The sequence below is a fragment of the Undibacterium paludis genome (assembly GCF_022568815.1).
GTDB lineage: Bacteria > Pseudomonadota > Gammaproteobacteria > Burkholderiales > Burkholderiaceae_D > Undibacterium.
The window spans coordinates 173,014-229,317 of record NZ_JAKZHX010000009.1 but is presented as its reverse complement, the minus strand read 5'-3'; the positions used below and the strand labels follow the sequence as shown (position 1 = coordinate 229,317).

Annotated in this window: 57 protein-coding genes, 3 tRNA genes and 1 riboswitch (2 of these 61 cut by a window edge); of the genes, 41 read left to right on the top strand and 19 right to left on the bottom strand. The window is 50.1% G+C overall.

Annotated features, from left to right (window positions below):
• A protein-coding gene (locus tag LZ463_RS16895; protein ID WP_241456978.1) for a LysR family transcriptional regulator crosses the window boundary here: on the top strand, positions 1-281 show its final stretch. The gene continues 622 nt to the left of window position 1, outside the view; only the last 281 of its 903 coding nucleotides appear in the window; the start codon falls outside the window, past its left edge; the stop codon is at positions 279-281.
• Here LZ463_RS16895 and LZ463_RS16890 read toward each other — a convergent pair.
• Both LZ463_RS16890 and LZ463_RS16885 read right to left on the bottom strand, forming a co-directional pair.
• Positions 268-747: a GNAT family N-acetyltransferase gene (locus LZ463_RS16890; RefSeq protein WP_241456977.1), complete on the bottom strand. Its 480-nt coding sequence runs from the start codon at positions 745-747 to the stop codon at positions 268-270. The genes LZ463_RS16895 and LZ463_RS16890 overlap by 14 nt on opposite strands.
• Positions 748-759: 12 nt before the next feature.
• A complete protein-coding gene (locus tag LZ463_RS16885; protein WP_241456976.1) occupies positions 760-1,323 on the bottom strand; it encodes a cytochrome b in 564 nt (187 codons plus the stop codon).
• Between the two features lie 317 nt (positions 1,324-1,640).
• On the opposite strand from LZ463_RS16885, the gene LZ463_RS16880 reads away from it, so the two are divergent.
• The 6 genes from LZ463_RS16880 (at position 1,641) to LZ463_RS16855 (ending at position 5,541) form a co-directional block, all read left to right on the top strand.
• Positions 1,641-2,525: an energy transducer TonB gene (locus LZ463_RS16880; RefSeq protein ID WP_241456975.1), complete on the top strand. Its 885-nt coding sequence runs from the start codon at positions 1,641-1,643 to the stop codon at positions 2,523-2,525.
• A gap of 9 nt (positions 2,526-2,534) precedes the next feature.
• Entirely contained in the window at positions 2,535-3,818 is a 1,284-nt protein-coding gene (gene tolB, locus LZ463_RS16875; RefSeq protein WP_489686130.1) for a Tol-Pal system beta propeller repeat protein TolB, read from the top strand.
• Between the two features lie 47 nt (positions 3,819-3,865).
• Positions 3,866-4,393 carry a peptidoglycan-associated lipoprotein Pal gene (pal, locus tag LZ463_RS16870; RefSeq protein WP_241456973.1) on the top strand — a complete coding sequence of 176 codons (528 nt, stop codon included), beginning with the start codon at positions 3,866-3,868 and terminating at the stop codon, positions 4,391-4,393.
• 99 nt (positions 4,394-4,492) lie between these two features.
• Entirely contained in the window at positions 4,493-5,254 is a 762-nt protein-coding gene (gene ybgF, locus LZ463_RS16865; RefSeq protein ID WP_241456972.1) for a tol-pal system protein YbgF, read from the top strand.
• Positions 5,255-5,324: 70 nt separating this feature from the next.
• A tRNA-Lys gene (locus LZ463_RS16860) sits at positions 5,325-5,400 on the top strand.
• 65 nt (positions 5,401-5,465) lie between these two features.
• Positions 5,466-5,541, top strand: a tRNA-Lys gene (locus LZ463_RS16855).
• Between the two features lie 394 nt (positions 5,542-5,935).
• Here the strand turns inward: LZ463_RS16855 and LZ463_RS16850 are convergent.
• The 3 genes from LZ463_RS16850 to LZ463_RS16840 form a co-directional block, all read right to left on the bottom strand.
• Positions 5,936-7,066 (bottom strand): hypothetical protein, encoded by a 1,131-nt coding sequence (locus tag LZ463_RS16850; protein WP_241456971.1) that lies wholly within the window; start codon positions 7,064-7,066, stop codon positions 5,936-5,938.
• 22 nt (positions 7,067-7,088) lie between these two features.
• Positions 7,089-8,288: a hypothetical protein gene (locus tag LZ463_RS16845; protein WP_241456970.1), complete on the bottom strand. Its 1,200-nt coding sequence runs from the start codon at positions 8,286-8,288 to the stop codon at positions 7,089-7,091.
• A 137-nt stretch (positions 8,289-8,425) separates the two neighbouring features.
• Positions 8,426-9,007 carry a hypothetical protein gene (locus LZ463_RS16840; protein WP_241456969.1) on the bottom strand — a complete coding sequence of 194 codons (582 nt, stop codon included), beginning with the start codon at positions 9,005-9,007 and terminating at the stop codon, positions 8,426-8,428.
• Positions 9,008-9,329: 322 nt separating this feature from the next.
• Between LZ463_RS16840 and LZ463_RS16835 the strand changes: the two genes are divergently transcribed.
• The 4 genes from LZ463_RS16835 to LZ463_RS16820 all read left to right on the top strand — a co-directional run bounded on the left by LZ463_RS16835 (position 9,330) and on the right by LZ463_RS16820 (position 13,624).
• Positions 9,330-10,196 carry a class I SAM-dependent methyltransferase gene (locus LZ463_RS16835; RefSeq protein WP_241456968.1) on the top strand — a complete coding sequence of 289 codons (867 nt, stop codon included), beginning with the start codon at positions 9,330-9,332 and terminating at the stop codon, positions 10,194-10,196.
• A gap of 206 nt (positions 10,197-10,402) precedes the next feature.
• Entirely contained in the window at positions 10,403-11,860 is a 1,458-nt protein-coding gene (locus LZ463_RS16830) for a Ppx/GppA phosphatase family protein (protein ID WP_241456967.1), read from the top strand.
• Positions 11,861-12,156: 296 nt separating this feature from the next.
• Positions 12,157-12,732 (top strand): TetR/AcrR family transcriptional regulator, encoded by a 576-nt coding sequence (locus LZ463_RS16825; protein WP_241456966.1) that lies wholly within the window; start codon positions 12,157-12,159, stop codon positions 12,730-12,732.
• 139 nt (positions 12,733-12,871) lie between these two features.
• Positions 12,872-13,624 (top strand): CPBP family intramembrane glutamic endopeptidase, encoded by a 753-nt coding sequence (locus LZ463_RS16820; protein WP_241456965.1) that lies wholly within the window; start codon positions 12,872-12,874, stop codon positions 13,622-13,624.
• Between the two features lie 121 nt (positions 13,625-13,745).
• Here the strand turns inward: LZ463_RS16820 and LZ463_RS16815 are convergent, their stop codons facing one another.
• From LZ463_RS16815 to LZ463_RS16755, 13 genes are all read right to left on the bottom strand, one after another.
• The gene (locus LZ463_RS16815) at positions 13,746-14,252 is read right to left on the bottom strand and encodes a hypothetical protein (RefSeq protein ID WP_241456964.1); all 507 of its coding nucleotides are present in this window, start codon (positions 14,250-14,252) and stop codon (positions 13,746-13,748) included.
• Positions 14,253-14,418: 166 nt separating this feature from the next.
• Positions 14,419-16,542 carry a TonB-dependent siderophore receptor gene (locus tag LZ463_RS16810; protein ID WP_241456963.1) on the bottom strand — a complete coding sequence of 708 codons (2,124 nt, stop codon included), beginning with the start codon at positions 16,540-16,542 and terminating at the stop codon, positions 14,419-14,421.
• A 69-nt stretch (positions 16,543-16,611) separates the two neighbouring features.
• A riboswitch (TPP riboswitch) is annotated at positions 16,612-16,711 on the bottom strand.
• Between the two features lie 51 nt (positions 16,712-16,762).
• A complete protein-coding gene (gene rarD / locus LZ463_RS16805) occupies positions 16,763-17,659 on the bottom strand; it encodes an EamA family transporter RarD (protein ID WP_241456962.1) in 897 nt (298 codons plus the stop codon).
• Positions 17,660-17,741: 82 nt separating this feature from the next.
• Positions 17,742-18,662, bottom strand: a complete 921-nt coding sequence (locus LZ463_RS16800; protein ID WP_241456961.1) for a cobalamin-binding protein — start codon at positions 18,660-18,662, stop codon at positions 17,742-17,744.
• Positions 18,662-19,501: a pantoate--beta-alanine ligase gene (panC, locus tag LZ463_RS16795; protein ID WP_241456960.1), complete on the bottom strand. Its 840-nt coding sequence runs from the start codon at positions 19,499-19,501 to the stop codon at positions 18,662-18,664. Before panC ends, LZ463_RS16800 begins: the two co-directional genes overlap by 1 nt.
• A gap of 42 nt (positions 19,502-19,543) precedes the next feature.
• A complete protein-coding gene (locus LZ463_RS16790) occupies positions 19,544-20,362 on the bottom strand; it encodes a segregation and condensation protein A (RefSeq protein WP_241457061.1) in 819 nt (272 codons plus the stop codon).
• 94 nt (positions 20,363-20,456) lie between these two features.
• Positions 20,457-20,666, bottom strand: coding sequence for a DUF3460 family protein (locus LZ463_RS16785; protein ID WP_241456959.1), 210 nt, complete (start codon positions 20,664-20,666; stop codon positions 20,457-20,459).
• Positions 20,667-20,772: 106 nt separating this feature from the next.
• Positions 20,773-21,354 (bottom strand): LOG family protein, encoded by a 582-nt coding sequence (locus tag LZ463_RS16780; protein WP_241456958.1) that lies wholly within the window; start codon positions 21,352-21,354, stop codon positions 20,773-20,775.
• On the bottom strand, positions 21,351-22,022 hold the full coding sequence (locus LZ463_RS16775; RefSeq protein WP_241456957.1) for a TetR/AcrR family transcriptional regulator: 672 nt from the start codon (positions 22,020-22,022) through the stop codon (positions 21,351-21,353). The genes LZ463_RS16780 and LZ463_RS16775 overlap by 4 nt, the downstream gene beginning before the upstream one ends.
• A gap of 62 nt (positions 22,023-22,084) precedes the next feature.
• Positions 22,085-22,603, bottom strand: a complete 519-nt coding sequence (locus LZ463_RS16770; protein WP_241456956.1) for an RDD family protein — start codon at positions 22,601-22,603, stop codon at positions 22,085-22,087.
• A gap of 4 nt (positions 22,604-22,607) precedes the next feature.
• Entirely contained in the window at positions 22,608-23,333 is a 726-nt protein-coding gene (locus LZ463_RS16765; protein WP_241456955.1) for a DUF3106 domain-containing protein, read from the bottom strand.
• 2 nt (positions 23,334-23,335) lie between these two features.
• Positions 23,336-23,752 (bottom strand): DUF3619 family protein, encoded by a 417-nt coding sequence (locus LZ463_RS16760; RefSeq protein ID WP_241456954.1) that lies wholly within the window; start codon positions 23,750-23,752, stop codon positions 23,336-23,338.
• Positions 23,749-24,321: an RNA polymerase sigma factor gene (locus LZ463_RS16755; protein ID WP_241456953.1), complete on the bottom strand. Its 573-nt coding sequence runs from the start codon at positions 24,319-24,321 to the stop codon at positions 23,749-23,751. Before LZ463_RS16755 ends, LZ463_RS16760 begins: the two co-directional genes overlap by 4 nt.
• Positions 24,322-24,886: 565 nt before the next feature.
• Between LZ463_RS16755 and LZ463_RS16750 the strand changes: the two genes are divergently transcribed.
• From LZ463_RS16750 to LZ463_RS16615, 28 genes are all read left to right on the top strand, one after another.
• Positions 24,887-26,602 carry an acetolactate synthase 3 catalytic subunit gene (locus tag LZ463_RS16750; protein WP_241456952.1) on the top strand — a complete coding sequence of 572 codons (1,716 nt, stop codon included), beginning with the start codon at positions 24,887-24,889 and terminating at the stop codon, positions 26,600-26,602.
• Positions 26,602-27,093 carry an acetolactate synthase small subunit gene (gene ilvN, locus LZ463_RS16745; RefSeq protein WP_241456951.1) on the top strand — a complete coding sequence of 164 codons (492 nt, stop codon included), beginning with the start codon at positions 26,602-26,604 and terminating at the stop codon, positions 27,091-27,093. Before LZ463_RS16750 ends, ilvN begins: the two co-directional genes overlap by 1 nt.
• A 57-nt stretch (positions 27,094-27,150) precedes the next feature.
• Complete coding sequence (gene ilvC / locus LZ463_RS16740) at positions 27,151-28,167, top strand: ketol-acid reductoisomerase (protein ID WP_162041822.1); 1,017 nt, start codon at positions 27,151-27,153, stop codon at positions 28,165-28,167.
• 214 nt (positions 28,168-28,381) lie between these two features.
• On the top strand, positions 28,382-28,837 hold the full coding sequence (locus LZ463_RS16735) for a hypothetical protein (RefSeq protein WP_241456950.1): 456 nt from the start codon (positions 28,382-28,384) through the stop codon (positions 28,835-28,837).
• Between the two features lie 186 nt (positions 28,838-29,023).
• Positions 29,024-29,887: a CDP-diacylglycerol--serine O-phosphatidyltransferase gene (gene pssA, locus LZ463_RS16730; protein WP_241456949.1), complete on the top strand. Its 864-nt coding sequence runs from the start codon at positions 29,024-29,026 to the stop codon at positions 29,885-29,887.
• A gap of 400 nt (positions 29,888-30,287) precedes the next feature.
• Positions 30,288-31,826: a 2-isopropylmalate synthase gene (locus LZ463_RS16725; protein ID WP_241456948.1), complete on the top strand. Its 1,539-nt coding sequence runs from the start codon at positions 30,288-30,290 to the stop codon at positions 31,824-31,826.
• A gap of 140 nt (positions 31,827-31,966) precedes the next feature.
• On the top strand, positions 31,967-32,236 hold the full coding sequence (gene rpsO / locus LZ463_RS16720) for a 30S ribosomal protein S15 (protein WP_110253976.1): 270 nt from the start codon (positions 31,967-31,969) through the stop codon (positions 32,234-32,236).
• Between the two features lie 214 nt (positions 32,237-32,450).
• A complete protein-coding gene (gene pnp / locus LZ463_RS16715) occupies positions 32,451-34,589 on the top strand; it encodes a polyribonucleotide nucleotidyltransferase (protein ID WP_241456947.1) in 2,139 nt (712 codons plus the stop codon).
• Positions 34,590-34,746: 157 nt separating this feature from the next.
• Complete coding sequence (locus tag LZ463_RS16710) at positions 34,747-35,736, top strand: NAD(P)H-quinone oxidoreductase (protein WP_241456946.1); 990 nt, start codon at positions 34,747-34,749, stop codon at positions 35,734-35,736.
• 173 nt (positions 35,737-35,909) lie between these two features.
• Positions 35,910-36,653 carry a triose-phosphate isomerase gene (gene tpiA / locus LZ463_RS16705; RefSeq protein ID WP_241456945.1) on the top strand — a complete coding sequence of 248 codons (744 nt, stop codon included), beginning with the start codon at positions 35,910-35,912 and terminating at the stop codon, positions 36,651-36,653.
• A gap of 37 nt (positions 36,654-36,690) precedes the next feature.
• Positions 36,691-37,080, top strand: coding sequence for a preprotein translocase subunit SecG (gene secG, locus LZ463_RS16700; protein WP_241456944.1), 390 nt, complete (start codon positions 36,691-36,693; stop codon positions 37,078-37,080).
• An 85-nt stretch (positions 37,081-37,165) separates the two neighbouring features.
• Positions 37,166-37,250 (top strand) — tRNA-Leu (locus tag LZ463_RS16695).
• Between the two features lie 127 nt (positions 37,251-37,377).
• Positions 37,378-37,746 carry an NADH-quinone oxidoreductase subunit A gene (locus LZ463_RS16690; RefSeq protein ID WP_241456943.1) on the top strand — a complete coding sequence of 123 codons (369 nt, stop codon included), beginning with the start codon at positions 37,378-37,380 and terminating at the stop codon, positions 37,744-37,746.
• A 6-nt stretch (positions 37,747-37,752) separates the two neighbouring features.
• Positions 37,753-38,229: a NuoB/complex I 20 kDa subunit family protein gene (locus LZ463_RS16685; RefSeq protein WP_188565832.1), complete on the top strand. Its 477-nt coding sequence runs from the start codon at positions 37,753-37,755 to the stop codon at positions 38,227-38,229.
• Between the two features lie 29 nt (positions 38,230-38,258).
• Positions 38,259-38,855, top strand: a complete 597-nt coding sequence (locus tag LZ463_RS16680) for an NADH-quinone oxidoreductase subunit C (RefSeq protein ID WP_241456942.1) — start codon at positions 38,259-38,261, stop codon at positions 38,853-38,855.
• Positions 38,855-40,108 carry an NADH-quinone oxidoreductase subunit D gene (locus LZ463_RS16675; protein WP_241456941.1) on the top strand — a complete coding sequence of 418 codons (1,254 nt, stop codon included), beginning with the start codon at positions 38,855-38,857 and terminating at the stop codon, positions 40,106-40,108. Before LZ463_RS16680 ends, LZ463_RS16675 begins: the two co-directional genes overlap by 1 nt.
• 37 nt (positions 40,109-40,145) lie before the next feature.
• On the top strand, positions 40,146-40,631 hold the full coding sequence (gene nuoE, locus LZ463_RS16670; RefSeq protein ID WP_241456940.1) for an NADH-quinone oxidoreductase subunit NuoE: 486 nt from the start codon (positions 40,146-40,148) through the stop codon (positions 40,629-40,631).
• Positions 40,631-41,926, top strand: coding sequence for an NADH-quinone oxidoreductase subunit NuoF (nuoF, locus tag LZ463_RS16665; RefSeq protein ID WP_241456939.1), 1,296 nt, complete (start codon positions 40,631-40,633; stop codon positions 41,924-41,926). Before nuoE ends, nuoF begins: the two co-directional genes overlap by 1 nt.
• 32 nt (positions 41,927-41,958) lie before the next feature.
• Positions 41,959-44,265, top strand: coding sequence for an NADH-quinone oxidoreductase subunit NuoG (nuoG, locus tag LZ463_RS16660; RefSeq protein WP_241456938.1), 2,307 nt, complete (start codon positions 41,959-41,961; stop codon positions 44,263-44,265).
• The gene (gene nuoH / locus LZ463_RS16655; RefSeq protein ID WP_241456937.1) at positions 44,265-45,329 is read left to right on the top strand and encodes an NADH-quinone oxidoreductase subunit NuoH; all 1,065 of its coding nucleotides are present in this window, start codon (positions 44,265-44,267) and stop codon (positions 45,327-45,329) included. Before nuoG ends, nuoH begins: the two co-directional genes overlap by 1 nt.
• 12 nt (positions 45,330-45,341) lie before the next feature.
• Entirely contained in the window at positions 45,342-45,830 is a 489-nt protein-coding gene (gene nuoI / locus LZ463_RS16650; protein WP_241456936.1) for an NADH-quinone oxidoreductase subunit NuoI, read from the top strand.
• A gap of 16 nt (positions 45,831-45,846) precedes the next feature.
• Entirely contained in the window at positions 45,847-46,494 is a 648-nt protein-coding gene (locus LZ463_RS16645) for an NADH-quinone oxidoreductase subunit J (RefSeq protein ID WP_241456935.1), read from the top strand.
• Positions 46,495-46,809, top strand: coding sequence for an NADH-quinone oxidoreductase subunit NuoK (nuoK, locus tag LZ463_RS16640; protein WP_241456934.1), 315 nt, complete (start codon positions 46,495-46,497; stop codon positions 46,807-46,809).
• A 79-nt stretch (positions 46,810-46,888) separates the two neighbouring features.
• The gene (gene nuoL / locus LZ463_RS16635) at positions 46,889-48,940 is read left to right on the top strand and encodes an NADH-quinone oxidoreductase subunit L (RefSeq protein ID WP_241456933.1); all 2,052 of its coding nucleotides are present in this window, start codon (positions 46,889-46,891) and stop codon (positions 48,938-48,940) included.
• A 26-nt stretch (positions 48,941-48,966) separates the two neighbouring features.
• Positions 48,967-50,460, top strand: coding sequence for an NADH-quinone oxidoreductase subunit M (locus LZ463_RS16630; RefSeq protein WP_241457060.1), 1,494 nt, complete (start codon positions 48,967-48,969; stop codon positions 50,458-50,460).
• Between the two features lie 73 nt (positions 50,461-50,533).
• Positions 50,534-52,018 (top strand): NADH-quinone oxidoreductase subunit NuoN, encoded by a 1,485-nt coding sequence (nuoN, locus tag LZ463_RS16625; RefSeq protein ID WP_241456932.1) that lies wholly within the window; start codon positions 50,534-50,536, stop codon positions 52,016-52,018.
• A gap of 11 nt (positions 52,019-52,029) precedes the next feature.
• Positions 52,030-52,386: a DUF2818 family protein gene (locus tag LZ463_RS16620; protein ID WP_241456931.1), complete on the top strand. Its 357-nt coding sequence runs from the start codon at positions 52,030-52,032 to the stop codon at positions 52,384-52,386.
• A complete protein-coding gene (locus LZ463_RS16615; RefSeq protein ID WP_241456930.1) occupies positions 52,379-52,945 on the top strand; it encodes an NUDIX domain-containing protein in 567 nt (188 codons plus the stop codon). The genes LZ463_RS16620 and LZ463_RS16615 overlap by 8 nt, the downstream gene beginning before the upstream one ends.
• A gap of 246 nt (positions 52,946-53,191) precedes the next feature.
• Here LZ463_RS16615 and LZ463_RS16610 read toward each other — a convergent pair whose 3' ends face one another.
• Positions 53,192-54,814, bottom strand: a complete 1,623-nt coding sequence (locus tag LZ463_RS16610; protein WP_489686129.1) for an electron transfer flavoprotein-ubiquinone oxidoreductase — start codon at positions 54,812-54,814, stop codon at positions 53,192-53,194.
• Positions 54,815-55,158: 344 nt separating this feature from the next.
• Between LZ463_RS16610 and LZ463_RS16605 the strand changes: the two genes are divergently transcribed.
• Positions 55,159-55,935 (top strand): SDR family oxidoreductase, encoded by a 777-nt coding sequence (locus tag LZ463_RS16605; protein WP_241456928.1) that lies wholly within the window; start codon positions 55,159-55,161, stop codon positions 55,933-55,935.
• A protein-coding gene (locus tag LZ463_RS16600; protein ID WP_241456927.1) for an acyl-CoA thioesterase crosses the window boundary here: on the top strand, positions 55,932-56,304 show its 5' portion. Its footprint extends 74 nt past the window's final position; 373 of the gene's 447 nt are visible here — the first part of the coding sequence; it begins with the start codon at positions 55,932-55,934; its stop codon lies beyond the right edge, outside the window. The genes LZ463_RS16605 and LZ463_RS16600 overlap by 4 nt, the downstream gene beginning before the upstream one ends.

The following is a 56,304-nucleotide window of genomic DNA, read 5'->3' as shown; positions in this document are numbered from 1 at the left end:
TCACTGATGCCCAGGGCCATGCTCAGACCGTACACATGAAGTCCCGCCTGCAAGTCGACTCACCCAACGCCTTGCTATCCTTGTTGCAGAACGGTGCAGGCATGTCAGTCATGGAAGAATTCAGTGCGCAAGCCGCCATCAGTGCGGGCAGACTGATACAGGTACTACCTGAACATGTGCTGGCCAGTGGCGGCATGTATGCCGTGCTGCCACCGGGGAGACATGTTCCCGCCAGGGTAAGGGCATTTATCGAGTTCTATAAAGCCTTCATCCAGCAGTGAGGGACAGGTTTGTTAAGGCTTGCCCCTGCAGTCTGCGTACCTGCATGTGGCTTGCTTCGGTTGCGCCGATCGCATCATAAAACCGTTTGCTCATGTCTTTGTCTTTGACGGTCAGCCATTCTATTCTTGTGCACTGATGTGTGACGGCAATGTGTGACAGGTGCTTCATGACTGCTTCGCCCAGGCGTTGGCGCCTGTATTCAGGCTTGATATAAATCGCCTGCATATACATGTCGCGCTTGCCGGTGAAAGTGCCCCATTTCCACGAATAGATGACAAAGCCAGCCGGTTCATCATCAACGCATACAAATTTGGCATAGGCGGCAGGGGTGGTCGAGAACAGGGCATCGGTCAGGCTGTTTTCATCTGTCAGGATTTCCTTGACACCGTCACTCTCACCCAGGGCCAGCAACATGGCCAGCAGAGAGCTGATTTCTGCTGGCAAGACATCATTGATGCTAATCATATTTGGTATGGATCATTTGCCTGGTGCAGACTTGCCCAGCATGCGCAGCAAGGTCGCATCGCGATCAAGCACATGATGTTTCAGGGCGCCGACAATGTGCAGAATGATGGCGGCAATCAGGAGATAACCAATCGCCTCATGCAAGAATTCACCAGCCTCTGCCAGTCCGGCATGATAAGGAGTGACATTGTCCGGATCGCTGGCCGCATGATTGCCAGGCACGATGGTCAGGCCAAAAATCCCGAAGCCATGTCCGCTGGCGCCAGAATGAATCATGCCACTGACTGGCATGGCAATAGTCGCCACTATCAATACCCAATGCACGAGTTTGGCCAATACATGTTCCAGCCTGGAGTAATCGCCGGCCGCTTCGGGCCAGCCATTCCTGATACGCCAGAACACGCGCAGCATGATAATAAAAAATACCAGGACCCCAAATGATTTATGAATAGGGTAGAGCGCCCATGTTTCGGTCTTGCTCATGTATAGACCGATGGCCGTCAGGGCAATCATGGCGATTGCGACCAGCCAATGCAGGATGATGGTCAATTTGCTGAGTTTGTCTGCATTATCCATGTGAGTAATCTGAGTGACTGACGTGGTGGTTGACAATAGAATGCCTCTGCTAGTTCAAAAAACATCTCAATTGAACATGCTTGATTGAAATTATTTTATTGGTAATTTTTGCCACTGTATATGTATGAATACTGCTTTAATTGCCAGGGATTGATGAAAAAATTAACTTTTTATTATTTAATACATTGCGAAGACTAAGGAAAAATGCAGTTTGCGGTTTATAATTTCAGCTGTTGCAACAGTTTGATATGCAGTTTTGCCACTACTCCGGCATGTTAATGCCGGAACCAAGTCAGGCAAATTGAGTCTACTAGACTATGAATCAGGTTTCCAAGCAGGCGCATCCCGGTAATCACCCGCATCAGCCAGGTCAATTGCGATCAATCGCATTGGCCGCCCTTGTGCATGTTCTTTTGTTAAGTTTTCTGTGGATAGGCATACGCTGGCAAAACAAGGCCAGCCCGGCAGAAGAAGTTGAAATCTGGGATACAACCCATCGCGAGGCTGCCCCCAAACCTGTCGTGGAGCCAGAACCCCAGCTTGTGGAAGACAAGCCCAAAGTACCAACTCCGGTCAAGGAAGAGGTAGAGAAAGAAGATCCTGAGATCGCCCTGGCGCTGGAAAAGAAGCGCAAGCTGGCTGAAAAGAAAAAGCAGGAAGAACTGCAGCGTGAGCTGGCTGAAAAACTCGCCGAGAAAAAACACAAAGAAGAACAACTGAAACTGGCCGAGCAGAAGCTCGCTGCTGAAAAACAGGCAAAACAGGCCAAAGAAGAGGCCGACAAGAAGAAGCTGGCCGCCAAGGATAAGGAAAAGAGCGACAAGCTGTTCAAGGATGAACTGGCCCGCGTCGCCAAGCAGGCGGCAGTTGCCGGTAGCGGCGGTTCTGGTACCAGTGAAAAATCAACCGGCAATAATCGCGGTGATCCAAGCTACCTGGCAAAAATTGCCGCCAAGGTCAGGTCCAACACAAATTACGGCGCAATGGATAACACGGCCGGTAATCCTACAGTCGAATACGCCATTTCGCTATTGCCAGATGGTTCACTACGTGGTGGAATACGCAAAACCAAATCTTCGGGTAATTTGGGTTTTGACGACGCCGTGGCAAAGGGCATAGAAAAGTCCGCACCTTTCCCACGCGATAAGTCAGGTGAAGTCCCGTCCAGCCTTGTGCTGGTCTATCGTATGAAAGAAGAATAAATACTGATGATGTCCATATTCAAGAAAATAGCCCTCAGTGCCGTGGTTGCCGCCATCGGCACCCTGGCAGCCGTCGCACCTGCCGGAGCGCAAATTCGCGTCGAAGTAGCCGGTGTCGGGTCCAACCAGATACCGATCGCCATTGCAGCCTTTACCGATGAGGCCCTGACGCCGCAGCAGGTAACCAGCATCATCCGGGATGATTTGAACCGTAGCGGCTATTTCAAAATTATCGACACCAATGTCGTATTGAATGAAAACGCCGCAGTCAATTTTGGTGAATGGAAAGCCAAAGGCGCTGACGCCCTGGTTGTCGGTAGCGTGCAGAGCCTGGCAGATGGCCGTTTTGATGTGCGCTATAAACTGCTCGATACACTCAAGACCAGCACCTTGTCCGGTTTCTCAGTCTCTGCGCCGCCAGCCAATATCCGCCTGACAGCGCACCGCATCGCTGACGATATCTATGAAAAACTCACTGGTGTGCGCGGTGTGTTTTCGACCCGCATCTCTTATGTGACCAAGGCCGGTTCTGAATACCGGCTTGAAATCGCCGATGCCGATGGCGAAGGCGTCAAGGTCGCCCTGCGCTCGAGTGAGCCCATCATTTCGCCATCCTGGTCACCTGATGGCACCAAGGTCGCCTATGTATCGTTTGAATCACGCAAACCCGTCATCTGGGTGCAGAACCTGGTGACCGGTGAAAGAACCATCATCGCCAACTTCAAGGGCAGCAACTCTGCACCGGCCTGGTCGGCTGATGGCAGCAAGCTGGCCGTAGCCCTGTCACGTGATGGCCAGACACAGATATTTACTGTCAATCCTGATGGCAGCAACCTGCAAAAACTGACCAGCAGCAGCGGCATTGACACCGAGCCGCAATTTTCTGCTGATGGCCAGTCCATCTATTTTTTGAGTGACCGCAGTGGCGGCCCGCAAATTTACCGTATCGGCACCGGTGGTGGCGAGGCAAAACGCGTGACTTTCAGCGGTAATTACAATATCACACCAAGAATATCCCCCGACGGCAAGACTTTGGCTTATATTTCACGTCGCGAAGGCAAATTCCAGCTCTATGTGATGGATTTGGCCAGTGGTCAGGAACAAAGACTGTCTGATACGACAAAAGACGAGTCACCTAGTTTTTCACCCAATGGCCGGTATATCATGTATGCCACTGAATCGGGCCGCCGTGGTTCGCTCGCAGTTGTATCAGTAGACGGCAAGGTGAAGCAGAAATTGACGGTCCAGGCCGGAGATATTCGGGAGCCCACCTGGGGTCCTTTCATGAAATAAGCAGTACTTTATTATTTGCTCAATTATTTAATTTTTCAGGAGAGAAAATGCGTTTTACATCCCAATCCAAAACCCTGGCCATGTTGATTTCCAGCGTCGTTCTGATGTCTGCCTGTGCTTCCAAAGTACCACTGGAAGAAAAGAAAGTTGAAGACAAGCCAGTCTCCACCACCAACAACACCCAGCCAGATACAAGTGGCGTCAAGACAGTAACAGCAACTGTTGACCCGCTGACACAAGGTGCATTGGCAAAACGTAGCGTGTATTTTGACTTCGACAGCTATGTTGTCAAAGATGAGTTCAAACCAGTGGTTGAGGCTCACGCCAAATACCTGGCAGCAAACAAGAACCGTAACATCCTGATCCAGGGTAACACTGATGAACGCGGTGGTCGTGAATATAACCTGGCACTCGGTCAAAAACGTGCAGAAGCAGTGCGTAAATCCCTGACTTTGCTGGGTGTATCTGATTCCCAGATTGAAGCAGTTTCCCTGGGTAAGGAAAAACCAAAGGCAACTGGCAGTGACGAAGCATCTTGGGCAGAAAATCGTCGTTCCGACATTCTGTACAAGTAATTCTTCATACCTGAAAGCCTCGTAAGAGGCTTTCTTTGCATTTGACGCCGGATCGCCATGTTGGCTGATCCAGCGGGTTTTTATTTTTTTCAGGTTGCCATGAAATTGAATTCTCTACGCTCCACTTTTGTCGCCGCAGCATTTGCCTGCGCCTTTATGCCATCCATGGCATCTGCCGGTCTGTTTGACGATGACGAAGCGCGCAAGGCTATCCTGGACCTGCGCACCAAGATAGACGCTGTCAGCGCCCGTCTTGACAACAAGCTGGAGACCAAGGCTGACAAGAGCACCGCTCTGGAACTGGCAAATGAAAATGAACAACTGCGTGCGGAAATAGCCAGGCTGCGTGGCCAGATAGAAATACTGACCAACGACCTGGCAAATACGCAGAAACGTCAGCAGGATTTTTATATCGACCTCGACAACCGCATGCGCAAGATGGAACCCAAGCGTATGACAGTCGATGGCAAAGAAGCCACGGTGGATGTCAACGAACAGCGCGCCTATGATGCAGCGCTGACCCTGTTCAAGGCTGGGGACTACAAAAATGCTGCACCGGCGTTTTCGAGCTTTCTGGTGAACTACCCGCAGTCTGCGTTTGCCGGTTCGGCACAGTACTGGCTGGGCTTCTCGTATTTCGCACAACGCGATTTCCGCAATACGATTTTGAACATGCAGCAAGTGGTCAAGAATTATCCTGACCATCCCAAGGCGCCAGATGCCTTGCTCAATATCGCATCCTGCCATATCGAACTGAAAGAAAAACCAGCTGCTAAAAAAGCCCTGGAAAGCGTGATTGCACAGTACCCTGACACCGAAGCTGCACAGGCAGCCAAGAACCGCCTGGCCGCCCTGAAATAAGGCCCGGCCCGATATTCTGGTAGTGCCGTTGACAGAGCGTCCGGGACATACTATAATTTCGGTCTTTCGGGGGTCGTTAGCTCAGCTGGTAGAGCAGCGGACTTTTAATCCGTTGGTCGCAGGTTCGAATCCCGCACGGCCTACCACGAATTCCAAAGACTTAGGTCGTGTTACTAAGTCTTTAAATTTTTCAGAAGTACATAGCAGTTTTGGGTCGTTAGCTCAGCTGGTAGAGCAGCGGACTTTTAATCCGTTGGTCGCAGGTTCGAATCCCGCACGGCCTACCAAAATTCTCAAAAAAGCCCACGAATTTCGATTCGTGGGCTTTTTTAATTTCTGCTGCTGCAATTGAGGTTATTTATGTAACTAACCACGATAGTCATTGGCGGTTAAGCAAAAATAATAATGCGAGTCTTGTGTGCAATTAGATATACGTCAGTTATTGTTGTTGCGCTCGATATCGATACATAACTAATTATTTGGTCGCGTGACATAAACAATGCTGTTCCAAAGCACTCTCTGGGCTTGTTACGGCTATAAATCTACCCTACCGTGTATCATCGCATGTGCTAGATATATTGATGCGAATAGCAAAAAAATAGCATAGCGATTGTCTATGATCATTTTTGCTTAATTTGCTGTAGAGCGACCATACCTTTCAGGTGTTAAATAATTCCTAACCTATGCAATCGTAACTTCTTGTTGCGGAGGGATTGGGATCGCACTTATTCCATCCTCAAAAAATGACGGTCCAAATAGTTCGTAAGCTTCACGTACCAGTTTAAGCATTAACCTAATAATGCAGTTCCACTCTGAATCATTTTTTTTGACCATTTCATGAATTGGTCGATAATGTACTAAGTTGTTTCGAATGCTATAAATATTGCCTGCTACCGACTTAGCCAGTTTCTCATCAGTGCGTGGCCGCACTGTCTCTTGCCCATCTACATGTACTGTTTCTTCTGTAGGAATACGAAGCAAAATGCAAGCTTCCTTGATACTGGCTTTGTCGCACTTCTCTAAGATCGCTATCAGGGCATCTTCTTCTTTTGGTCGCCAAGACAAGTGCGTCTCAAGTAACTCTGCTAATTGTCTTAGCGGTTTATTCGATGCCCAGTCATTTTTTAAAGCAGCAACTTTCGTACAAGAATAGATTTGCTCTATACAGCGATAAGTATCGAGAAATAGACCTTCCCACGTCAGAGTCATCATACCTCGAACGATATTGGCATACGGAATATGTCGAGGGCCTGCTTCAAAAAAATCGATCAAAGACTCTATGGTGGTTCTCTCCAATTCAATCTGAAGATTGTCTAGGGTGCGTGCTATGAAGGAACCCGTAATCCTTTGAAGATCATGTTGATACTCATAATAAACACTTCCCTTGTAGGCTAGAACTGTTGGAAATAGAGGTGTGATTACGTCAAGTTTGTGTCCGGCATAGCCCGCATTGTCAATGAAATCTGATTCAATAGCATTTTTTATTTCCGAACCGGTCGCATTCGAAAGAACTTTGGCTTCCAGTACTGCGCATGTAAACAAAGCGGGAGTGAGAGGAGTAGCCTCAATTCCTTCTGGAGGTACATCGGGTTCGGGGAAATCAAATAAACAAAAGTAGGTTTCCTCGCGATGTTCAATTTGTACAATTCGACTTTTTCGTCCAAGCAGAAGTGCTGATAATTTTGCGTCACTCAACAACTCAGAATCTTCATCACTAATCTTGGTGATATATCTTGACTTGTCTGCGTTCTGAATAATTACATTTTCATTAGCTGCACGCTCAAATAGGAGTTGAAAAATCGATCCATTCATTTCTTTTTTGGTCCTCGGCACGTTAGGCTCTCCAGCAGACGCCTAAGTTCGGAACGTTAAAATCTTCTTCAATTAATACTTTGAACGCTTTTTCAAAGAAAACTCTGTCATTGCGACCAATTGCAGAACGTTTTACGGATTTTATTTTTTCACTCAAAATTTCCAAACTAAGAAATTCCTTTAACGCGTCCATTTCAAGACTTTGCAATTGTGCTGTTAGATTTCCTACGCCAGATGAAAGAGAATTTAAGGCTGCTTCACTATCTTCAACAGTGCGATCCATGCCAATTCGACCAAGTACGTATAACGAACATGCCACTACAAAACCGATTCTAGCCGGTTGTGAATCAAAAATATTTCTTCCGATAGTAAATTTCGTAGTCTCGGTTTCTTCTTTTGACTCGGCATCGCTATCGTCAAAGCGAGAAAATGATTTATCCAGATCAACCATCGCTTGTGCTATTGGGTAGAAAAATTTGTTGTATTTGTCCAGTACTAAACTTTCTGCGATATCTAATCGAGAAAATTCATCAGCTAAGGTCTCCTGTGTGTCAATTTCGAGCCTACGGAGACCGAAAGCCAAGTATGCCTCTACTAAATTATCCGCACTAAATTCTCCTCCTTTTGTTCTGCGACCACCACTTGGTAGTGAAATGAGTCGAACGAACTTAACTTTTCTGGACATCTCATCAATTAATGGCGCATAGACAACTTGTAATTGATGCTTAATGTTCCAAGGAACTTGTCCTGTATTGAGTACTAACATCCTGTAAATAAGGTTGTCAGTGGATTGGGAAAACCAAATCTCGACGCGAACAAGATGATTTTTTACTGCCTCAGCTTCAGCGATTGCATCCAGTAGAGCCGTGGTTCTTTGCATCCCATCAATAATGGAAATATGGCTTACTAGGTCTTTGGCTAAAAGGTCTAATATTTCAACGTCGGTACTATTTGATAGAATATTTAGTTTGCTCTCATCACCTATTACTACGCCGATGACAATCGGTGGAAGCAATGCTCCTTTCACTATGTCGCTAATCATTCGTTGTCTGATTCTGCGTGCAGTTGTTGTTTTGAGCGGCTCTCGTTGCCCTCTTAGCCCGCCTCGAGTATGGTAGGCCGGCTCAACGAATGATAGATAATTTTGTACTGTCATTGTTGACATTAGCGAAAAACAATGAACTCGCTCATCGCGAAGTAATCCATTTTTTGGTGTATTCATTTTTAGGACCGAATTAGCTGAATAGTTGCGTACATGTTAATCTAAAGATATATGTTAAGCATAGCATGCTGCATTGATTATTATGTGTCTTGTTTGCTTTACTAATCAGCCGTTTGTTAGGCAAGACCTGTCGGTGTTCAGGCACGCTGCCAGTGCATTATCCAGTTCTCTTGCCAGCTTTTGCCCTGGTCGCGTGATATGGTCTGGTACCAGCGGCAGGTGTTGCCGGTGATCTGGTCCCATACGCCGCGTACCAGGATGGTCTGGTCGCCGTCCTTGTCTTCTGATTCCCAGATGCCGGCGCCGTTGCTGAAGCTGCCCCAGGATGGTGGCGGGGTGAGTATGCCGTTCTTTCCATTGACCCAGTAATCAGCCCATAGTTTGCGCTCTACATCCAGCAGCCTCAGGCCCATGCCACTGAAATTGCGTAAAGGGATGCGCAGTTCTTCCACGCTGGCGACGCCGCCCAATATCTCAACGACGCTGGCTTCGCCTTCAAAGATATCCCATTCACCACCTTTCAGGCGGCGATGCCTGATTTTCCAGTTGCCAGACAAGAAGTGGAAATCACCGGGTTTGCCGGTTGCGGGCAGATTTGTTGTTGCTGAAGCCGCTGCTGTTGACGCTGTTGCTGCGATGCCCGCAGCCAGTTGCAGCAGGCTGCGGCGTTTCAGGTCGGATGGTTCTGTCAGTTCGGCTTCATTCACTATATCGCTCATGTTGTTTTCCTTGATCATTGATGAAAGATGATGCTTATGCATCGCTGCCTGGTACTGGAAACGATGGATAGAGCTTAAATGGCTAATAGGTTAATATTTATCCTAATTTATCTTGTTGAATTATTATTTGCATGCATTGTGAAGTTGATGCGGATGCTTCATATATGTTTTGACAGCGAAAATTTGTCCCAAGCCTGTTATGGTGCTTGCTATGGTGGCTTGCTTGCATCTTCCTGATGAACCTGCTTGTGTTTCTTTTGCCGTGAATGGGCTTATGCCTTATCATGCTGGACCTTATGTTTGAGCACGACGAACGATTGCCATGAAAAAGAAAACTGCCAGGACAGAAACAACCGACAGCTCGGAAAAGCACGAGATTCGTCCCGGCCAGTCGCTGGAATTGCTGAAAGAGCTGCATATACTGACGCGTGACGGCAAGCTGAATCAGGACAGCCGCCGCAAATTGAAGCAGGTCTATCATCTGTATCAATTCATCGAGCCCTTGTTGCAGAAATTGCAGCAGGATCATGCAGATATCAGCCTGGTTGATCATGGTGCCGGCAAGTCTTATCTGGGATTCATCCTGTATGACCTGTTCTTTAAATCGGGGCAGGCGCAGAGCAAGGCCAGGATCTATGGCATAGAAACCAGGGATGAGCTGGTGCAGCGTTCTGCCGACCTGGCGAAGCGCCTGGATTTTCCCGGCATGTCTTTTTTAAACCTGTCTGTTGCAGATTCCATCACTTCGGCGGCATTGCCGGAAAAAATCGATATCATCACGGCCCTGCATGCCTGTGATACGGCAACCGATGATGCGATACAGTTTGCCTTGAAGAAGAAGGCACAGTTCATGGTCTTGGTGCCTTGCTGCCAGGCTGAGGTCGCGGCAGAATTGCGCAAGACCAAGGGTGATGCAGTCAGAAATAACCCCTTGTCAGAAATGTGGCGTCACCCCATCCATACGCGTGAATTTGGCAGCCAGATCACCAATGTGCTGCGCTGCCTGCAACTGGAAGCGCATGGTTATCAGGTCAGGGTCACAGAACTGGTAGGATGGGAGCATTCGATGAAAAATGAATTGATCGTGGCAGAATACAAGGGCTTGCCGTCAAAACGCCCGGCAGAGCGCCTGGCAGAAGTATTGAAGACAACGGGACTGGAAGCGATGCAAAGACGATTCTTTGTGTAGCAGTAGGGTTTATGTTGTCGGTCGCGGGCTGTTGCTAGTGCGCCACTCCAGATAAGGGTGGTCACCGACTAGTCATAAAGAATGATTAATATCATTTACTCTTATTTTGTTTTTGTATCGTGGTTTGCGTCTTTATATGCCTGAATGTGCATTATTGTGCATCAATGCGCGTCAAACTCACACCTCATCAGTAAAGGATAGAAAACATGCTGGCCGCCGTTGACCTGGGTTCCAACAGTTTTCGTATGCACATCGCCAGGCATGAAGGTGATGCGATCAAGGTAATCAAAAGTGCCCGTGATCCTATCAGGCTGGCAGCTGGCCTGGACAAAAGCGGCAACCTGACACCAGAAGCCATGCAGAAGGCAATCAGTTGCCTTGCACGCTTTCGTGAAATCCTCAATGCCTACCCGGTTGAAAACCTGCGGGTGGTGGCGACCAATACTATTCGCATCGCTAAAAATGCCAGTACCTTGTTGCCGCTGGCTGAGGCAGCAATCGGTTGCCCCATTGAGGTTATTTCTGGCGAAGAGGAGGGCCGCCTGATCTATATGGGTGTGTCAAATGCAGTCTCCATACCGGGCGAGCGCCGCCTGGTACTGGACATAGGCGGTGGTTCGACCGAGGTAATACTGGGACACGGCCATGAAATCGTCAAGGTGGAGTCTTTTAGCATTGGTACGGTCAAGCACAGTGCCAGCTTTTTCCCGGATGGCCGCCTGACCGAGGCTGCATTTGATGCTGCCATCCTGTCAGCACGCTCGATGTTTGAAGATGCCGCACCACCTTACCAGCCGCAGCACTGGCGCAAGGCGTATGGCTCGTCAGGCACCATGCGGGCGATTTCTGATGCGATCAGCAAGGGTGGTCTTGGCGATGGCGCACTGACGCTGAAAAGCCTCAATGCCCTCAAGCAGTATTGCCTGCAATGCGGACAGATCGATCAACTGGAATTGAGTGGCATCAAACCGGAACGGGTGGCCATGGTGGTTGGCGGCCTGGCGATTTTGATCGGCCTGATGACAGAATTTAATATCAGTATCCTGCTCCCGGTCGAGGCTGGTCTGCGCATGGGGGTGATGTGGGATCTGTATCTGCGAGCCACCAAGCGTGACCGTCGTGAAGTGTCGGTGCAGAATTTTGCCCTGCTGTTCCACACCGATTTGTCACGCGCCAATCGCGTGGCAGATATGGTCAAGTCCCTGTATCAGCAATTAAAACCGGCTTCTGATATCTATGTGCGCCTGTTGCAATGGAGCGCCACCCTGCATGAAGTCGGCATGGCGATTTCGCATACGGGCTATCACAAGCATGGCGCCTACATGATAGAAAATGCAGATATGGCTGGCTTCACCACGCGTGAACAAAGAGTCATGAGCAAGCTCATCCTCAGCCAAAAAGGTAATTTGCGCAAACTTGGCGAAGGGCTGGTTGACCAGGATTTTGCCAAGGCCGTACTGGCCCTGCGCCTGGCTGTCATGCTCATGCATTCACGGGCAGAGATCAATTTTGAAGACATACGTCTGAAAATGAAGGGGCGGGTAGAGCTGGAAATGAAGCGCGACTGGGTCAGTGTTCACCCTACGGTCTCTTACTGGCTGCAAAAAGAAATTGAAGCATGGCGTGAGATAGGCATAGATTTTTTGGTCAGGGCGAGTGTTTAGCTGTCCAGTCTTTCATTGCTCAATTAAACAAGAATCGTGAAGACGCCCGATGCATAGCATCGGGCGTTTTTGCATTGGGGGGACCCAACAGGAGCATGCATAGATAAAAATTCTAAGGGGGCTCGTGTCTCTGCCATAGCAGGGGACTGCAACTAAGGTAATCAATACCCGTAATGCAGCTTGCGACCAGATCTTCGAATTTGCGCTGCCCAAGCCCATTCTTGAAATATGGGGCGATTAAATGATGTGCAATAATTTTCTTGTATGTAACGAGTGTTTCATGTAACATCTGTTTCATGACTAGACGAGATGAACTGCGCGACAATGCGCTTGACTACTTTTTGAGCTATGGCCTGGCTGAACTGTCGCTACGGCCACTGGCAGAGAAAATTGGCAGCAGTGCGAGATTATTGATCTATCACTTCGAGTCCAAGGAAAAACTGATCACGGTCGTGATGGAAGAGGTACGCTCGCGGGTTCAGCAATCAGTAGTCAAGATGATGCAAACCGCTCAAGGCGGGGCGAGCATGGAGACTTTCTGGTGCTGGATTACCGATAAGAACAATATTCGTTATGTGCGCTTGCTGTTTGAGGTGCAGGTACTGGCAATGCAAAACCCCGCAGTCTATGCGCAATATCTATCCGATACGAGTTCCAGTTGGCTGGCTGTGCTTGAACATGGCATACCTGAATCAGCTGATCGTCGCATTATTGCAACCCTGTGCAGTGCTGTGATTGATGGCCTGGTGCTGGAATATATGAGCACGGGCGATTTTGATCGCACTACCAGCGCCTTGAAATTCTTTGTTTCACTGTTAAGTCAGCATACTGAAAAATTCAAACTTGGGAATCAAGAACCCCGAGTTTTATGAGTATGAAATTCCAGGAATAGGGCTTGGAAGGATGGGCAGAAATCGATAGTACTTCTGCCCCCGGCCTTCCTGGCATCGATGAAAATTCTCCCCTGTTGTATTGCGCACGAACTTCACCAGATATAAGGATAGGCTCAGCATGAATAAACTTGATGGCACTTCAACCAGCGGCGCGGGAATAATAGAAAACTCCAGGAAATTATTGGCTTCGCCCAGGCATACATTCACTTTGTTTGGCATTGTCATGATCTTGCTGGTCGCGGGCATACTGAACTCTTCAAATAAATCCGGTGTCAGCCAGGCAGCTAATCCATCACAGATGATTAAGGTCAATTTGATCATGATTGCTGTGCTATGGTACTGGGCATTCTTCATTTATAAGGGCATGCAAGGCTATGGCCGTTCAATTCTGGAATTTTTTGAATTAAAGTCTTTCACGCTGGGTAAATTGATGGGTGACTGTATCTATGCGGTACTTGCATTCGTCGTGATTTACGCATGTTCACATGGTGTGCATACTCTCTTGCCTGATCAGGGCGCACCTTCCAGTAACCCAATTCTTTCTTCCAAACCGGCTGGTTTATTAGGCGTCGCTGTCTGGATATGTTTATCCATCAGTGCAGGCATTTGTGAAGAGATCGTGTTTCGGGGTTATCTCCAGCGCCAGCTCGCTTTAATGACGGGAAATGTCGGTATTGCCATTTTGCTGCAGGCCGTCCTGTTTGGTATAGGGCATGCGTATGAAGGCTTTGGCTCAGTAGTAGCCATCGTACTGCATGGATTATTCCTGGGTATACTTGCCAAATGGCGTGGCAATATACGTGCTGGTATTATTGAGCATGCGGGGTGGGATATTATCGCCGGATTTGGCCTCTTAAATGCGAATTGGTAAAATCGCCGTGACGGAAAGCAAGCGCAGTTCACAGTAAAATAACTGTAATGCTTCGTTTGCAATTCTGAATGTATTCAGCCCGTTTCTACCCCTGTTATTTTGCAGGCTTGGAAGAGGGCAATCAAATGCAATCGGCCACCATCATTGATCTGAACACCCGACCTAATAATTTGCCGGATTTGTCATAGGCCTCAAATAATACTGTACCACCAAACTTGTTAGGTTTGCCGCCGACCAGGTCGTAAAAGTGTATCCTGATGACTTCCTTTAAGGGGAACGATATGCTCGTCTTTTCAGCCAGGCGCGGGTCATGTTGCAGTTTGTAGATGTGGACGAGCGAGGTTTCCGCTTCATTGAGCTTGCCGTAGGCTGTTGAATAGGTATCGATTTCAAAGTCAAGATCCCTGGATACAGGGTAGTCTTTCATGGTGATATCCTGATTGGCAGGCTTGCCATCAATCATTGCTTTCATCGTTCCATCAGTCGACTTGTCTATCTGAATGGCAAATTGATGTTTGCCATTGCCAAAATCCGGGAAACTGGCGCGGCATTTTAAAACTTCTTCTGCACCTGCCAGGTTGACGAGTACGCTGCTTGCGACGGCAATAAGATATTTGAAGGTATTCATGATGTCGTGACTGATCCGTTCCGTTGAGTTAAATGACGGGCTCAGGATGACATAGTCCGCGGTCAATGCCACGTGTTGCTTGTAAAGTATTGAATGCCAATACCGCAGGCAATAAAAAAGCGATGCCGGATAAATCAGGCATCGCTTTTGAGCCGGAGAGGCTGTATCAGAAATCGAACTGCGCCGATACTTTGTATGTACGTGGTGCGCCCGGGAATAAATAGCCACCCAGCGATTGCGTCACGTCACGCCAGTAAAACTTGTCGAGTGCATTGTCGATATTGAAGCGCAAGGTGGTAGCAGTATTGCCCAACTGAGTGATATAGCGCGCACCCAGATTGACAACATGGTAGCCCGGTACTATCACGCTATTGTCAGGGCTGAATGCTTTGCTGCTCGCATATTGCCAGGTCGCATTCAGGTTCAGGCCCTTGACTTCAGCCACAGCGTAGTCGGTATAGACGGACGATTTCAGGCGCGGCACGTTCATGACACGCTTGCCATCAATACTGCTGATGCCGGAATCTTGCTGCTTGGCGTCGAGTGCGGTGACGCTCGCACCCAGGTGCAACTGATTCGTCACTTTGCCCTGGGCAGACAATTCCAGGCCAGTGTGCAAAGCCTCGCCGCTGCTGACATAGACATTGCTGGTATTGGTGAATTCCAGCGGTTTTTTGATACGGAAAATCGCAGCCGACAAACTCAGGTCGCGTTGTACGTCGGCTTTGATACCAAATTCAAACTGCGTGGACTTGGCCGGGTTCAGCATCTTGCTGGCATTGATTGTGCCAAACGGTGCAATGCCGCCGTGTTCCAGCCCCTGGGAAAAACTGCCGTAGACAGAAACTTGTTGAACCGGTTTGTACACCAGGGCTGTCGTTGCCAGCAATTTGCTTTGATCGTAGCCAGGGTTGTCAAACTGTGTGCGTGCAATATGCAAGTGGCGCAAGCCCAGGTGCAGTTTCAGGTTGTCTTGCAGGCTGATGATGTCCTGTACAAATGCTGACCACTCCTTATCAGTGCGACGCAGGAAAGCCGGGCCAGTCCTGTTGGCAGATGGCGGTACATTGACAGGCTTGAACAGATTGCTGCTGCCAGCATAGTCATACACGTAATCGCCAAAATAATCGCGTCTTTGTGAACTGGACAAGCCAGCAGCCAGTTCATGGTTGACGCTGCCGGTGGCAAACTTGCCGTTCAATATGGCTTGTGTGCCCCACAGTGACTTGGACTCATTCACGCTTTGATAGTCATACACATCATAGTCGCCATTGGCGCAATAGCCAGGGTAGAGATTGGCGGCACCGCAACCATAAGGGAAGGCAGTGTAGTCGTCACGCTTGAATTCATGTTTGTTGGCAGCCAGGGTGGCGCGCCAGTCGGTGTTGATCTGGTATTCAAAGCGCAGGCCCAGGTTGCTGTTGCGGGTGTCGACTGGTTTGGCCCAGGGCTGGGCATTGAGCATCAGGTCAGCCGCCACACCACGTGGCAAATCCGTGCCATTGAATAACTGGAAGCCGGGTACGGATAATTGTGACTTGTGCTGGTAGTCAGCATCAATTTGCAGCAAGGCTTGCGGTGTGATGTGCCAGTCAAAGGCAATAGATGCAAACTGACGGTCACCGTCAGCCCCTTTGACGTAGGAGCGCATGCGTTCGCCGGCAGCGTTGATGCGGAAGCCGAATCGTTTGTCGCTGCTATTGTCACTGATGTCGGCTGTTCCATACAGGGTGCCGCGCTCACTTACTTCAAAGGTGGCAGAGCGCAGTGGTGAACTGGTCGGGCGCTTGGTCACATAATTGATGATGCCGCCAGGTGTGGCAAAACCAGCCTGGAAACCGGCGATACCCTTGAGGATTTCTATGCGCTCTTTGTTTTCCAGCGGGATGGATGCGTCCCCTGGGATAGCAAAACCGTCCTTACGGTAGCTTGACGAGTTATCAAGGGCAAAACCACGTATGGAAAATTGCTCTGCATAGCCGACGGCGTTATAGGCATCGTTGACACTGGCATCAAATCGGGTTGCATCGGTGGTCTGCCTGATACGCAAGTCCTGTATCTGTCCAAGTGTGATGGCATTCACGGAATAAGGTGTGTCGAGCAAGGGAGCGTCAATGAAGCCTGTGACCTTGCTGCGCTCTGATTTGGCTTCGCCGGTTTTGTTGCCGGTAATCGTTACTTCTGGCAGGGACTTGTCATTGCTCTGCGCATGTGCAGACGATAGTAACAGGCAAGCCTGGGCAATGGAAAAAGCGATGAGGCGTGGACGTAATACGGTAAAGTCGGACATGGTTTGCTCTTGGTTTGCTTTTTAATGCGTTGTGGATGGCAGCGCGGGAGCAAACAAAGAAACAGGAGTGGCCGGGACTTTGCGCTTCCCTTCGCTGGCATTATCCAGATCAGGTAGAAGGGACTCTCTCACCCAGGAATAGACATTCCCAGGACCCCTAGCGTAGGCGACAGTTTAACACGAAACCATTTGCTCAGCCTTTGTGAGGCGGCGAGGGCGCTTAGCTGCCCTGTTCTGCCCCGATTTTCACGGTGCGGAAATTGCGCCACAAACCCTCCGCCGAATACACAAACAAGGCCGCCCAGATGGCGACAAAACCAGCCAGTTTATTGTGGTCGAAAGGCTCATGGTATAGCCATACGCCGAGCAGCAATTGCACCAGCGGCGAGATGTATTGCAATAACCCCAATGTGGTCATCGGAATACGTCTTGCACCGGCAGCAAACAATAGCAAGGGGATAGCTGTAATCGGCCCGCTGATGAGCAGTAGCATTTTTATGTCCAGGCTACTGGCGAAAAAGCTGTTTTGCCCTTGTGTGGTCAGCCAGCATAGCCAGCCAAAGGCAAACGGGAAGAGCAGGGCGGTTTCCAGCGACAAGCCTTCCAGCGCCCCAAGGGGGGAGGTTTTGCGTAGCAAGCCGTAGGTGCCAAAGGTGCCGGCCAGCACCAGGCCTATCCAGGGCAGATGACCAGTCTGTATCGTCAGCCAGGCAACACCTGCAGTGGCCAGTACAACTGACAGCCATTGGCCGGGACGCAATTTTTCACGCAACCAGACCGAGCCTATGAGGATATTGACCAGGGGGGTAATGAAATAGCCGAGGCTGGCGTCAACGATATGGCCGTGATTGACCGCCCAGATATAGACAAACCAGTTGGCAGACAAGAGTAGGGCGCTCAAGGCAAAACCTGCGATGAGCCTGGGTTGTCTTACTGCTTCCCTCACCCATGCCCATTGCTTGCGCCATGTCAAAACACCAAGCAGGAAGAGCAGTGACCACAACATGCGGTTGAGCAGAATTTCCAGTGCAGGTACGTCGTGCAGGGTTTTGAAATAGATGGGAAACAGGCCCCAGAGAAAATACGCGGAGCCTGCAAACAAGATACCTTGGCGCATGAGAAGCAATCAATCTGTAAGGCTTGCGGCAGCAAGCGAGACAAATATTATCGCTTTAAATTCAATTGTTTGCTGTGTCTGCCTATTTTGCCCTGGCCGTAGCGATGTGTTTGCATAGCGCTTCTGTGCCATCCAGTATGCGTGGGCCGGCGCGATTGAGCCATTCATCTTTGACCGCATAGAAGTTGTTCTTTTTGACGGCGGTCAGGATGGGGAATTGTTTCCAGTCGGCCAGCGCATCGGTGGACTCTCCACTGGTCAACATCATGTCTGGATTCGCTGCAAGCACTGCTTCATTGGTAATGGTAGAACTGAGTTCCTTCAGTTTGCCAAATACATTTTTGCCGCCGCACAGCCGTATTGCGTCTGAAACCATGTGATCATCATTGAGTGTCATCAAGGGTCTGCGCACCATCTCGTAAAACACACGAACCGGGTTTGCAGAAGGAGGCAATTGATAGGTCTTGCGCAAATTGTCCAGGCGTTGGCGAAACTTCTGTGCGGCTGCTTTGCCAGCGTTTTCTGTTCCGGCCAGAATCGCCAGTCTTTCTATGGACGTCGCCACCATTTCAAAATCATGTGGTTCGCTTTCAAACACAGTGACATGATTGCTGCGTAATTTGTTGGCCAGTATTTTTGCACTACCTGTGCCCCAGACTACCACCAGGTCGGGCTTCAAGGCCAGCAGACGCTCCAGGTCCAGGGCAAAGATGTTACCTATCGACGGCAGTTTTTTTGCTGCTTCCGGATAATCGCTGTAATCGGTGACCGCAACGATACTCTTGTCTGCACCAGCTTCGAATAGCAACTCGGTGATATGCGGGGCCAGGCTGATGATGCGCTGTGCCGGCTTGGCAAGACTGACTTCACGTTGGGCGTCATCTTTTACCGTGATGGCAGCCTGACCCGGAGCAGCAAAAAAAAATGCCGCAAAGCCAAGTGCCAAAGAGATTGTACGGATCGAATTTGCGGTCATGTCTGATGCGGCTTTCAACAGTCGCATCAGATTTCCAGGTTATCAATCAGGCGGGTGCCACCGAGTTTTGCCGCAGCCAGTACGACCAGAGGTGTCTTTTGTGCGATATCACCGGCTGATGGCGGTTGCAGGTCGGCGCGTCTGCGTATGGAGATATAGTCTGGCTTCCAGTTGCGTGAAGCCAGTTTTGCCATGGCTTCGCGTTCCAGTTCAAACATGTCAAGGTGACCATTGCGCACTTCATTTGCTACGGCATTCAAGGCTTGATACAGGGCCGGTGCCTCTGCGCGCTCTTCGGCGGACAGGTACATATTGCGTGAAGACAGGGCCAGGCCATCATCTGCACGATAAGTGTCGGCCGCAATGATTTCGGTCGGCAAGGCAAACTGTTTGCTCATATTGCGCACGATCATCAACTGCTGGTAATCCTTTTTGCCAAACACGGCGACCTTGGGCTGGACGCAGGAAAACAGCTTCAATACCACCGTGGTGACCCCGGTGAAAAATCCGGGGCGGAATTCACCTTCAAGGATATTGCCAAGATCGTCAGGCGGGCGAACGCGATATTCTTGCGGCTCCGGGTACAGGTCTTTTTCTGTCGGGGCAAACAGGACGTAGACACCTTCTTTTTCCAGTTTTTCTACGTCAGCCTGGAAGGTACGCGGGTATTTGTCGAAATCTTCATTCGGCCCGAATTGCAGGCGGTTGACGAAGATGGAGGCGACGACCGGGTCACCGTGTTTTTTTGCCAGGCGCATCAGCGATAAATGGCCTTCATGCAGATTGCCCATGGTCGGTACAAATGCTGTACGCAATTGTCCGCTTAACTGGTCGCGCAATTCTTCTATGGAGGAAATGATTTTCATGATGCAGCTCTAAGGTAGTAAGGGTTTGGGGCCGGACTGATATCAGGCCGGCGAATAAGCCAGGCGCACATAAATGGGTGCAAAGGCTTCTGCCTGGGTGATTTCTATCAGGGTTTCTTTTGCCAGTTCAAGCAGGGCGACAAAATTGACGACGAGTACAGGCGCACCGCGGCTGGGGTCGAACAGATCAGAAAATTCTACAAATTTGGCCGATTGCAGCTTGCGCAAAATACCTGTCATGTGCTCACGCACTGATAATTCTTCGCGGCTGATTTTATGGTGGGCGACCAGGGTGGCGCGCTTCAATACATCAGCCCAGGCAGCCTGCAAATCGGCAATATCAACATGCGGCCAGTGCAGGACGGTATTTTGTTCTACAAAAACCTGGGCATGTAAAAAATCACGGCCCAGTTGTGGTACGGCGTTCAAATCATAGGCGGCCAGCTTCATCTGCTCGTATTCAAGCAGGCGGCGCACCAGTTCTGCCCGCGGGTCTTCTGCTTCTTCGCTGTCGGCGCTCTTGTTGGACGGCAGTAGCATGCGCGATTTGATTTCTATCAGCATGGCAGCCATCAGCAGGTATTCGGCGGCCAGTTCCAGATTGTGTTTGCGTATCTGGTCGACATACTGCAGGTACTGCAGCGTGACTTGTGCCATGGGAATATCAAGGATATTGAAATTCTGCTTGCGTATCAGGTAAAGCAATAAATCCAGCGGACCTTCAAAGGCTTCCAGAAATATTTCCAGTGCATCAGGTGGGATGTACAGGTCGTTGGGGAGCTTGAACAGCGGCTCGCCATACAGTTTGGCGAACGCCAGCCCATCGACAACGTCTGGCGTGCTGTCGACTGCACCAACCAGTGGTAGTTCGGTCGGCGTTAACGAATTTGTTGCGTTTGTGGTGGTCACAAGCGTGTCAGTGCAAAGGCAGTATCAGCTTTTGATACGCCCTTGATCAGCCTTTGTTTTGATAAACGTAGGCTTGCTGTTTGATGCGCGATTCCAGATTGCGTTTTTGCGTATCAAGATCGATGGCCTGTTTGTCCCACAGCAGGGCACGGCCATCACGCTGGCTTTGTTCCAGATCAGGATTGTTTTTTTTCAGGTCTTTGATGAACTGCGTCGCTTCGGATTCGTACAGCGAGAATTGCTTGGAGAATTTCATAATTTGAAATAAACACGAAAAGTCGGATGAAGCCGCATTTTACTCTGCTTTTAGCCAGAAAATGGGATTTCAGCCACAGAGTAAAGGTTCGATTTGGCTAAATGCTTCATATATCTTTGACTTCCAGCCACTTCTTGACATGCCTGGGCTGGTAGCTGGCAAATTTTTCAAGCAGCAGTGCGGGATCGGTTTCTATGTACAGTAAATCCAGATGGGCCGGGCGCAGGAAGCCTTGCTCTACGGTGTGCAACAAGAAATCATGGAGTTTTTGATAGAAATGATTGGTATTGTATAAACCCACCGGTTTTTCATGAAAACCCAGCTGTGACCAGGTCAGCACTTCAAACAACTCTTCCAGGGTCCCTATGCCACCGGGCATGGCGATGAAGGCGTCAGACAGGTCTGCCATCATGGCCTTGCGTTCATGCATATTGGCAACAATATGCAATTGTGTCAGGCCGGTGTGGCCGACTTCCTTGTCCATCAGGGCCTTGGGAATGACGCCGGTCACGCGGCCGCCAAGGCGCAGAACCTCGTCCGAGATCACGCCCATCAGGCCGACATTGCCACCACCATAGACCAGGCCTAGACCTTGACTGACCAGTTGTGCAGCCAGTTGCCTGGCTGCCATGGCATAGTCTTCGGTAACCCCGGGGGAAGAGCCGCAATAAACGCAAATGTTCTTCATGCCGGGTTTATCTTGCGCAAATAATCTTGCGAGAGTTTTTCAAAAACACTCTTGGTTTCACCTCGCAAATAAGGGCTGATCAGCACAATTACCTGATAGCAGCCACGTGCCAGGGATTCAGACATGGTCTGCAGTTCTGTGTATTTGCGTGGATTGCGCACGTATTCATAGGACAGCCAATAAGTGGCCACCACGACCATATTGGTCGCCAGGGCGTCGATATCCATGTCACTGGCTTCAAACTCACCGTCGGCACGCAGACCTGTACATAATTCCGTCGCGACTTTGATCTTGTGGGTCAGGATTTCCTTGAAATTCAGTTCCAGTTTACGGTTTCTTGACAGCAAGTCGTTCAGGTCGCGGTAAAAGAAACGGTAACGCCAAACCAGTTCAAAGGTCAGGTGCAGGTAAGTCCAGATGTCCTGGATGTTGGCTTTACGACCTTCGGGGAAGGCCAGTTTTTTATTGATCTCTGCCTCAAATTGCACAAAGATGGAGTTGACAATATCGTCCTTGTTGCGAAAATGGTAATACAGATTCCCGGGAGAAATATTCATTTCTTCCGCAATCACGGTAGTGGTGATATTGGGTTCACCGAACTCATTGAAAAGGCGCAGGGACAATTCCAAGATGCGTTCCCTGGTCCGACGAGGAGCTTTGTGTTGCATGTCATTCTTCTCGATAGATTATTTCATAAGAATAACATTGAAAGCGCAACATCAAAAGAGTATCAGTCTTCCTCAGTGGCTTTCGGATCAATTTTTGCGGGAATATGAATCAATCTGGTCTTGGCCCAGCGATCATGCAGGAACTGTCCCTGTTTGTCCATTCGCGCCGTGTAGGCCCAGCCTGCCATTCCAATAGCCAGCACGGCCATGGATGGCCATTGCTTCAAACCCAGTTGATAAACCAGGGCCATGGCTGGCAAGAACCACATCCATGCCAGGCAATAGCGGACCATCGCCTTGACGACGGGCAGTTTGCCGCCATCGAGGTCGACCACTTTGATGCGCCAGGTCTGCATCGCCAGGGTCTGTCCGCTACGGCTCCAGCAAAATACGAAATAAGTACCAATAACAAGAAATAGCCAGGCCATGCGGGCATGACGTAATACCAGTGCATGCTTGCTCTGGGTTATCACGTCAAATATAAAGCCGGAAACGAAAACAATCCCGAATAACAGCATGGCTTCATAGACCATGCAAATCAGGCGACGACGTAATGGTGGAGCAGACAATTCAGAATTCACAGATTTACTTGCTTGAGCCTTGTTGGGCAGGGTTGCTGGCAGTCGTTGTATCGGCCGTATTGGGTGGCGGAGTTGTGGATACGGCTGCCGATGCTGCAGCAGGAGTAACTGCAGCTGGTGGTGTAACTATTGTAATTACGGGCAGTGGCGTGCTCGCCGGCTTGGGCCCTACTTTGATGGGTGCCAGGATTTTTGGATTTTTCAGTGCATCGGATGGCAGATTGGTGACACTTTTCTTTTTTTCATTCTCTGCCGCCAGGCGCTTTTTCTCTTCTTCGCTCAGTTGCTGGTATTGCTGCCACTGTGCTGATTTGTGCTCAGGCTTCAACTGGTTCGATTTTGCATAGTTTTCACGGGCGGCCATACGCTGTTCGGGCGTCAATTTCACCCAGTCGCGCATGCGTTCCTGTAGCCTGGCTTGTTCGTCAGGCTTCATGGTCGGATAGCGGTTGGCGATTTCCAGCCATTTTTTCTTGCCCAGCTCTGACATTTTGTCCCAATCCGGACTCAATGGGGCAAGGACCTGTTTCTGTGCAGGAGTAAGTTCATTCCAGGTCGGCTTGCTGACAGTGCTGACGCCAAGCAGGCTGCTTAAGGGTTTTGCCGATGCCTGGACGGCATAGGCAGGAACGGCAATACCGCTGGTGAAAACCAGCGGTATTGTGAGGGCGATAATAGATAGACGACTTGACTTCAGGCGACTGGACTTCGGTATTAACGCTAACGTCACTACTACTCCTCTGTTTTGTTCAAATAAGCACTGAACCCGGTATCAACATAAGCAGCTGGTGGCAATTCGTCAACTAAAACGGCGGTATCGATATCGGCCAGTTCGTTAATGTTTTGCTGTTGTTCGTACTCGTAGATGCCCAGCAGGCCAACCACCAATACCAGCAAGGGCAGGGCGATGCCCAGCTTGCCCATCCACGAGCCAGGCCCCTGGAAGGAAAAACCGGTATTGCCAGCAAGCATGTTGCTGACTACCCTGACTGCTGCCGGTGCTTCTTGTTTCTTGCGAGCCATTGCCATTTTGCGGGCCTGTGCCAACCTGTCCAGTGTAGGGGCAGGCAGGTTTTCTGCCGACTCATTCAGCGCTCGCCTGACCTTGTAAGCAAATTCAAGGTCTTTCGCTTCTTTTGAATAGTTCATAGGTGAATTCCTTTAGCCTTGAGCGTGACGGCAAGTGCATGCGTTGCTCTTGAACAGTGAGTTTTGACACTGCCTTCCGAACAACCCATTGCAGCGGCGGTTTCCGCTACATCCATGTCTTCCCAATAACGCATGAGGAAGGCTTCCCGTTGACGCGCGGGAAGCTTTTTTATTTCTTCATCAATGATGATCAAAACCTGCTCGCGTTCTATCTTGTCTGCACTTGATTCTGCGGCTTCACTGCCTTCTTCGGCAGCATAGCTTTCCAATAAGTCAAAATTGTCATCATCCTGGTTATTGGATGGTGTAATGCTGGAAAACAGGCTGACCCAGGTATTGCGTACTTTTTCCCTGCGGAAAAAATCAAGTATGGTGTTTTGCAAGATGCGCTGGAACAGCATGGGCAGCTCTGCCGCCGGCTTGTCACCATATTTTTCGGCGAGCTTGATCATTGCTTCCTGGACAATATCCAGAGCAGACTCTTCATTGCGTACCGTGTAGACAGCATGTTTGAAAGCGCGGCGTTCTACGCCTTCCAAAAAGCTGGATAGTTCTTTATCTGTGGCCATCTTTGGCAGTTGCGTTATGGAGCAGGTGCTGTTTTCCTTGTTGGATTGGTCTTTTCAAGGAGGCGGCCTAAGCTCAAAATTGCGCACATGCTAGCAAAAATACGCGCTTGTGTCCTGAATTTTGTCATTTCTTGTCATTTTGTAACAAACTAGGGTGCCTGCAGGATGAGCGAAAAGTGAGGGCAGATGAAATGTCAGGTGAAAACTTTCTATTCTTATAGAATTTTCCTTGACCAAAATGCTGCGACGCAGTACCTTGTGAGTCCGCTCCAAAATCTCGGGGCATAAAATACCTGCATGGAGCAGCCCACAATGCTGTCACCAACAGGTTCGCTTTAAGAAGCTGTTTGTTCTGACCCATGCCACAAGCGTGAGAAGTCGTCGTTGTAAAGCCTGAACACTGATTGAACGAGTGCACTAAGCCTTGCCTGGCACCATATCCAACGGATGTGTAAAGGGGAACGTGAACGCACGTAAAGGGATATCCGCTTACAGTATTTGCATGTCGATTTCGCCAGGAAAGAACATCCGATCAATCTCCTATGGACCTTGAAAGGACAACAAGATGAGTTCAGAATTTACAGGCGCAGAGATACTGGTCAAGTGTCTTGCCGAAGAGGGTGTTGAGCATGTGTTCGGATATCCGGGCGGTGCCGTACTCTATATCTATGATGCGATTTTCAATCAGGACAAGTTTCAGCACATCCTGGTTCGTCATGAGCAGGCGGCAGTTCATGCTGCTGATGCGTATTCCCGTTCTTCCAATAAAGTCGGCGTGGCTCTGGTCACTTCCGGGCCCGGTGTGACCAATGCGGTAACCGGTCTGGCAACGGCTTATATGGATTCCATTCCAATGGTCATCATTTCCGGGCAGGTGCCAAGTGCCGTTATCGGCCAGGATGCCTTCCAGGAGTGCGATACTGTTGGTATTACCCGTCCCTGCGTCAAACACAATTTCCTGGTGAAAGATGTCAGGGATCTGGCTGAGACGATCAAGAAAGCGTTTTTTATCGCGACTACCGGTCGTCCTGGCCCTGTGCTGGTGGATATCCCTAAAGATATCAGCATGCACAAAACCACCTACAGTTACCCTAAAACTGTCGAAATGCGCTCTTACAAGCCGGTCGACAAAGGACATGCGGGACAAATTCGCAAAGCCGTGCAGCTGTTGTTGCAGGCTGAAAGACCCATGATTTACACCGGCGGTGGCGTCATTCTGGCGCAGGCATCGCCAGAGTTGAACAAGCTGGTCGATATGCTGGGTTTTCCCTGCACCAATACCTTGATGGGTCTCGGTGCCTATCGTGCCAGCGACGAAAAATTTGTCGGTATGCCGGGCATGCATGGTACTTACGAAGCTAACATGGCCATGCAACACTGTGACGTGCTGATCGCCATAGGTGCACGTTTTGATGATCGTGTGATTGGCAACCCCAAGCATTTTGCTTCGCATCCGCGCAAGATCATTCATATTGATATTGATCCTTCATCGATTTCCAAGCGTGTCAAGGTCGATATTCCTATTGTTGGCAATGTCAAGGACGTGTTGCAGGAAATGCTGTCGCAACTGAGCGCCATTGAGACGCGCCCGGACGCCAAGGCGCTGGCAGCCTGGTGGAAGCAGGTCAATGAATGGCGTGGTCGTGAATGCCTGAAATACCCGACTTCGAATGAAGTCATCAAGCCGCAATCCGTGGTTGAAAAAGTCTGGGAAGTGACGAAAGGGGATGCCTTCGTCACCTCTGACGTGGGTCAGCACCAGATGTGGGCTGCCCAGTACTACCGTTTTGATAAACCACGTCGCTGGATCAATTCCGGTGGCCTGGGCACCATGGGTGTGGGTTTGCCATACGCCATGGGTGTGCAGATGGCTAACCCTGATGCGACGGTGGCCTGCATCACTGGCGAAGCCTCGATACAGATGTGTATACAGGAACTGGCAACCTGCAAACAGTATCACCTGACACCCAAAATCATTTTGTTGAACAACCGCTTCCTTGGCATGGTCAGACAGTGGCAGCAGATTGATTATGGTTCACGTTATTCAGAGTCTTACATGGATTCTTTGCCTGACTTCACCAAACTGGTGGAAGCCTATGGCCACGTCGGCATGAAGATAGAAAACCCGGCAGACGTGGATGGTGCTGTGCGTGAAGCCTTTGGTATGAAAGACAGACTGGTATTCATGAACTTCATCACGGATCAAACCGAAAACGTCTGGCCCATGGTGAAAGCCGGTAAAGGCCTGACTGAAATGTTGCTTGGTTCGGAGGATCTGTAATGAGACATATTATTTCCATCCTTCTTGAAAATGAAGCCGGTGCCTTGTCCCGTGTGGTTGGTTTGTTCTCTGCCCGTGGTTATAACATTGAAACGCTGACCGTAGCACCAACTGAAGATGCAACCTTGTCCCGTATGACGATTGTCACAACAGGTTCAGACGACATCATTGAGCAGATCACCAAGCATTTGAACCGCCTGATTGAAGTCGTCAAGGTGGTTGACCTGACCGAGGGCGCGCACATAGAACGCGAACTGATGCTGATCAAAGTAAGAGCGGTTGGCAAGGAGCGTGAAGAAATGAAGCGCACCGCAGATATTTTCCGTGGCCGCATCATTGATGTCACCGAAAAAACCTACACCATAGAATTGACTGGCAATAAAGGTAAATTGGACGCCTTCATAGACTCAATCGACCGTGCGGCAATTCTGGAAACGGTACGTACCGGTGGTTCAGGCATAGGACGCGGTGAACGCATCCTCAAGGTTTAAAAAAATAGTTTCAGGCATACGCCCCCCTGCAAAAATACTTAATTATTAGGATACAAAATGAAAGTTTTCTACGACAAAGATTGTGATCTCTCCCTGATCAAAGGCAAAAACGTTGCCATCATCGGCTACGGTTCCCAAGGCCATGCACATGCACAGAACTTGAATGATTCCGGTTGCAAAGTGACTGTCGCCCTGCGTAAAGGTGGCGCTTCATGGGACAAGGCAAAAAATGCCGGTCTGAATGTGGCTGAAGTGAATGATGCAGTCAAAGCAGCTGATGTCATCATGATCTTGCTGCCAGATGAAAACATCGCCCAGGTGTATGCTGAAAATGTCGCTCCTCACGCCAAACAAGGCGCTGTGCTGGCATTTGCCCACGGCTTCAATGTTCACTACGGTCAAGTCGTGCCACGTGCCGATCTGGACGTCATCATGATCGCTCCTAAAGCACCAGGCCACACTGTGCGTGGAACTTACAGCCAGGGTGGCGGCGTACCTCACCTGATCGCTGTGTACCAGGATAAATCCGGTTCTGCCCGTGACATCGCCTTGTCTTATGCGATGGCCAATGGTGGTGGCCGTGCTGGCATCATTGAAACCAACTTCCGCGAAGAAACAGAAACTGATTTGTTCGGTGAACAAGCAGTTCTGTGCGGTGGTGCGGTTGAACTGATCAAGGCTGGTTTTGAAACCCTGGTTGAAGCTGGCTATGCACCAGAAATGGCTTACTTCGAATGTCTGCATGAATTGAAACTGATCGTTGACCTGATCTATGAAGGCGGTATCGCCAACATGAATTACTCGATCTCCAACAATGCAGAATACGGCGAATATGTAACTGGCCCTAAAGTTGTTACAGAAGACACCAAAAATGCCATGCGTCAATGCCTGAAAGATATTCAGACGGGTGAATACGCGAAGAGCTTCATCCTGGAAAACAAGGCCGGTGCGCCGACTTTGATTTCACGTCGTCGTCTGACTGCTGAGCATCAGATCGAAGAAGTGGGTGCTAAATTGCGTGCCATGATGCCATGGATTGCTAAAAACAAGCTGGTTGATCAGTCCAAGAACTAATCTGTAAGATCGCCGGGCGTCATCCAGCCTGCGTTTGCAGGCGAAGGCTGCCCCAAGGCTAAAAAGTCGTCCATTTGGGCGACTTTTTTTGTTTTTATACGTGTTCGGCAAAGTAGGAAGGCAGAATTTCATTTTTATAATGCAATAATGAGGTGCGCGACAGACAGCTATCTGGATTAGAATCTTCTGAATAGCCATAAGCTGGATTTGATTAATGAAAGAGCAAGCAGAAATTGATAGCGCTTTTCCACCCCACGGACAGTTTCGCCTTTATCTCGATGGCCGTATCCTGGTGACGGAGGTGCAGGGCCCCTGGAATGTGGAATTGGTCAGACGTTGGGCTGCAGAGGTACGCCCCTATTCACTGCAGCTTATGCCGGACGGCCCCTGGGCGGGGCTTGCTCTTATCAAAGGTTCAATGCTGAGTACGCCGGAGGGGATGGAGGTTCTGGCAGAAATTACTGCTAACGGCGCGCAAAATCTGGGGTGTGTTGCCAATGTGGTGGTTGCCGCCGCTGACGTCGCGGGGCGGGGTGTGATTGAATCGCAGTTTCAGCGTATTTATGAAGGGGTTTGTGCATACGGCTTCTTTTATGAAATCGACGAAGCCAGACGCTGGCTTAATGCATTGCTTGCATCTCTCACCGATACTGCGGAAGGTCCGGTCTGATTGTTCGTGCCAGGTTTGAGTACGAAAAGGTCGGACAAATACGATTTGAAATGTATATTGCATAGATAAACATGCGGGAGTGGGCATCTGCGTGCTTGTTTTCATTGGTAATGATAGGCGTTATACTTCGCGCACTTTTCAGATCTTGTTCAGGCAAGAGGTATTTTACAAATTTCGAATGTAAGAATGGCACCTATACTAAAACGAAAGCCCAAAGGCAGTTTCAAGCTTTTCCCCAAGAGCATGCGCAAAAGTCAGCAGACTACAGCGCGCGAGGGAAATGATTTGCAGGTGCCGGCCAAGCCCCGGCGTGGTATTTATCTGTTGCCAAATGCATTTACTACCGCAGCTCTGTTTTGCGGCTTTTACGCCATCGTCATGGCAATGAACCAGCGTTTTGATCAGTCCGCGCTGGCGATATTTGTTGCCATGGTGCTCGACAGTCTTGATGGCAGGGTGGCGCGTATGACGAATACCCAAAGTGAATTTGGTGCGCAATATGACAGTTTGTCCGACATGATTTCTTTTGGCGCGGCACCGGCACTCGTCGCTTATGAGTGGTCGCTCAAAGGCATGGGAAAACTGGGTTGGCTGGCGGCTTTTGTCTATTGCGCCGGCGCTGCTCTGCGTCTGGCGCGTTTCAATACCAATATAGGTGTGGTGGACAAACGTTATTTCCAGGGTTTGCCGAGTCCTGCGGCAGCAGCCCTGGTTGCTGGTTTTGTGTTGTTGATGGAAGATCTGCATTTTCTCGGGCGTGAACTAAGCTGGAGCACCTGGAGTATTACCTTGTTTGCCGGACTGACCATGGTGACAAATGTGCCTTTCTACAGTTTTAAAGATGTCAATTTGCGTCGGTCTGTTCCTTTTATTGCACCGTTTCTGATTGTCCTGGCTTATGTGGCTGTGGTCAGTGATCCGCCAAAGGTCTTGTTTGGGCTATTCGTCTTATATGGCCTGTCCGGCTATATTGTTTTGCTGTGGCGCTGGCGCAAGGGCAGGCCGGTCAGCATAGTGCAAACCAGTGTTGAGCCGCACGACGAGAAATGATGCTGTGTGTAGCGCACATCACCAGATTAAATTCGGAATTTTTGAACGGAAGCCGCCTTACGGAAAATGTATGGCGGCTTTTTTGTTTTTACGCCGGAGAAAAACGGGATTTTCCTGCTATAAATTCTTGCACTTTTTTCGATTCGCGCTTATAGTCTTTGACATGAACTTCGTATCCACATCAATAGCAAAAAACACTATGGCAGGCCTGTCTGGTCTGCTATCGCTATTGCTGGCGTCTCTACTAGCGGTTACGCGCTAAATCCCCCTATACCCACAATTCGAGTAGCCTCACCACCCATGTGCGTCTTGCAGGGGTAGGCCGGAGAATATTCAAAACAAGCTTTATCTTTATTTTCCAGTAACGATCAGTCTTTCAATTCAATTCAGGAGTATTAGCATGGCCGACAAACTCATCATATTCGACACAACCTTGCGTGATGGCGAGCAATCACCGGGCGCATCCATGACCAAAGATGAAAAAATCCGTATTGCCAAACAGCTGGAAAGAATGAAAGTCGATGTGATTGAGGCGGGTTTTGCTGCTGCTTCACCAGGTGACTTTGAATCGATCAAGGCAATTGCTTCCATCATCAAGGATTCGACTATTTGCTCTTTGTCACGGGCCAATGACCGCGACATCGCGAGAGCGGCGGAGGCATTGCAGGCGGCGCAGCGCAAGCGTATTCATACCTTCATTGCGACTTCTCCCTTGCATATGGAAAAGAAATTGCGCATGACGCCTGACCAGGTGCTGGAGCAGGCCATACAGGCTGTCCGTTATGCGCGCAATTTTACCGATGATGTCGAGTTCAGCCCTGAGGATGGCAGTCGTTCCGATATGGATTTTTTGTGTCGCGTTCTGGAAGCCGTCATCAAGGAAGGCGCAACCACCATCAATTTTGCGGACACTGTTGGTTATGCCGTGCCTGAGCTCTACGGCAATATGCTGAAATCCCTGCGTGAACGCATCCCCAATTCTGACAAGGCGATCTGGTCCGTGCATTGCCACAATGACCTGGGTATGGCGGTGGCGAATTCCCTGGCTGGCGTCATGATAGGCGGTGCGCGTCAGATTGAATGTACGATCAATGGACTTGGTGAGCGTGCCGGTAACACGGCACTGGAAGAGATCGTCATGGCGGTACGCACCCGCAAGGATTATTTCGACCTGCAACTGGGTATAGACATCAGCCAGATCGTACCGGCGTCCAAACTGGTATCGCAAATTACCGGTTTTGCGGTGCAACCCAACAAGGCGGTGGTGGGGGCAAATGCCTTTGCCCATGCATCCGGCATCCATCAGGACGGCATTCTGAAAGCACGTGATACTTATGAAATCATGCGCGCAGAAGATGTTGGCTGGACAGCGAATAAGCTGGTGCTTGGCAAATTGTCTGGTCGAAATGCGTTCAAGCAGCGCCTGGAAGAGCTGGGCATAGAGCTGGAGTCGGAAACGGAAGTCAATGCTGCATTTGCACGATTCAAGGAGCTTGCTGACAGGAAAGCAGAAATTTTCGATGAAGATATTCTGGCCCTGGTATCCGATGAAGAGCACGCCCACAATAACGATGCCTTCCATTATGTGTCTTTGTCGCAGCGTTCGGAAACAGGTGAGTTGCCTTTCGCCAAGGTCGTATTCACCTCGGAAGGCAGGGAAGTCACTTGCGAAGGCAATGGCAATGGCCCTGTTGACGCCATCGTCAATGCCATTGACTCCAAGGTGCAGAGTGGCGCCGAGCTGCTGCTGTTCTCTGTGAATGCGATTACGACGGGTACGCAATCGCAGGGTGAGGTGACCATGCGCTTGTCCAAAGCGGGTCGTATCGTCAATGGTGTCGGTGCCGATCCTGACATTGTTGTTGCCTCGGCGAAAGCTTATTTGTCAGCCTTGAACAAGCTGCAATCAAAAACCGAGAAATTGAACCCGCAGATATAAAGCGATTTGATTCCGGCGTAAAACGGTGTTATAGTCACGCGTCCCGTCATTTCGGCGGGATTTGTTATTTCACGATAATGATGGTTATGTTGCTGTTTTGTAAATACGGCTACTATTGTTATCGCATGTTAAGGAAAATCATGTCTATCGAAAAAAATGCAAAAGCCGCTATCGTAGCGGACAATGCCCGTGGTCAAAATGACACAGGCTCTCCTGAAGTGCAAGTTGCTCTGTTGACTGCACGTATCAATGACCTTAATGGTCACTTCAAGGCACATTCCAAAGATCACCACTCCCGCCGTGGTTTGATCATGATGGTTAACCGTCGTAAGAGTCTGTTGTCTTACCTGAAGGGTAAAGACCTGAATCGCTATCGCTCCCTGATCGAAAAACTCGGCTTGCGTAAGTAATTCTTGCTGTATTTGGCAAATAATTTGTAGCAAAAAGCCTGCGTCAGTTTTCTGTCGCAGGCTTTTTGTCCATCTAGAGTTTTAATTTTCCCCGTTTTAGCCCGGTTTTTGATGTAAATATTGAAAACAGGCAAAAAGCAATCCAGGCGGATTGCTCGTGGTGAGGTGAACGACAGCGCCTGAAAATCTGTCGGCAAAATAGAAAGGACACATTGTGTTTAATAAAATTACCAAAACCTTCCAATATGGCCAGCACCAGGTCACGCTGGAAACCGGTGAAATCGCCCGTCAGGCTTCTGGCGCGGTCATGGTATCTGTAGAAGATACTGTTGTACTGGCAACTGTTGTTGCAAAAAAAGACGCAAAACCAGGTCAGGATTTCTTTCCTCTGACCGTGGATTACATGGAAAAAACTTACGCTGCCGGTCGTATTCCAGGTGGTTTCTTCAAGCGTGAAGGTCGTCCATCAGAAAAAGAAACGCTGACTTCCCGTTTGATCGACAGACCTATTCGCCCTCTGTTTCCAGAAGGCTATCTGAACGAAGTTCAGGTCATTGTGCATGTATTGTCCGTCAATCCAGAAATTGACCCTGACATCGCCGCCATGATCGGTGCTTCTGCTGCCATTTCTGTTGCTGGCATCCCATTCAGTGGTCCGGTTGGTGCGGCACGTGTTGGTTATATCGATGACCAATATGTATTGAACCCGACAGCAACTCAATTGAAACAATCCAAGCTTGATCTGGTGGTTGCCGGTACTGAGCAGGCGGTGTTGATGGTTGAATCTGAAGCGCAGCAATTGTCTGAAGAAGTCATGTTGGGTGCGGTGGTCTATGGTCATACGCAAATGAAGGCTGTGATTGACGCCATCCATGAACTGGTACGTGACGGCGGCAAGCCTGAAGTTGAATGGGCGCCAGCTCCCAAGAATGAGCCGCTGATCGCTGCTGTTACTGCGGTGGCAGAGCCTTTGTTGCGCGCTGCTTATCAAACCAAAGAAAAACAAGCCCGTACAGAACAACTGAAGTCAGCAACTGCTGCAGTTGGTGCTGCCCTGGCTGAGCAAGCCGCTGCCAAAGGTGAGGCTGCTCCTGATTCTGCCGAAGTCGGCAATATCCTGTTTGATCTGGAGGCGAAGATTGTTCGCTCCCAAATCCTGGAAGGCGAGCCACGTATTGATGGTCGTGATACACGCACTGTGCGTCCTATCACTATCCGCACTGGCGTTTTGCCACGTACGCATGGCACAGCCCTGTTCACGCGTGGTGAAACCCAGGCTCTGGTGATTGCTACTCTGGGTACTGCCCGTGACGAGCAAAAAATCGATGCGTTGATGGGTGAATACTCTGACCGCTTCATGCTGCATTACAACATGCCTCCGTTCGCTACTGGCGAAACGGGTCGTGTTGGCACGCCAAAGCGTCGTGAAATCGGTCATGGTCGTCTGGCTAAGCGTGCATTGCAGGCTGCTCTGCCTGATCCGGAAGATTTCAGCTACTCCGTTCGTCTGGTTTCTGAAATTACTGAATCCAATGGTTCGTCTTCCATGGCTTCCGTCTGCGGTGGTTGCCTGGCGTTGATGGATGCCGGCGTGCCAATGAAAGCACACGTTGCCGGTATCGCCATGGGCCTGATCAAGGATGGCAACAAGTTTGCTGTTCTGACAGATATCTTGGGTGATGAAGATCATCTTGGCGACATGGACTTTAAAGTGGCCGGTACTGCAGAAGGTATTACTGCCTTGCAGATGGATATCAAAATTCAGGGTATCACTAAAGAAATCATGCAAGTCGCTTTGGCTCAAGCCAAAGAAGGCCGCGTGCATATCCTGGGTAAAATGCAGGAAGCCGTGCCGGTCGGCAAAACCGAACTGTCCGACTTTGCTCCACGCCTGATCACAATCAAGATCAATCCTGAGAAAATCCGTGATGTTATCGGTAAGGGTGGTGCTGTGATCCGCGCCTTGACAGAAGAAACCGGTACGCAAATTGACATCAGTGATGAAGGTATTGTGACGATCGCTTCTGTTGACGCCGCTGCCGGTCAGGAAGCCAAACGTCGTATCGAAGAGCTGACAGCTGAAGTTGAAGTTGGCAAGACTTACGATGGTACAGTATTGAAATTGCTGGACTTCGGTGCCATCGTGCAAATCATGCCGGGCAAAGACGGTTTGCTGCATATTAGCCAAATCGCCAATGAGCGCGTGAATGCTGTCGCCGACTACCTCAAAGAAGGTCAGCAAGTGCGCGTTAAAGTGCTGGAGACGGATGATCGCGGTCGCTTCAAGTTGTCCATGAAGGCAGCCGTTGCAGAAACTGAGGCGCCAGCGCAACAGCAACAACAGCAGCAGTAATTTCTTTGCGGCCTGGTCCGCATAAGATGAAAACGCCCGTCCTTGTACGGGCGTTTTTTTATTCGCTTAAAATTCAGGTTTGACGAATTTGAGATCACATCTGGTTTTGTGACAGGGTGCCAATACATGAAAAGGATGTTTGAAAATGAATGCTGAAATGCGCGCAATTGAAATCACTCAGTACGGCAAGCCAGAGGTGTTGCAGCTTTGCGTGCGGCCGATGCCGGTGCCGGGTGAGGGGGAGTTGCTGATCAAGGTCGCTGCGGCAGGGGTTAATCGCCCTGATGTATTGCAGCGCCTCGGCTTTTATCCTGTGCCACCCGGCGCGTCGGATTTGCCTGGTCTGGAAGTGGCAGGGGAGGTGGTTTCCGGCGATCTGGCGGGCACAGGCTTTCAGCTTGGTGATCAGGTTTGTGCTCTGGTGCAGGGGGGCGCCTATGCGCAATATTGCGTTGCACCGGTCGGACAGTGCCTGAAGGTGCCGCAGGGTTTGTCTCTGATCGAGGCGGCATCTTTGCCTGAGACTTATTTTACGGTGTGGAGCAATGTGTTTCAGCGTGCCCAGTTATCGATAGGTGAAACCTTCTTGGTGCAGGGTGGTACTTCCGGTATCGGTGTTGCAGCAATACAAATAGCCAGGGCAATCGGGCATCGTGTATTTGCTACCGCAGGTTCGGATGATAAATGCCGGGCGACGGAAAGGCTGGGTGCTGAGCGTGGCATCAATTACAAGACAGAGGATTTTGTTGAAGTTATCAAGGAATTGACAGCGGGGCGCGGTGTGGACGTGATTCTCGACATGGTGGCTGGCAACTATGTGCCTAAAGAAATCAATTGCCTGGCTGATGACGGCAGGCTGGCCATTATCGCCTTGCTGGGCGGGAATGTTGCCGAGCTTGACCTGGGGCAGGTTTTGCGCCGTCGCCTGACCGTCACCGGTTCAACTTTGCGGCCGCGTTCTGTGGCCTTCAAGGCGAAAATTGCCAGGGAGTTGCAGGATCAGGTCTGGCCCTTGCTCGCGTCAAAAGAAATTGAGCCGGTCATACATCATGTCTTCCCTTTGGCGCAGGCCGCTAAGGCTCACGCCATGATGGAGGAGGGGTTGCATATAGGTAAAATCATGCTGGACCTTACGCAGCTTGACTAGTCTTTCTGTGTCGCTGATGCGCCACAATGGCCAAACTTATTGCTGGAAATTGTCATATTGTTAGCTGTTAGTGTGCAAATTTTTGTCGACAGCGGGGATAATCTTCTCCTTGGTGGTTTGACCCTGCTTGCTCTGAACGCTACAATAGACGGTTATTTATATTTTGGCTTACTATGCGACGCACCTTAATAGCCGGTAACTGGAAAATGAATGGCAGTTTTGCCGCCAATCGGTCCTTATTATCTGAAATCAAGGCGGGCTTGCCCGCGAATCTGCTGTGTGATGTGCTGGTTTGCCCTCCAGCGCCATATTTGGTGCAGGCTGTGGAGTTATTGTCCGGGTCTGCCGTGATGGTTGGGGCGCAAGATGTGTCCGTGCATACGCAGGGTGCATTTACCGGTGAGGTGTCTGCTGCAATGCTGCAGGACGTTGCTTGCAAATATGCAATTGTCGGACATTCTGAGCGTCGGGCCTATCATGCTGAAAGCAATGAGCTAGTTGCACAAAAAACACAGCAATTGCTGACGGTGGGTGTGCGGCCTGTCGTTTGTGTCGGTGAAACACTGGAGCAGCGCGAAGGCGGGCAGACCAATGAAGTGGTTGCTGCGCAGCTCAATGCAGTATTGGATGTGGTTGACAACCTGTCTGACCTGGTGATCGCCTATGAGCCTGTCTGGGCAATTGGCACTGGTAAAACGGCAACACCAGAAATGGCACAAGAGGTGCATCATTTCCTGCGTCGGCAAGTTGCTGTCAGGGATGCCGGTGCTGCTGAAAAAGTGCAGATTTTGTATGGTGGTAGCATGAAGCCGGAAAACGCCAGGGAGTTGTTGGCAATGCCCGATATTGATGGTGGCTTGATAGGTGGCGCAGCACTGAAATCGCGAGACTTTCTTGCAATTATCGCTGCCAGCTGATTGATTTCTTGTAGTACTTATTTTTTGGATGTTTTGAATGCAAACTTTATATACGTTGGTTGTTGTTGTTCAGGTCCTGTCTGCTTTGGCAATTATCAGCCTGGTGTTGTTGCAGCATGGTAAGGGTGCAGATATGGGCGCATCTTTTGGTTCGGGTGCTTCGGGTAGTCTGTTTGGTGCGACTGGTTCCTCCAATTTTCTGTCCCGCGCGACAGGTGTTGCTGCGGCTATATTCTTTGCTGCGACCTTGGGCCTGGCTGTGTTTGGCAGCACCCGCAAGCCTGCTGGCGGTGTGATGGATGGTGTGACTATTGTCAAACCGGTCGCAAGTGCTTCCGCTGTCGCCGCATCCGTACCCGCAACTGCAACAGAGGCGGCGGCTTCTGCAGCCTCTGCTTCAGGTCAGTCTGGTCAAATTCCAAAATAATTTGATTTTACCCAGTAAAAAACATTGAATTGCTGCAATTGTGCGTTGAACAATGAGGCTATACATAGTAGAATGCTGGGCTTAGGCCGACGTGGTGAAATTGGTAGACACGCTATCTTGAGGGGGTAGTGGCGAAAGCTGTACGAGTTCGAGTCTCGTCGTCGGCACCAAAAAAATAGAGTCAGTTTTCTTTGCTGGCTTGGTCGAGGAAGTAGTTGTTTCTTGACGCTTAGTATCTTAGCTCAGTGTCATGAAGTGGCTTGCTTCAATCTGGCGTTCAATTACAGGTAGCCTAACGTGAACCTCGAAAATTATTTCCCAGTTCTTCTCTTTATTCTGGTTGGTATCGCTGTAGGTGTGGTGCCGCAAGTCTTGGGGCGTATTCTTGCTCCCTATAAACCGGATTCTCAAAAAAATTCTGCTTACGAATGCGGCTTTGAGGCATTTGAAGATGCGCGCATGAAGTTTGACGTGCGTTATTACCTGGTTGCGATTTTGTTTATCTTGTTCGACCTGGAAACAGCTTTCTTCTTCCCATGGGCAGTTGCCATGGGTGATATGCGTTCGCAGGGGTGGACGGGTTTTCTGATTATGCTCGGCTTTGTGCTGGAGTTCGCAGTGGGCTTTTGGTACATCTGGAAAAAAGGCGCTCTGGATTGGGAGTGATGAATTATGGCAATTGAAGGTGTATTGAACGAAGGCTTTGTAACAACGACTGCTGACAAGCTCATTAACTGGACGCGCACTGGTTCGATGTGGCCGATGACTTTTGGTCTGGCCTGTTGTGCGGTGGAGATGATGCACGCAGGTGCATCACGTTATGATCTGGATCGCTTTGGCGTGGTGTTTCGCCCATCGCCGCGTCAATCTGATGTCATGATTGTTGCTGGCACGCTGTGCAATAAGATGGCGCCTGCCTTGCGTAAAGTGTATGACCAGATGGCTGAGCCACGCTGGGTGATTTCCATGGGTTCCTGCGCGAATGGTGGTGGTTATTACCACTATTCCTACTCTGTCGTTCGTGGTTGCGATCGTATTGTTCCTGTCGATATTTATGTGCCCGGTTGCCCTCCGACAGCCGAAGCCCTGTTGTACGGCATCATACAGCTGCAAAATAAAATCAAACGTACCAATACCATTGCTCGTTAATCGCGTAATCGCCGGGGCAACAATAAATTATGACTACCAAACTGGAAAAACTTGAGGCAGCGGTAAGAGATGTCTTGGGTGATCGCATTCTTGAATTGAAGAATGCATTGGGTGAAATTACCATCGTCGTTTCTGCAGCAGCTTATCTTGATGTCATGCGCACTTTGCGCGACCATCCCGACACCAGCTTTGAAGAATTGATCGATCTTTGCGGCATGGACTATTCCGCTTATGGTGACGGTCTGTGGGAAGGTGCGCGTTATGCTGCAGTTTCTCATCTTCTCTCCATCAAGAACAACTGGCGTTTGCGCGTGCGTGTATTTGCAGTTGATGATGAAATGCCGGTTGTGCCTTCCCTGATTGATATCTGGAATGCGGCGAATTGGTATGAGCGTGAGGCCTTCGATCTGTTCGGTATTTTGTTTGATGGTCATAATGACTTGCGTCGAATTCTGACTGACTACGGTTTCATCGGTCATCCTTTCCGTAAGGATTTTCCAGTTTCTGGCTATGTTGAAATGCGCTATGACGCAGATCAAAAACGCGTCGTTTATCAGCCTGTCACGATAGATCCACGCGAAAATGTGCCGCGTGTAATTCGTGAAGAAAATTACGGGATGAAATAATGGCTGAGATTAAGAATTACACCCTGAACTTTGGTCCTCAGCATCCTGCTGCACACGGTGTGTTGCGTCTGGTGTTGGAGCTTGATGGCGAAGTGATACAACGTGCTGATCCGCATATCGGCCTGTTGCATCGTGCGACCGAGAAGCTGGCGGAGCAAAAGACTTTCCTGCAGTCCGTGCCTTACATGGATCGTCTGGACTATGTGTCCATGATGTCCAACGAGCATGCCTATGTGATGGCTATAGAAAAGATGCTGGGACTGGAAGTGCCTTTGCGAGCCCAGTACATTCGCGTCATGTTTGATGAAATCACGCGTCTGCTGAATCACTTGCTGTGGATAGGTGCGCATGCGCTGGACGTCGGTGCTATGGCGGTGTTTTTGTACGCTTTCCGTGAGCGCGAAGACCTGATGGATTGCTATGAAGCAGTCTCTGGTGCACGCCTGCATGCAGCTTATTATCGCCCGGGTGGTGTGTATCGTGATTTGCCGGATCAAATGCCGCAATTCACGACATCGACACTGAAGAACGAAAAAGCGATGAAGTTAATGAATGAAAACCGTCAGGGCTCTCTGCTGGATTTCATCGAAGACTTCACCAATCGTTTTCCTAAATACGTCGATGAATACGAAACCCTGCTGACCGATAACCGTATCTGGAAGCAGCGTCTGGTCGGTATTGGCGTGGTATCGCCTGAACGCGCCATGGCCATGGGCTTTACTGGCCCTATGCTGCGCGGTTCCGGCATCGAATGGGATTTGCGCAAGAAGCAGCCGTATGAAGTGTACGACTTGCTTGATTTTGATATTGCAGTGGGCGTGAATGGTGATAGCTATGACCGTTACCTGGTACGCGTGGAGGAAATGCGTCAGTCCAACCGCATCATCAAGCAATGCGTGGAATGGTTGAGAAATAACCAGGGTCCGGTCATTACCGACAACCACAAGGTTGCACCGCCACATCGCGTGAACATGAAGTCGAATATGGAAGAACTCATCCATCACTTCAAACTGTTCACCGAAGGTTTCCATGTTCCTGCCGGTGAAGCTTATGCCGCAGTAGAGCATCCAAAAGGTGAGTTTGGTATTTACCTGACCTCTGATGGTGCGAACAAGCCATATCGTCTGAAAATCCGTGCGCCAGGTTTTGCGCATTTGCAGGGTTTGGATGAGATGGCAAAAGGTCACATGATTGCTGATGCGGTAACCATCATCGGTACTCAGGATATTGTGTTTGGTGAGATTGACAGATAAAGCGATGCCCTGAGGGCGTCGAATCGAGGCATTGGCTATGGTGTTATCAGAGCAGGCATTTAAAAAAATTGATCGCGAACTGGCAAAGTTCCCGGCTGACCAGCGCCAGTCCGCTGTGATGGCCGCTTTGGCTATTGCCCAGGATGAAACTGGCTGGGTATCGCCAGAAGTCATGCAGACCCTGGCTGACTACATCGGCATGCCGGCAGTGGCCGTGCAGGAGGTCGCAACGTTCTACAACATGTACAACACCAAACCGGTGGGCAAATTCAAGATTTCTGTCTGCACCAACCTGCCTTGCGCCTTGTCTGGCGGTGAACGTGCAGCGCACCACTTGAAGCAGCGACTCGGTATTGATTACAAAGAGACTACTGCGGATGGTCAGTTTACTCTGGTTGAAGGTGAATGCATGGGAGCCTGCGGCGATGCACCTGTGATGCTGGTCAATAACAAACGCATGTGCAGCTTCATGTCGAACGACAAAATTGACGGTCTGGTCAATGAATTGAAAGAGGGTAAATAATGACGAGTCTGCATAATCGCCATATTAAGCCTTTGATATTGGCTGGCCTGGATGGCAAAAACTGGCATCTGCAAGATTACGTAGCACGTGGTGGCTATGAATCATTGAAGCGCATCCTCAATGAAAAAATACCGCCTGAGCAAGTCATTGCCGAGTTGAAGGCATCTTCCTTGCGTGGTCGTGGTGGTGCGGGTTTTCCTACCGGTTTGAAGTGGAGCTTCATGCCGCGTCAGTTCCCTGGTCAAAAATATCTGGTCTGCAATACAGATGAGGGCGAGCCTGGTACATTCAAGGACCGTGACATCATTCGCTATAACCCGCATGCCCTGATTGAGGGGATGGCCATCGGCGCTTACGCTATGGGCATCACGGTAGGTTACAACTACATCCACGGCGAGATTTTTGCTGACTACGATCGTTTTGAAGAAGCCATCGAAGAGGCACGTGCTGCGGGCATGCTCGGCGACAAGATCGCTGGTTCTGATTTCAATTTCCAGTTGCATGCTTTTCACGGCTATGGTGCTTACATCTGCGGCGAAGAAACAGCCTTGCTGGAATCGCTGGAAGGCAAGAAAGGACAGCCACGCTTCAAGCCGCCTTTCCCTGCCAGCTTTGGTTTGTATGGCAAACCAACGACGATCAATAACACAGAAACTTTTGCAGCCGTACCTTTTGTGCTGGCCATGGGCGGTGAAAAATACGCCGCGCTGGGTAAGCCGAATAATGGCGGCACCAAGATTTTCTCCATGTCTGGCGACGTAGCAAAACCAGGCAATTATGAAGTACCGCTGGGCACACCGTTTGCCACTTTGCTGGAACTGGCTGGCGGCATGCGTGACGGCAAAAAAATCAAGGCAGTGATCCCCGGCGGTTCTTCCATGCCAGTGTTGACCGGTGATGTGATGATGGCGACGGACATGGACTATGACTCCATCGCCAAGGCTGGCTCCATGCTGGGTTCTGGCGCTGTCATCGTCATGGATGAGACTCGCTGCATGGTTAAGTCCCTGTTGCGCCTGTCTTATTTCTACTTTGAAGAATCCTGTGGTCAATGCACCCCATGCCGTGAAGGTACCGGCTGGCTGTATCGCATGGTGCACAGGATTGAGCATGGTCAGGGTCGCCCGGATGACCTGGATATGCTCAACACTATCGCTGACAATATTCAGGGTAAGACAATTTGCGCCCTTGGTGATGCAGCGGCGATGCCAGTACGCGCGATGATCAAGAATTTCCGCGAAGAATTTGAATATCACATCGAGCATAAGCATTGCTTGGTGCCCACTTACATGTAAGCCAGCTTCGGTTAGCACACTTAGAGTAGACCATGGTTGAAATCGAAATAGACGGCAAAAAAGTCGAAGTCCAAGAGGGCAGTATGGTGATGGACGCTGCCAATAAGCTTGGCACCTACATCCCGCACTTTTGCTATCACAAAAAATTATCTATTGCGGCCAATTGCCGCATGTGTCTGGTCGAGGTTGAAAAAGCGCCGAAGCCTTTGCCTGCCTGCGCGACACCGGTCACGCCGGGCATGATTGTCCGCTCTTCCAGCGACAAGGCAGTAAAAGCGCAAAAAGCCGTGATGGAGTTCCTGCTCATCAATCACCCGCTGGATTGCCCTATCTGCGACCAGGGCGGTGAATGTCAGTTGCAGGATCTGGCTGTCGGTTATGGTGGTACGACTTCACGTTACGAAGAAGAAAAGCGTGTGGTATTCCACAAGGACGTAGGCCCCCTGGTTTCTATGGAAGAAATGAGCCGTTGCATACACTGCACCCGCTGCGTTCGTTTCGGTCAGGAGATCGCCGGTGTCATGGAACTGGGCATGCTCAACCGTGGTGAGCATTCTGAAATCACTTCTTTCGTTGGCAAAACCGTTGATTCCGAATTGTCGGGCAACATGATCGATCTGTGCCCGGTTGGCGCACTGACATCCAAGCCTTTCCGTTATTCTGCCCGTACCTGGGAATTGTCACGCCGTAAATCGGTCAGTGCCCATGATGGCCTGGGTTCGAACCTGATCGTTCAGGTCAAGAACAACAAAGTCATGCGCGTGGTTCCGCTGGAAAATGAAGAAATCAATGAGTGCTGGATTTCTGACAAAGATCGTTTCTCTTATGAGGCGCTGAACAGTGCAGAACGTCTGACCAAACCCATGATCAAGCAGGGTGGTCAGTGGCAGGAAACTGACTGGCAGACAGCCTTGGAGTATGTGGCGCATGGCCTGCGCAACGTCAAACATGAACATGGTGCTGATGCGATCGCTGCGGTTGCTGCTCCAAGTGCAACTCTGGAAGAACTGAGCCTCTTGCAACGCGTGGTACGCGGCCTGGGTTCCGATAATGTCGACTTCCGTCTGCGTCAGTCTGACTTCGCTTTGAATTCATCGATCAAACCTTGGCTGGGTGCCAGCATCGCCAAGTTTGCTCAGTTGAAAAACGTTTTCGTGATTGGATCCTTCCTGCGCAAGGATCATCCTTTGCTGGCGGCGCGTTTGCGTCAATCAGTAAAAATGGGTGCCAAACTCAGCGTCTTGAATGCGACCGATGATGACTTGCTCATCAAACTGGCAAACAATGCAGTAGTTGCACCTTCGCTGTGGACAGCTTTCCTGGCAGAAGTCGCCGTTGCGATCGCTGCGAAAAAAGAGATTTCCAAACCGGCTGGACTGGATACAGTACAGGTGTCTGCAACAGCAGAAGCGATTGCGACAAGTTTGCTGACAGGTAAAGCAGGTGTCTTCCTGGGCAACACTGCGTCTTACCATCCAGAAGCATCGAAGCTGCATGCATTGGCACAATGGATTGCAGAAAATACAGATGCAGATTTTGGTTACCTGACAGAAGCTGCGAATACTGTCGGCGGCTATCTGGCAAATGCTATTCCTGCCAATAATGCCAAGCCAGTATTTACTGAAGCCAAAAAAGCATATATCGTCTTGCATGCCGAGCCTATGCTCGACAGTGCGCATCCGGTACAGGCCAAGGCTGCACTGGACCAGGCTGACATGGTGGTCGTGATGTCGCCATTCAAGCATGGCGCTGAATATGCCGACGTGTTGCTGCCAGTTTCCCCATTTACTGAAACAGCAGGTACTTTTGTCAATTGCGAAGGCCGTGCACAGAGTTTCCATGGTGTTGTCAAACCTTTGGGTGATACACGTCCAGCATGGAAGGTATTGCGTGTACTGGGTAATCTGCTGGGGCTGGAAAATTTTGATTTTGAAACAGCTGAAGCAGTGCGCGATACTGTGCTGGGCGGAACAGATTTGACGGCACAATTGAACAATCTGGCCAAATTGCTGCCTTCACTGGGTGGCAGTGCAGGCAGCGGACTGGAGCGTGTCGCTGATGTTGGCATCTACAGCACTGATGCAGTGGTGCGTCGTGCAGAGTCATTGCAAAGAACAGCGGATGCGCGTGCGCCACAAGCCTGGATCAGTGTGGCTCAGGCTGGCAAACTCGGCGTAGTTGACGGTGACATGGTCAGACTCAGTAAAACCGGTTCCATGCTGGTTCCTGTTGGAATTGACAAATCCCTGCCTGAAAACGTCGTCCGTATTGCGGCTGGTCATATGCTGACTACCAGTCTGGACGGTATGTTCGGTGCTATCAATCTGGAGCGTGCATAATGAATTTGCTGCTCACTATTCAGGAATTTGGTCAGCAACACCTTGGTGTTCTCTGGTTGCCCCTGTGGACTCTGATCAAGATAGTCTGCATCACCTTGCCGGTGATGGGTTGCGTTGCTTATCTGACCTTGTGGGAACGCAAGATGATAGGCTGGATGCATATCCGTCTTGGCCCCAACCGTGTAGGGCCGGCAGGTTTGCTGCAACCTATCGCCGATGCGGTCAAGCTGTTGCTCAAGGAAATCGTCATTCCTGCCAAGGCCAACAAGGTCTTGTTCGTACTGGCGCCTATCATGACCATCATGCCCGCGCTGGCGGCCTGGTCCGTGATTCCATTTGGACCAGAAACCGTATTGGCCAATGTCAATGCCGGTTTGCTGCTGGTGATGGCAATTACGTCGATGGAAGTCTACGGTATCATCATCGCCGGTTGGGCATCGAACTCCAAGTATGCATTCCTCGGCGCCATGCGTGCATCAGCACAGATGGTGTCCTATGAAATCGCCATGGGTTTTGTGCTGGTTATCGTGCTGCTGGTGTCCGGCAGTCTGAACATGACTGATATCGTGAATGTCCAGACCCGCGGTTATTTTGCCAGCATGGGTGTCAATTTCCTGTCCTGGAACTGGCTGCCTTTGTTGCCGATGTTTGTGGTGTATGTGATTTCCGGTATTGCGGAAACCAACCGCCATCCATTTGACGTGGTTGAGGGAGAATCCGAGATCGTTGCCGGTCACATGGTTGAATACTCGGGTATGTCGTTCGCGATGTTCTTCCTGGCTGAATACGCCAACATGATTTTGATCTCCGCTATGGCTTCGCTGATGTTCCTTGGTGGCTGGTCTGCGCCATTCAGTTTCCTCGGCTTTATTCCAGGCTGGATCTGGCTGGGCATCAAGACTTTTGTTGTGGTTTCCATGTTCATCTGGGCACGTGCATCTTTCCCACGCTATCGCTATGACCAGATCATGCGCCTGGGCTGGAAGGTGTTTATCCCGTTGACTCTGGTGTATCTGGTGATTGTTGCAGCATGGATGCAAACCCCATGGAATATTTGGAAGTAAGAGGCTAAAAAAATGGAAGCAATCAAGGATTTTTTTGGCAGCCTGATGCTGCGCGAATTGATCAAGGGCCTGGCCCTGACCGGTCGCTATATGTTCGCCCGCAAGATTACGGTGCAATTTCCTGAGGAAAAAACGCCGCAGTCACCACGTTTCCGTGGTCTGCATGCTTTGCGCCGTTACCCGAACGGGGAAGAGCGTTGCATCGCTTGTAAATTGTGCGAGGCAGTTTGCCCGGCCATGGCCATTACGATCGAATCTGACCAGCGTGCCGACGGTAGTCGTCGTACTACCCGCTACGACATTGATCTGACCAAGTGTATTTTCTGCGGCTTCTGCGAAGAATCCTGTCCGGTCGATTCCATCGTGGAAACACATGTACTGGAATACCACGGTGAAAAACGCGGCGATCTGTACTTCACCAAAGAAATGTTGTTGGCTGTTGGTGATCGCTACGAGCCACAAATTGCAGCAGCGCGCGCCGCTGATGCCGCATACCGCTAACTGGACCTGGTTCGATATGGAATTTACTACTGCTTTATTTTATGTATTCTCGGCGATCATGTTAGTCGCTGCGATTCAGGTTATTTCGGCACGCAGCCCTGTGCATGCAGCCCTGTTTCTGGTTCTGGCCTTTTTCAATGCAGCTGGCATCTGGATGCTGCTCAAGGCGGAGTTCCTGGCCATCGTGCTGGTACTGGTCTATGTCGGCGCGGTCATGGTGCTGTTCCTGTTTGTGGTGATGATGCTCGATATTAATCTCGACAAACTGCGCGAAGGTTTCTGGAGTCATTTCCCACTGGCTGCTGCTGTTGGTGTGATTGTCATTCTGGAAATGATTGCAATTTTATTGCGTGGTTTCCTGCGTCCTGACAACCATGTCCCTGCTGCTGCAGACAAGATAGGCAACACCAAATACCTGGGTCTGGAGATTTTCCACAAATATCAGTACGCATTTGAAGTCGCTGCTGCCATTCTGTTGCTGGCCATTGTTGCTGCAGTTGCACTGACTTTGCGTCGCCGTAAAGACAGTAAATACTTTGACCCGGCTGCGGCTGTCAAGGTGAAGAGCACTGACCGTGTGCGCATCGTCAAGATGAAGGCAGAATCTGATCGTGTCGATAATAACGAAACTGCCACGGCAGCTACCGTGAAGCAGGAGGGCTAAATGGCTTTGACATTGACTTTGACACATTACCTGATATTGGGCGCAACTCTGTTCGCCATCTCTATCGTAGGTATTTTCCTCAATCGTAAAAACATCATTGTTTTGCTGATGGCGATTGAATTGATGTTGCTGGCTGTGAATATCAATTTCATTGCGTTCTCCCATTATCTGGGTGATGCGGCAGGGCAGGTATTTGTTTTCTTCATCCTGACTGTTGCGGCTGCTGAATCCGCTATTGGTCTGGCGATCCTGGTGGTGCTGTTCCGTAATCTGGACACTATCAATGTCGAAGATCTTGATGCACTAAAAGGATAATGGTACGGATAGCCGCTTGCTGCGGCATCCGATATGCGCTGGCGATTTAAGAAAAGTAATAAGCTAACAAAGGGTCATCATGGCGGGGCAACTTAACCCACAACTATTATTGGCAGTACCACTGGCGCCTCTGGCCGGGTCTGCTATTGCAGGTCTGCTAGGAACAAAGTTTTTTGGCAATGTGGTCGGACGCAAGGTGTCGCATACAGCGACCATACTTGGGGTATTGATTGCGTTTGTCATTTCCTGTATGACTTTGTCCGCCGTGATCGATGGTGCGACATATAACGCTACCTTGTATCAATGGATGAATGTCGCCGGTCTGAAACTGGAAGTCGGCTTCATGGTCGACAGCCTGACTGCCATGATGATGTGCGTGGTGACTTTCGTGTCGCTGATGGTGCATATCTACACCATAGGCTATATGGCTGAAGATGATGGCTATAACCGTTTCTTCTCGTATATTTCCCTGTTCACTTTCTCGATGTTGATGCTGGTCATGAGCAACAACTTCCTGCAATTGTTCTTTGGCTGGGAGGCTGTCGGTCTGGTGTCTTATTTGCTGATCGGCTTCTGGTATACCAAGCCGACGGCAATTTACGCCAACATGAAAGCCTTCCTGGTCAATCGTGTGGGTGACTTCGGTTTCATTCTGGGTATAGGCTTGCTGGTTGCAAATACTGGCTCCATGAATTATCTGGAAGTATTCGCCAAGAAAGAAGAACTGGCACGCATGTTGTTGCCGCATACTGAGTGGATGCTGATCACAGTCGCCTGTATCTGCCTGTTCATCGGCGCCATGGGTAAGTCTGCTCAGTTCCCGCTGCATGTCTGGTTGCCTGATTCCATGGAGGGCCCGACCCCGATTTCTGCGCTGATCCATGCGGCAACGATGGTGACTGCCGGTATCTTCATGGTGTCGCGCATGTCGCCCTTGTTTGAATTGTCGGACACAGCCTTGTCCTTCATCATGGTGATTGGTGCGATTACAGCCCTGTTCATGGGTTTCATGGGCATCATCCAGAACGATATCAAACGTGTGGTGGCTTATTCCACGTTGTCTCAACTTGGTTACATGACGGTTGCGCTGGGTGCCTCGGCCTATTCGGTTGCGGTATTCCATCTGATGACGCATGCTTTCTTTAAAGCCCTGCTGTTCCTAGGGGCCGGTTCCGTGATTATCGGCATGCACCATGATCAGGATATCCGCAATATGGGTGGTCTGAGCAAGTACATGCGCATCACCTGGCTGACTTCCCTGGCCGGTTCCCTGGCATTGATCGGTACGCCTTTCCTGTCCGGCTTCTATTCCAAGGACAGTATTATCGAAGCAGTGCAGGCCAGCCATTTGCCGGGAGCAGGTTTTGCACAGTTTGCCGTGTTGGCGGGTGTTTTTGTCACTGCTTTCTATTCTTTCCGCATGTATTTCCTGGTCTTCCATGGCAAGGAAAACTTTGGCAAGGCACATGCACATGATCACCACGACGATCACCATGCTGCTGATGATCATCATGACGATCACCACCATGGTCTGGCCCCGGGTCAGAAACCGCATGAGTCACCGATGGTGGTCTGGTTACCGCTGGTGTTGCTGGCTATTCCTTCGTTGTTCATCGGTTACTTTGCGATCGAGCCGATGTTGTTTGGCGGTTTCTTTGATAATGTGATTGCAGTCAATCATGCACATCATGCCATGCACGAGCTGAAAGAAGAATTCCATAGCCCTGCGGCAATGGCATTGCATGCGTTCAAGACGCTGCCGTTCTGGCTGGCGTTGATTGGTGTGTTGACTGCCTATGTGTTTTATCTGCTCAAACCTGGAATTCCGGCCGCCATCAAGAAGGTGCTCAGCCCACTGTACACCTTGCTTGACAATAAATACTACATGGATCGTTTCAACGAGATCGTATTTGCTGGCGGTGCACGCCTGCTTGGTACCGGCCTGTGGAATGTCGGCGACAAGGGGCTGATTGATGGCCTGCTCGTCAACGGTAGTGCGAAACTGGTTGGCTGGGGCTCAAAACTGATACGTCATCTACAGAGCGGTTATATCTACCACTATGCGTTTGTAATGATTTTGGGCGTGATGGGATTCCTGGCTTACACAGTGCTGTTTCCCTTTGCTAAATAAGTGACCACGGCTATAAAAAGATAAATATTATGCAGTCAACTTCTACTCTACTTAGCCTCGCGATCTGGTTGCCGATAGCCTTCGGTATTTTCGTGCTGGCGTTTGGTCGCGACGATAATCCTGGACTGGTACGCGGTGTGTCCCTGATCGGCTCGATCGCCAGTTTCATTGTGACGCTGCCCTTGATCAAATATTTCGACAATACCGCGCATGGTATGCAGTTTGTCGAGAAATTTGCATGGATAGATCGCTTTAACATTTTTTATGCACTTGGCATTGACGGTATATCCTTGTGGCTGATACCTCTGACGGCTTTTATCACTGTCATCGTTGTCATCGCTGCATGGGAAGTCATTGAAAAGCAGGTTGCCCAATACATGGGTGCCTTCCTTATTCTGTCCGGCCTGATGATAGGTGTGTTCTGTGCGATTGACGGCATGCTGTTCTATGTCTTCTTCGAGGCCACACTGATCCCGATGTATATCATTGTCGGTGTCTGGGGGGGACCAAATCGCGTCTATGCGGCATTCAAGTTCTTCCTGTACACCCTGATGGGCTCCTTGCTGACCTTGATCGCCATCATTTACCTGTACCTGAAGGCGGGTCATTCGTTTGATATCCTGGCATGGCATAAACTGCCGTTGCCGTTGTCTGTCCAGATCATGCTTTTCTGTGCCTTCCTGATGGCGTTTGCGGTCAAGGTCCCGATGTGGCCAGTACATACCTGGTTACCAGACGCTCACGTGGAGGCACCTACCGGTGGCTCTGTCGTACTGGCTGCCATCATGTTGAAACTTGGTGCTTATGGTTTCCTGCGGTTCTCTTTGCCTATCGCACCGGATGCAAGTCATTACATGGCTGGTTTCATCATTACCTTGTCGCTGATCGCCGTTATTTATATCGGCCTGGTCGCCCTGGTGCAAAAGGATATGAAAAAGCTGGTGGCTTATTCTTCCATTGCGCATATGGGTTTTGTGACTCTGGGCTTTTTCATGTTCAATGACATGTCAGTGCAGGGCGCAATCGTACAAATGATTTCCCATGGCTTTATTTCTGGCGCCATGTTCCTGTGTATCGGCGTCCTGTATGACCGTGTGCACTCACGTGAAATTGCTTCTTATGGCGGCGTGGTAAAAACCATGCCCAAGTTTGCAGCCTTGTTTGTGCTGTTTTCCATGGCTAACTGCGGCTTGCCAGCGACTTCCGGTTTCGTTGGTGAATTCATGGTGATCCTGGGTGCTGTACAGTTCAATTTCTGGATAGGCATGCTGGCGGCGACAGCGCTGATTTTTGGCGCAGCTTATTCCCTGTGGATGGTAAAGCGTGTTGTGTTTGGTGAGATCACCAACGAACACGTCGCACATTTGACAGACCTGAACAAGCGCGAATTTTTCATGCTCGGTGTCCTGGCGATCGCCGTACTGTTCATGGGCTTGTATCCCGCGCCATTTACAGATGCAATGCAGGTCTCGGTGTCTGATTTGTTGAGACATGTAGCAGTTCCAAAGCTGGTACCCTGACCGAGGATATGGATAAGCACGCCACAGGATTTCGTTTCGGATGAATGTGGCAGCAGATCAATGCTTGTAACAAATGAATAATATGAACCTGATACCACTTTATCCTGAAATCTTTTTGCTGCTGGCCATTTGCGCCATCTTGCTTGTTGATATGTTTTTGCCGGACAGCAAACGGAATGTCACCTATGCCCTGAGCATACTGGCGTTGACGATCTGTGGTGTCATGACAGTTGCGCTGGCCGACCCGGTCAAGTCGGAATATGTCGGCAACAACATGTTTGTATCCGACCCGATGTCGGCCTTGTTGAAATTGTTCTCGTACATTGCCATTGGCGTTACCCTGATCTACTCGCGCCAGTACGTCAGTGACCGTGGCATGACCAATACCCAGCTGGGTGGTGAGTACTATGCATTGGCCTTGTTTGCCTTGCTCGGTCAAATGGTGATGATTTCCGGCAATAACTTCCTGATCATCTATCTTGGTCTGGAGTTGATGTCCTTGTCCCTGTATGCGCTGGTTGCCCTGCGTCGTGACCATACCGTATCGACAGAAGCAGCGATGAAGTACTTCATCCTTGGTGCGCTGGCATCCGGTTTCATGTTGTATGGTATCTCCATGATTTATGGTGCGACTGGTTCCCTGCAGTTGAGCGAAGTGGCACTGAAAGCCGCCAGCCCGACGGCTAACAAGACCATCCTGGTATTTGGCATTGTGTTCCTGGTTGCCGGCCTGGCGTTCAAACTTGGTGTTGTGCCTTTCCATATGTGGGTGCCGGACGTTTATCAGGGTTCGCCGACAGCCGTTACCCTGCTGCTCGGTGGTGCACCCAAACTGGCGGCATTTGCCATTACTTTCCGTATGCTGGTTGAAGGTTTGTTCTCACTGGCGGTTGACTGGCAGCAGATGCTGGTGGTGCTGGCGGTGATGTCCATGGCGATTGGTAACCTGACCGCTATTGCGCAGACCAATCTCAAGCGTATGCTGGCCTATTCGACGATTTCACAAATGGGCTTCATGTTGCTGGGCTTGTTGTCCGGTGTTGCCAATGGCAGTTCTGATCTGGCAGTGGATGCCTACAGTTCATCCATGTTCTATAGCATTACTTACGTCTTGACGACCCTGGGTACCTTCGGCGTGATCATGTTGCTGGCACGCTCAGGTTTTGAAGCAGAAAACCTGGACGACCTGAAAGGTCTGAACAAGCGCAGCCCATGGTTTGCACTGGTCATGCTGTTGCTGATGTTCTCACTGGCAGGTATTCCACCTTTGATGGGTTTCTATGCCAAGCTGTCAGTGCTGGAAGCTGTGTTGTCAACACAGAAGATCTGGCTGGCAATAGTTGCTGTAGCCTTTTCACTTATCGGTACTTTCTATTACCTGCGCATAGTCAAACTGATGTATTTCGACGAGCCTGTTGACGATACACCTATCGTGGCAAGCCCTGACATGCGTATGGTATTGAGTTTTAATGGCCTGATCGTGCTGGTCATGGGTATGATGCCAGGTTCGCTGATGACAGCGTGTGTCAGCGCGATTTCCAATACGCTTAAGTACTGATATCGTCAGCAGTGGGTAATTCGGCATCTACCTGGTTGGTCATTGTGTTGGCAGTTCTTGCTGCCAACCTGCCTTTCCTGAACGAACGCTTTCTTGCGATTATTGCTTTGGGGCGTTTTTCCAAAGCATCAGTCCCAGATGACGCTGTGCATACAGGTCAGCCTTCCATATCAAAACCGATGTGGTTGCGTCTGCTGGAACTGATCATCCTGTATTTTTGTGTTGGCGGCATAGGTTTCATGCTTGAATCTGCTGCTGGCAATCGCTTCCCGCAGGGCTGGGAATTCTATGCCATCAATGCCTGCCTGTTCCTGGTACTGGCTTTCCCCGGATTTGTGTATCGCTACCTGAGACGCCGCCATGACTGAGAAAGTCGTCAGCAAGCTAGATCTGGAAGAAACCAGGGTCAGTAGTGAGCTGGTGTATGAAGGCAGCTTTCTCAAGGTAGACAAGGATGTGGTAACTTTGCCTGATGGTCAGACGGCCACACGCGAATACATACGTCACCCCGGCGCCGTCGTCATCATCCCTCTGTTTGATGATGGTCGCATTCTGCTGGAAAAACAGTTCCGTTATCCCTTGCATCAAGTCTTTATTGAATTCCCAGCTGGCAAGATAGATGCAGGTGAAGACCCCTTGCTGTGCGCTCAGCGCGAGTTGCGTGAAGAAACCGGATACACCGCCAGCGACTGGTCTTTTGTCTGCACTATACACAACGCCATTGCCTATTCAGACGAACATCTGGACATTTACCTGGCCAAAGGCCTGACAGCAGGGCAGGCAGCCCTCGATGAGGAAGAATTCCTCGAAGTATTCACCGCCACACTGCCAGAAATGCTGGACTGGATCAAATCCGGCCAGATCACCGATGTAAAAACCGTGATAGGCACATTCTGGCTGGAGAAAATTCTGGCTGGTAAGTGGTGATTGCAGGTTAGCAATTAGGGATTTTGATGCAAAGAGTCTGCAAACGAACTTAAAACAAAAGCCGCTGATCAGCGGCTTTTGTATTGAAAATCCACACCAAACGACAAACACATACAGTACGTCAAGAAGGCCCGAGTAAGCGTAGCGAGCAGTGCTAGTTTGAGTTAATAAGCGCAGTCGTACAAGCGTACGACGAGCATCGCTGACTCAAAATTGCGCTGCGCAGTAGCTTAGTCAGGTCTTCGACTACATGTTTGGATAATTGGGGCCTCCACCACCTTCAGGTGTTACCCAGACGATGTTTTGTGTTGGGTCCTTGATATCACAGGTTTTGCAATGCACGCAGTTCTGCGCATTGATTTGCAGACGGTCTGCACCTTCTTCGGTTTTCACGAATTCATATACACCGGCAGGGCAGTAGCGCGATTCGGGTCCGGCAAATTTTGCCAGATTCACCGACACCGGCACATCCGCATTTTTCAGCGTCAGATGAATTGGTTGGTCTTCGGCATGATTGGTGTTGGAGATAAACACCGATGACAGACGGTCAAAGGTGAGCTTGCCATCCGGTTTGGGGTAGACGATAGGTGTGAATTCTGACGCCGGACGCAGGCATTCATGATCGGCCTTGCTATGATGCAGAGTCCATGGTGCCTTGCCGCGCAAAACGACCTGGTCCAGCCACACCAATGGTGAGCCATAAGTGCCGCGCTTCAACAATGGTTTGACATTACGTGCTGTGTACAGTTCTTCATGCAGCCAGGATTGCTCAAAGGCTGTCGAATAGCTGCTCAATTCGTCATGCTGTCGATTCGCACCCAGTGCTTCAAATGCTGCCGTGGCGGCCAGCATGCCGGTCTTGATAGCGGCATGGCTGCCCTTGATGCGGCTCATGTTCAGGAAGCCGGCATCACAACCTATCAGTGCGCCACCAGGGAACACCAGTTTTGGCAGTGATTGCAAGCCCCCTGCTGTGATGGCGCGGGCGCCATAAGATATACGCTTGCCGCCCTCAAAGAAACCGCGAATGGCTGGATGGGTTTTCAGGCGCTGGAATTCTTCATAAGGCGACAGGTAGGGGTTTTCATAGGCCAGGCCAACGACGTAGCCAACGGCGACCAGGTTGTCTTCCAGGTGATACAGGAAAGAGCCACTGTACTGGTCCATCAATGGCCAACCGGTGGTATGAACGACCAGACCGGGTTTATGCAGCTTGGGGTCAATTTCCCACAGTTCCTTGATACCTATGCCATAGGATTGCGGATCCTTGCCCTTGTTCAGGTCATATTTGGCGATGACCTGTTTACCCAGATGACCGCGAGCCCCCTCGGCAAACAGGGTGTATTTGGCATGCAATTCCATGCCCAGCTGAAAGGAAGAGGTAGCCTGGCCATGACGGTCCACACCCATATTGCCAGTGGCTACGCCTTTGACTGAACCATCGTCGTTGTACAGGACTTCTGCTGCCGCAAAACCGGGGAACACTTCCACGCCCAGGGCTTCGGCTTGCTGACCCAGCCAGCGCGTGACATTGGCCAGTGAAATAATGTAATTGCCATGGTTTTCAAAGCAGGCGGGCAATGCCCAGTTTGGGGTTCGGAAGGCTTTGTTCTCGGTCAGTATCAGGACACGGTCTTCTGTCACTTCTGTATGGAGTGGCGCACCCATTTCCTTCCAGTTGGGAAAAAGTTCGGTCAGCGCTTTCGGGTCCATGACGGCACCGGACAAGATATGGGAGCCAGGTTCTGCACCTTTTTCCAGTACGCAGACAGATATCTCGGTTCCTTTTTCTGCGGCCAGTTGTTTGAGTTTGATGGCGGCTGACAAACCCGCGGGGCCACCACCGACAACGACGACGTCATATTCCATGGCGTCGCGGGGGCCGTACTGTTCAAGTATGCTTTGTGTCATGGCTAGTTTTCACTTTCTGAATATTTTCGAACGGGCGTGCTTATTTGTTCACAGCATGTTATCTGCTGTTGATGTATTGCGCAAGCGAGGGGGTACTCGACTTTTTCTTCCAAAGGATGCGCGAAATACACGGAATTATCGCAGAGCCAACTTTGGTATGCATCAAGATACTAAGTATTAGTACGGAAATTTCTGTAAAAATCTTCAACTAATTCAAATCCATACAACACAAGCATAATCAGTATGTCATCATAGCGAATGATAGAGTAGTAAGCTTATTCCAATTAATTGTGGAGATTCAGATGGGCATAGAAGTCAATTTTGAAGGCAAGATTGCGCTGGTGACGGGCGCTTCCAGTGGTTTGGGTGCGCGCTTTGCCAAAATTCTGGCGCAGGCCGGGGCACAGGTCGTGCTTGCTTCTCGCCGGATAGACAGGTTGAAGGAATTGCGCGCCGAGATTGAGGCCGAAGGCGGTGCTGCACATGTGGTCGCACTTGACGTGACTGACTATGGCAGTATCAAATCTGCGATTGCGCATGCGGAGACAGAAGCTGGTCCTATCGACATCCTGATCAATAATTCAGGTGTATCAACCACGCAACGCCTGGTCGATGTCACGCCCGATGATTACGCCTATGTCATGGATACCAATCAGCGCGGGGCCTTCTTCGTTGCACAGGAAGCCGCAAAGCGCATGATTGCCCGTCACAAGGGGGATCCGAAAAAGCAGCACCGCATCATCAATATCGCTTCGGTGGCTGGTCTGCGCATATTGCCGCAAATAGGCATTTACTGCATCAGCAAGGCGGCTGTGGTCCATATGACCAAGTCCATGGCAGTAGAGTGGGGTAAATATGGCATCAATGTGAATGCGATTTGCCCTGGCTATATTTCTACGGAGATCAATTCTGACTATTTTGGCACAGAAGCCGGCAAGAAACTGGTCGATATGCTGCCAAGAAAACGCGTTGGCGTACCAGAAGATCTTGATGGTCTTTTACTCTTGCTGGCAGCAGAAGAATCACGCTTCCTCAACGGCGCCATCGTTACTGCAGATGACGGAATGAGTGTGCAATGATAGAGAATAAGGTTACGGAAAAGAAGCTGGTCTATACCGTCACCATTCCTATCCGATGGGGCGATATGGATGCCATGGGCCATGTCAACAATACTGTGTATTTTCGCTATATGGAGCAGGCGCGCATAGAGTGGCTGTCCATGATGGGCTGCCTGCCTGACGAGCATGGCAATGGTCCCGTTATTGTCAATGCTTATTGCACCTTCAAGAAGCCCCTGAAATACCCGGGTCAGGTCGAAGTGTGTACCTATATCGGCGCAGCAGGGCGCAGCAGTTTTGAAACCATACAGGAAATGCGTTCTGTCGGTGATGGCTATGCCCTGTATGCCGAGGGAGGGGCCAAGGTAGTCTGGGTCGCAGCCGAAACAG

What these genes read in the sequence shown, in the direction of transcription:
- LZ463_RS16890 (WP_241456977.1), bottom strand. Translation starts at nt 747, where the DNA reads ATGATTAGCATCAATGATGTCTTGCCAGCAGAAATCAGCTCTCTGCTG.
- LZ463_RS16885 (WP_241456976.1), bottom strand. Translation starts at nt 1,323, where the DNA reads ATGGATAATGCAGACAAACTCAGCAAATTGACCATCATCCTGCATTGG.
- LZ463_RS16880 (WP_241456975.1), top strand. Translation starts at nt 1,641, where the DNA reads ATGAATCAGGTTTCCAAGCAGGCGCATCCCGGTAATCACCCGCATCAG.
- tolB (WP_489686130.1), top strand. Translation starts at nt 2,535, where the DNA reads ATGTCCATATTCAAGAAAATAGCCCTCAGTGCCGTGGTTGCCGCCATC.
- pal (WP_241456973.1), top strand. Translation starts at nt 3,866, where the DNA reads ATGCGTTTTACATCCCAATCCAAAACCCTGGCCATGTTGATTTCCAGC.
- ybgF (WP_241456972.1), top strand. Translation starts at nt 4,493, where the DNA reads ATGAAATTGAATTCTCTACGCTCCACTTTTGTCGCCGCAGCATTTGCC.
- LZ463_RS16850 (WP_241456971.1), bottom strand. Translation starts at nt 7,066, where the DNA reads ATGAATGGATCGATTTTTCAACTCCTATTTGAGCGTGCAGCTAATGAA.
- LZ463_RS16845 (WP_241456970.1), bottom strand. Translation starts at nt 8,288, where the DNA reads ATGAATACACCAAAAAATGGATTACTTCGCGATGAGCGAGTTCATTGT.
- LZ463_RS16840 (WP_241456969.1), bottom strand. Translation starts at nt 9,007, where the DNA reads ATGAGCGATATAGTGAATGAAGCCGAACTGACAGAACCATCCGACCTG.
- LZ463_RS16835 (WP_241456968.1), top strand. Translation starts at nt 9,330, where the DNA reads ATGAAAAAGAAAACTGCCAGGACAGAAACAACCGACAGCTCGGAAAAG.
- LZ463_RS16830 (WP_241456967.1), top strand. Translation starts at nt 10,403, where the DNA reads ATGCTGGCCGCCGTTGACCTGGGTTCCAACAGTTTTCGTATGCACATC.
- LZ463_RS16825 (WP_241456966.1), top strand. Translation starts at nt 12,157, where the DNA reads ATGACTAGACGAGATGAACTGCGCGACAATGCGCTTGACTACTTTTTG.
- LZ463_RS16820 (WP_241456965.1), top strand. Translation starts at nt 12,872, where the DNA reads ATGAATAAACTTGATGGCACTTCAACCAGCGGCGCGGGAATAATAGAA.
- LZ463_RS16815 (WP_241456964.1), bottom strand. Translation starts at nt 14,252, where the DNA reads ATGAATACCTTCAAATATCTTATTGCCGTCGCAAGCAGCGTACTCGTC.
- LZ463_RS16810 (WP_241456963.1), bottom strand. Translation starts at nt 16,542, where the DNA reads ATGTCCGACTTTACCGTATTACGTCCACGCCTCATCGCTTTTTCCATT.
- rarD (WP_241456962.1), bottom strand. Translation starts at nt 17,659, where the DNA reads ATGCGCCAAGGTATCTTGTTTGCAGGCTCCGCGTATTTTCTCTGGGGC.
- LZ463_RS16800 (WP_241456961.1), bottom strand. Translation starts at nt 18,662, where the DNA reads ATGCGACTGTTGAAAGCCGCATCAGACATGACCGCAAATTCGATCCGT.
- panC (WP_241456960.1), bottom strand. Translation starts at nt 19,501, where the DNA reads ATGAAAATCATTTCCTCCATAGAAGAATTGCGCGACCAGTTAAGCGGA.
- LZ463_RS16785 (WP_241456959.1), bottom strand. Translation starts at nt 20,666, where the DNA reads ATGAAATTCTCCAAGCAATTCTCGCTGTACGAATCCGAAGCGACGCAG.
- LZ463_RS16780 (WP_241456958.1), bottom strand. Translation starts at nt 21,354, where the DNA reads ATGAAGAACATTTGCGTTTATTGCGGCTCTTCCCCCGGGGTTACCGAA.
- LZ463_RS16775 (WP_241456957.1), bottom strand. Translation starts at nt 22,022, where the DNA reads ATGCAACACAAAGCTCCTCGTCGGACCAGGGAACGCATCTTGGAATTG.
- LZ463_RS16760 (WP_241456954.1), bottom strand. Translation starts at nt 23,752, where the DNA reads ATGAACTATTCAAAAGAAGCGAAAGACCTTGAATTTGCTTACAAGGTC.
- LZ463_RS16755 (WP_241456953.1), bottom strand. Translation starts at nt 24,321, where the DNA reads ATGGCCACAGATAAAGAACTATCCAGCTTTTTGGAAGGCGTAGAACGC.
- LZ463_RS16750 (WP_241456952.1), top strand. Translation starts at nt 24,887, where the DNA reads ATGAGTTCAGAATTTACAGGCGCAGAGATACTGGTCAAGTGTCTTGCC.
- ilvN (WP_241456951.1), top strand. Translation starts at nt 26,602, where the DNA reads ATGAGACATATTATTTCCATCCTTCTTGAAAATGAAGCCGGTGCCTTG.
- ilvC (WP_162041822.1), top strand. Translation starts at nt 27,151, where the DNA reads ATGAAAGTTTTCTACGACAAAGATTGTGATCTCTCCCTGATCAAAGGC.
- LZ463_RS16735 (WP_241456950.1), top strand. Translation starts at nt 28,382, where the DNA reads ATGAAAGAGCAAGCAGAAATTGATAGCGCTTTTCCACCCCACGGACAG.
- pssA (WP_241456949.1), top strand. Translation starts at nt 29,024, where the DNA reads ATGGCACCTATACTAAAACGAAAGCCCAAAGGCAGTTTCAAGCTTTTC.
- LZ463_RS16725 (WP_241456948.1), top strand. Translation starts at nt 30,288, where the DNA reads ATGGCCGACAAACTCATCATATTCGACACAACCTTGCGTGATGGCGAG.
- rpsO (WP_110253976.1), top strand. Translation starts at nt 31,967, where the DNA reads ATGTCTATCGAAAAAAATGCAAAAGCCGCTATCGTAGCGGACAATGCC.
- LZ463_RS16710 (WP_241456946.1), top strand. Translation starts at nt 34,747, where the DNA reads ATGCGCGCAATTGAAATCACTCAGTACGGCAAGCCAGAGGTGTTGCAG.
- tpiA (WP_241456945.1), top strand. Translation starts at nt 35,910, where the DNA reads ATGCGACGCACCTTAATAGCCGGTAACTGGAAAATGAATGGCAGTTTT.
- secG (WP_241456944.1), top strand. Translation starts at nt 36,691, where the DNA reads ATGCAAACTTTATATACGTTGGTTGTTGTTGTTCAGGTCCTGTCTGCT.
- LZ463_RS16685 (WP_188565832.1), top strand. Translation starts at nt 37,753, where the DNA reads ATGGCAATTGAAGGTGTATTGAACGAAGGCTTTGTAACAACGACTGCT.
- LZ463_RS16680 (WP_241456942.1), top strand. Translation starts at nt 38,259, where the DNA reads ATGACTACCAAACTGGAAAAACTTGAGGCAGCGGTAAGAGATGTCTTG.
- LZ463_RS16675 (WP_241456941.1), top strand. Translation starts at nt 38,855, where the DNA reads ATGGCTGAGATTAAGAATTACACCCTGAACTTTGGTCCTCAGCATCCT.
- nuoE (WP_241456940.1), top strand. Translation starts at nt 40,146, where the DNA reads ATGGTGTTATCAGAGCAGGCATTTAAAAAAATTGATCGCGAACTGGCA.
- nuoF (WP_241456939.1), top strand. Translation starts at nt 40,631, where the DNA reads ATGACGAGTCTGCATAATCGCCATATTAAGCCTTTGATATTGGCTGGC.
- nuoG (WP_241456938.1), top strand. Translation starts at nt 41,959, where the DNA reads ATGGTTGAAATCGAAATAGACGGCAAAAAAGTCGAAGTCCAAGAGGGC.
- nuoH (WP_241456937.1), top strand. Translation starts at nt 44,265, where the DNA reads ATGAATTTGCTGCTCACTATTCAGGAATTTGGTCAGCAACACCTTGGT.
- nuoI (WP_241456936.1), top strand. Translation starts at nt 45,342, where the DNA reads ATGGAAGCAATCAAGGATTTTTTTGGCAGCCTGATGCTGCGCGAATTG.
- LZ463_RS16645 (WP_241456935.1), top strand. Translation starts at nt 45,847, where the DNA reads ATGGAATTTACTACTGCTTTATTTTATGTATTCTCGGCGATCATGTTA.
- nuoK (WP_241456934.1), top strand. Translation starts at nt 46,495, where the DNA reads ATGGCTTTGACATTGACTTTGACACATTACCTGATATTGGGCGCAACT.
- nuoL (WP_241456933.1), top strand. Translation starts at nt 46,889, where the DNA reads ATGGCGGGGCAACTTAACCCACAACTATTATTGGCAGTACCACTGGCG.
- nuoN (WP_241456932.1), top strand. Translation starts at nt 50,534, where the DNA reads ATGAATAATATGAACCTGATACCACTTTATCCTGAAATCTTTTTGCTG.
- LZ463_RS16615 (WP_241456930.1), top strand. Translation starts at nt 52,379, where the DNA reads ATGACTGAGAAAGTCGTCAGCAAGCTAGATCTGGAAGAAACCAGGGTC.
- LZ463_RS16610 (WP_489686129.1), bottom strand. Translation starts at nt 54,814, where the DNA reads ATGGAATATGACGTCGTCGTTGTCGGTGGTGGCCCCGCGGGTTTGTCA.
- LZ463_RS16605 (WP_241456928.1), top strand. Translation starts at nt 55,159, where the DNA reads ATGGGCATAGAAGTCAATTTTGAAGGCAAGATTGCGCTGGTGACGGGC.